This is a genomic window from Pseudomonas sp. PDM22 (assembly GCF_014851965.1).
In the GTDB taxonomy this organism is placed as follows: domain Bacteria; phylum Pseudomonadota; class Gammaproteobacteria; order Pseudomonadales; family Pseudomonadaceae; genus Pseudomonas.
In genome coordinates, this window is the sequence record NZ_JACVAR010000003.1 from 393308 (window position 1) to 448753 (window position 55446).

At 66.5% G+C, this 55446-nt stretch carries 56 protein-coding genes and 3 pseudogenes (1 of these 59 running past the window's edge); 23 read left to right on the forward strand and 36 right to left on the reverse strand.

The window, feature by feature from the left end:
* The 17 genes from IB255_RS12720 to IB255_RS12800 all read right to left on the reverse strand — a co-directional run.
* Positions 1-120 carry the start of an OmpA family protein gene (locus tag IB255_RS12720; protein WP_081518778.1) on the reverse strand. The gene continues 924 nt to the left of window position 1, outside the view, so only the first 120 of its 1044 coding nucleotides appear in the window; its start codon is at positions 118-120; its stop codon lies off the left edge, out of view.
* A complete protein-coding gene (gene motA, locus IB255_RS12725) occupies positions 117-989 on the reverse strand; it encodes a flagellar motor stator protein MotA (protein ID WP_081518779.1) in 873 nt (290 codons plus the stop codon). The genes IB255_RS12720 and motA overlap by 4 nt, the downstream gene beginning before the upstream one ends.
* A 13-nt stretch (positions 990-1002) precedes the next feature.
* A complete protein-coding gene (locus IB255_RS12730; RefSeq protein ID WP_081518780.1) occupies positions 1003-1764 on the reverse strand; it encodes a FliA/WhiG family RNA polymerase sigma factor in 762 nt (253 codons plus the stop codon).
* A gap of 6 nt (positions 1765-1770) precedes the next feature.
* Complete coding sequence (locus IB255_RS12735; protein ID WP_081518781.1) at positions 1771-2259, reverse strand: flagellar basal body-associated FliL family protein; 489 nt, start codon at positions 2257-2259, stop codon at positions 1771-1773.
* 44 nt (positions 2260-2303) lie between these two features.
* The gene (locus IB255_RS31055; protein ID WP_081518782.1) at positions 2304-3464 is read right to left on the reverse strand and encodes a flagellar hook-length control protein FliK; all 1161 of its coding nucleotides are present in this window, start codon (positions 3462-3464) and stop codon (positions 2304-2306) included.
* Positions 3465-3467: 3 nt separating this feature from the next.
* Entirely contained in the window at positions 3468-3785 is a 318-nt protein-coding gene (locus tag IB255_RS12745; protein WP_192210437.1) for a hypothetical protein, read from the reverse strand.
* On the reverse strand, positions 3769-4167 hold the full coding sequence (gene fliS / locus IB255_RS12750; RefSeq protein ID WP_081518784.1) for a flagellar export chaperone FliS: 399 nt from the start codon (positions 4165-4167) through the stop codon (positions 3769-3771). Before fliS ends, IB255_RS12745 begins: the two co-directional genes overlap by 17 nt.
* Positions 4164-5513, reverse strand: a complete 1350-nt coding sequence (gene fliD / locus IB255_RS12755; protein WP_081518785.1) for a flagellar filament capping protein FliD — start codon at positions 5511-5513, stop codon at positions 4164-4166. Before fliD ends, fliS begins: the two co-directional genes overlap by 4 nt.
* A 318-nt stretch (positions 5514-5831) precedes the next feature.
* Positions 5832-6272 (reverse strand): flagellar protein FlgN, encoded by a 441-nt coding sequence (gene flgN / locus IB255_RS12760; protein ID WP_081518786.1) that lies wholly within the window; start codon positions 6270-6272, stop codon positions 5832-5834.
* Complete coding sequence (gene flgM, locus IB255_RS12765; RefSeq protein WP_081518787.1) at positions 6269-6553, reverse strand: flagellar biosynthesis anti-sigma factor FlgM; 285 nt, start codon at positions 6551-6553, stop codon at positions 6269-6271. The genes flgN and flgM overlap by 4 nt, the downstream gene beginning before the upstream one ends.
* Positions 6554-6725: 172 nt before the next feature.
* The gene (locus tag IB255_RS12770) at positions 6726-7148 is read right to left on the reverse strand and encodes a flagellar FliJ family protein (protein ID WP_045213329.1); all 423 of its coding nucleotides are present in this window, start codon (positions 7146-7148) and stop codon (positions 6726-6728) included.
* Entirely contained in the window at positions 7148-8479 is a 1332-nt protein-coding gene (gene fliI, locus IB255_RS12775; RefSeq protein WP_192210438.1) for a flagellar protein export ATPase FliI, read from the reverse strand. The genes IB255_RS12770 and fliI overlap by 1 nt, the downstream gene beginning before the upstream one ends.
* Positions 8480-8481: 2 nt before the next feature.
* Positions 8482-9180: a flagellar assembly protein FliH gene (gene fliH, locus IB255_RS12780; RefSeq protein WP_081518789.1), complete on the reverse strand. Its 699-nt coding sequence runs from the start codon at positions 9178-9180 to the stop codon at positions 8482-8484.
* 6 nt (positions 9181-9186) lie between these two features.
* A complete protein-coding gene (locus tag IB255_RS12785; protein ID WP_045213334.1) occupies positions 9187-10227 on the reverse strand; it encodes a FliG C-terminal domain-containing protein in 1041 nt (346 codons plus the stop codon).
* Positions 10205-11899 (reverse strand): flagellar basal-body MS-ring/collar protein FliF, encoded by a 1695-nt coding sequence (gene fliF / locus IB255_RS12790; RefSeq protein WP_192210439.1) that lies wholly within the window; start codon positions 11897-11899, stop codon positions 10205-10207. The genes IB255_RS12785 and fliF overlap by 23 nt, the downstream gene beginning before the upstream one ends.
* Positions 11900-11908: 9 nt before the next feature.
* The gene (locus IB255_RS12795) at positions 11909-12244 is read right to left on the reverse strand and encodes a flagellar hook-basal body complex protein FliE (RefSeq protein WP_081518791.1); all 336 of its coding nucleotides are present in this window, start codon (positions 12242-12244) and stop codon (positions 11909-11911) included.
* A 22-nt stretch (positions 12245-12266) separates the two neighbouring features.
* On the reverse strand, positions 12267-13667 hold the full coding sequence (locus IB255_RS12800) for a sigma-54 dependent transcriptional regulator (RefSeq protein WP_151188968.1): 1401 nt from the start codon (positions 13665-13667) through the stop codon (positions 12267-12269).
* Between the two features lie 452 nt (positions 13668-14119).
* On the opposite strand from IB255_RS12800, the gene IB255_RS12805 reads away from it, so the two are divergent.
* Genes IB255_RS12805 through IB255_RS12835 form a run of 7 tightly spaced genes read left to right on the forward strand, consistent with a single transcriptional unit; the run spans position 14120 to position 20404 of the window.
* Entirely contained in the window at positions 14120-14959 is an 840-nt protein-coding gene (locus IB255_RS12805; protein WP_081518792.1) for a FliM/FliN family flagellar motor switch protein, read from the forward strand.
* Entirely contained in the window at positions 14956-15327 is a 372-nt protein-coding gene (gene fliN / locus IB255_RS12810; protein ID WP_081518793.1) for a flagellar motor switch protein FliN, read from the forward strand. The genes IB255_RS12805 and fliN overlap by 4 nt, the downstream gene beginning before the upstream one ends.
* On the forward strand, positions 15327-16079 hold the full coding sequence (fliP, locus tag IB255_RS12815; protein ID WP_151188966.1) for a flagellar type III secretion system pore protein FliP: 753 nt from the start codon (positions 15327-15329) through the stop codon (positions 16077-16079). Before fliN ends, fliP begins: the two co-directional genes overlap by 1 nt.
* Positions 16080-16101: 22 nt before the next feature.
* Positions 16102-16374 carry a flagellar biosynthetic protein FliQ gene (locus tag IB255_RS12820; protein WP_045213351.1) on the forward strand — a complete coding sequence of 91 codons (273 nt, stop codon included), beginning with the start codon at positions 16102-16104 and terminating at the stop codon, positions 16372-16374.
* A 4-nt stretch (positions 16375-16378) separates the two neighbouring features.
* The gene (fliR, locus tag IB255_RS12825; protein WP_081518794.1) at positions 16379-17179 is read left to right on the forward strand and encodes a flagellar biosynthetic protein FliR; all 801 of its coding nucleotides are present in this window, start codon (positions 16379-16381) and stop codon (positions 17177-17179) included.
* Complete coding sequence (flhB, locus tag IB255_RS12830; RefSeq protein WP_192210440.1) at positions 17172-18305, forward strand: flagellar biosynthesis protein FlhB; 1134 nt, start codon at positions 17172-17174, stop codon at positions 18303-18305. The genes fliR and flhB overlap by 8 nt, the downstream gene beginning before the upstream one ends.
* A 2-nt stretch (positions 18306-18307) precedes the next feature.
* Positions 18308-20404 (forward strand): flagellar biosynthesis protein FlhA, encoded by a 2097-nt coding sequence (locus tag IB255_RS12835; RefSeq protein WP_192210441.1) that lies wholly within the window; start codon positions 18308-18310, stop codon positions 20402-20404.
* A gap of 212 nt (positions 20405-20616) precedes the next feature.
* Here IB255_RS12835 and IB255_RS12840 read toward each other — a convergent pair whose 3' ends face one another.
* Positions 20617-20979 carry a PilZ domain-containing protein gene (locus IB255_RS12840; protein ID WP_081518797.1) on the reverse strand — a complete coding sequence of 121 codons (363 nt, stop codon included), beginning with the start codon at positions 20977-20979 and terminating at the stop codon, positions 20617-20619.
* A 358-nt stretch (positions 20980-21337) separates the two neighbouring features.
* Between IB255_RS12840 and IB255_RS12845 the strand changes: the two genes are divergently transcribed.
* From IB255_RS12845 to IB255_RS12870, 6 genes are all read left to right on the forward strand, one after another.
* Positions 21338-22459, forward strand: coding sequence for a PAS domain-containing protein (locus IB255_RS12845; protein ID WP_192210442.1), 1122 nt, complete (start codon positions 21338-21340; stop codon positions 22457-22459).
* Between the two features lie 10 nt (positions 22460-22469).
* Positions 22470-23906 (forward strand): sigma-54 interaction domain-containing protein, encoded by a 1437-nt coding sequence (locus IB255_RS12850; RefSeq protein WP_192210443.1) that lies wholly within the window; start codon positions 22470-22472, stop codon positions 23904-23906.
* Positions 23907-24335: 429 nt separating this feature from the next.
* Entirely contained in the window at positions 24336-24935 is a 600-nt protein-coding gene (locus tag IB255_RS12855; protein ID WP_081518800.1) for a dimethylamine monooxygenase subunit DmmA family protein, read from the forward strand.
* Positions 24932-25900 carry a PDR/VanB family oxidoreductase gene (locus IB255_RS12860; protein WP_081518801.1) on the forward strand — a complete coding sequence of 323 codons (969 nt, stop codon included), beginning with the start codon at positions 24932-24934 and terminating at the stop codon, positions 25898-25900. The genes IB255_RS12855 and IB255_RS12860 overlap by 4 nt, the downstream gene beginning before the upstream one ends.
* A 14-nt stretch (positions 25901-25914) precedes the next feature.
* Positions 25915-26931 (forward strand): heme-dependent oxidative N-demethylase family protein, encoded by a 1017-nt coding sequence (locus IB255_RS12865; protein ID WP_081518802.1) that lies wholly within the window; start codon positions 25915-25917, stop codon positions 26929-26931.
* Positions 26932-27055: 124 nt separating this feature from the next.
* Positions 27056-28585, forward strand: a complete 1530-nt coding sequence (locus tag IB255_RS12870) for an APC family permease (protein ID WP_081518803.1) — start codon at positions 27056-27058, stop codon at positions 28583-28585.
* 244 nt (positions 28586-28829) lie between these two features.
* Here the strand turns inward: IB255_RS12870 and IB255_RS12875 are convergent, their stop codons facing one another.
* Positions 28830-29759: an AEC family transporter gene (locus tag IB255_RS12875; protein WP_192210444.1), complete on the reverse strand. Its 930-nt coding sequence runs from the start codon at positions 29757-29759 to the stop codon at positions 28830-28832.
* Positions 29760-29860: 101 nt separating this feature from the next.
* Between IB255_RS12875 and IB255_RS12880 the strand changes: the two genes are divergently transcribed.
* Positions 29861-30742, forward strand: a complete 882-nt coding sequence (locus IB255_RS12880; protein ID WP_192210445.1) for a LysR substrate-binding domain-containing protein — start codon at positions 29861-29863, stop codon at positions 30740-30742.
* A 154-nt stretch (positions 30743-30896) separates the two neighbouring features.
* On the opposite strand, the gene IB255_RS12885 is transcribed toward IB255_RS12880, so the two are convergent.
* On the reverse strand, positions 30897-31577 hold the full coding sequence (locus IB255_RS12885) for an SDR family NAD(P)-dependent oxidoreductase (RefSeq protein ID WP_151188961.1): 681 nt from the start codon (positions 31575-31577) through the stop codon (positions 30897-30899).
* A gap of 138 nt (positions 31578-31715) precedes the next feature.
* Entirely contained in the window at positions 31716-32666 is a 951-nt protein-coding gene (locus IB255_RS12890; protein WP_081518807.1) for an adenosine deaminase, read from the reverse strand.
* A 198-nt stretch (positions 32667-32864) separates the two neighbouring features.
* Here IB255_RS12890 and IB255_RS12895 point away from each other — a divergent pair, with 198 nt between their 5' ends.
* The 4 genes and pseudogenes from IB255_RS12895 (at position 32865) to IB255_RS12905 (ending at position 35030) form a co-directional block, all read left to right on the forward strand.
* A complete protein-coding gene (locus tag IB255_RS12895; RefSeq protein ID WP_192210446.1) occupies positions 32865-33344 on the forward strand; it encodes a hypothetical protein in 480 nt (159 codons plus the stop codon).
* A gap of 94 nt (positions 33345-33438) precedes the next feature.
* Positions 33439-34026: pseudogene (locus tag IB255_RS31265) on the forward strand (calcium:proton antiporter); the annotation flags it as partial.
* A gap of 60 nt (positions 34027-34086) precedes the next feature.
* A pseudogene (locus IB255_RS31270) lies at positions 34087-34521 on the forward strand (calcium:proton antiporter); the annotation flags it as partial.
* A gap of 2 nt (positions 34522-34523) precedes the next feature.
* A complete protein-coding gene (locus tag IB255_RS12905) occupies positions 34524-35030 on the forward strand; it encodes a nucleoside 2-deoxyribosyltransferase (protein WP_192210447.1) in 507 nt (168 codons plus the stop codon).
* Between the two features lie 107 nt (positions 35031-35137).
* Here the strand turns inward: IB255_RS12905 and IB255_RS12910 are convergent, their stop codons facing one another.
* Positions 35138-36160 (reverse strand): energy transducer TonB, encoded by a 1023-nt coding sequence (locus IB255_RS12910; protein ID WP_081518811.1) that lies wholly within the window; start codon positions 36158-36160, stop codon positions 35138-35140.
* An 85-nt stretch (positions 36161-36245) separates the two neighbouring features.
* The gene (locus IB255_RS12915) at positions 36246-37208 is read right to left on the reverse strand and encodes a CobW family GTP-binding protein (RefSeq protein WP_192210448.1); all 963 of its coding nucleotides are present in this window, start codon (positions 37206-37208) and stop codon (positions 36246-36248) included.
* A gap of 77 nt (positions 37209-37285) precedes the next feature.
* On the opposite strand from IB255_RS12915, the gene IB255_RS12920 reads away from it, so the two are divergent.
* Positions 37286-37642, forward strand: coding sequence for an NADH:ubiquinone oxidoreductase (locus tag IB255_RS12920; protein ID WP_192210449.1), 357 nt, complete (start codon positions 37286-37288; stop codon positions 37640-37642).
* Positions 37643-37779: 137 nt separating this feature from the next.
* Here the strand turns inward: IB255_RS12920 and IB255_RS12925 are convergent.
* The 3 genes and pseudogenes from IB255_RS12925 to dksA form a co-directional block, all read right to left on the reverse strand.
* Positions 37780-38412 (reverse strand): annotated as a pseudogene (locus tag IB255_RS12925) (DUF1826 domain-containing protein).
* Positions 38412-39614: a zinc metallochaperone GTPase ZigA gene (zigA, locus tag IB255_RS12930; RefSeq protein WP_192210450.1), complete on the reverse strand. Its 1203-nt coding sequence runs from the start codon at positions 39612-39614 to the stop codon at positions 38412-38414. Before zigA ends, IB255_RS12925 begins: the two are co-directional and overlap by 1 nt.
* 20 nt (positions 39615-39634) lie before the next feature.
* Positions 39635-40039, reverse strand: a complete 405-nt coding sequence (gene dksA / locus IB255_RS12935) for an RNA polymerase-binding protein DksA (protein ID WP_081518815.1) — start codon at positions 40037-40039, stop codon at positions 39635-39637.
* A 115-nt stretch (positions 40040-40154) separates the two neighbouring features.
* Between dksA and IB255_RS12940 the strand changes: the two genes are divergently transcribed.
* Together IB255_RS12940 and folE2 are read left to right on the forward strand one after the other, a co-directional pair.
* Positions 40155-40556 carry a hypothetical protein gene (locus IB255_RS12940; RefSeq protein ID WP_192210451.1) on the forward strand — a complete coding sequence of 134 codons (402 nt, stop codon included), beginning with the start codon at positions 40155-40157 and terminating at the stop codon, positions 40554-40556.
* Positions 40557-40625: 69 nt separating this feature from the next.
* A complete protein-coding gene (gene folE2 / locus IB255_RS12945; RefSeq protein WP_081518817.1) occupies positions 40626-41513 on the forward strand; it encodes a GTP cyclohydrolase FolE2 in 888 nt (295 codons plus the stop codon).
* On the opposite strand, the gene IB255_RS12950 is transcribed toward folE2, so the two are convergent.
* Both IB255_RS12950 and cfaB read right to left on the reverse strand, forming a co-directional pair.
* On the reverse strand, positions 41510-41986 hold the full coding sequence (locus IB255_RS12950) for a GNAT family N-acetyltransferase (protein WP_081518818.1): 477 nt from the start codon (positions 41984-41986) through the stop codon (positions 41510-41512). The two genes, folE2 and IB255_RS12950, sit on opposite strands and share 4 nt — an antisense overlap.
* A 131-nt stretch (positions 41987-42117) precedes the next feature.
* A complete protein-coding gene (cfaB, locus tag IB255_RS12955; protein ID WP_192210452.1) occupies positions 42118-43302 on the reverse strand; it encodes a C17 cyclopropane fatty acid synthase CfaB in 1185 nt (394 codons plus the stop codon).
* Positions 43303-43681: 379 nt separating this feature from the next.
* Between cfaB and IB255_RS12960 the strand changes: the two genes are divergently transcribed.
* Positions 43682-45154 (forward strand): MDR family MFS transporter, encoded by a 1473-nt coding sequence (locus IB255_RS12960; RefSeq protein ID WP_263866022.1) that lies wholly within the window; start codon positions 43682-43684, stop codon positions 45152-45154.
* Positions 45155-45169: 15 nt separating this feature from the next.
* Here the strand turns inward: IB255_RS12960 and IB255_RS12965 are convergent, their stop codons facing one another.
* From IB255_RS12965 to IB255_RS13000, 8 genes are all read right to left on the reverse strand, one after another.
* Entirely contained in the window at positions 45170-46474 is a 1305-nt protein-coding gene (locus IB255_RS12965; RefSeq protein ID WP_192210453.1) for an MFS family transporter, read from the reverse strand.
* Positions 46475-47006: 532 nt separating this feature from the next.
* On the reverse strand, positions 47007-48842 hold the full coding sequence (gene glmS, locus IB255_RS12970; RefSeq protein WP_192210454.1) for a glutamine--fructose-6-phosphate transaminase (isomerizing): 1836 nt from the start codon (positions 48840-48842) through the stop codon (positions 47007-47009).
* A gap of 15 nt (positions 48843-48857) precedes the next feature.
* Complete coding sequence (locus IB255_RS12975) at positions 48858-49628, reverse strand: DeoR/GlpR family DNA-binding transcription regulator (RefSeq protein WP_081518822.1); 771 nt, start codon at positions 49626-49628, stop codon at positions 48858-48860.
* A gap of 158 nt (positions 49629-49786) precedes the next feature.
* Positions 49787-51817 carry a GGDEF domain-containing protein gene (locus IB255_RS12980; RefSeq protein WP_192210455.1) on the reverse strand — a complete coding sequence of 677 codons (2031 nt, stop codon included), beginning with the start codon at positions 51815-51817 and terminating at the stop codon, positions 49787-49789.
* Positions 51814-52686 carry an endonuclease/exonuclease/phosphatase family protein gene (locus IB255_RS12985; protein WP_081518824.1) on the reverse strand — a complete coding sequence of 291 codons (873 nt, stop codon included), beginning with the start codon at positions 52684-52686 and terminating at the stop codon, positions 51814-51816. The genes IB255_RS12980 and IB255_RS12985 overlap by 4 nt, the downstream gene beginning before the upstream one ends.
* Positions 52687-52698: 12 nt before the next feature.
* Entirely contained in the window at positions 52699-53340 is a 642-nt protein-coding gene (locus tag IB255_RS12990) for a thiol:disulfide interchange protein DsbA/DsbL (RefSeq protein WP_081518825.1), read from the reverse strand.
* A gap of 179 nt (positions 53341-53519) precedes the next feature.
* Positions 53520-54125: a c-type cytochrome gene (locus IB255_RS12995; RefSeq protein ID WP_081518826.1), complete on the reverse strand. Its 606-nt coding sequence runs from the start codon at positions 54123-54125 to the stop codon at positions 53520-53522.
* Positions 54126-54171: 46 nt separating this feature from the next.
* Positions 54172-54462, reverse strand: a complete 291-nt coding sequence (locus IB255_RS13000) for a c-type cytochrome (RefSeq protein ID WP_017521244.1) — start codon at positions 54460-54462, stop codon at positions 54172-54174.
* 180 nt (positions 54463-54642) lie between these two features.
* Here IB255_RS13000 and yihA point away from each other — a divergent pair, with 180 nt between their 5' ends.
* A complete protein-coding gene (gene yihA / locus IB255_RS13005; protein ID WP_138519891.1) occupies positions 54643-55305 on the forward strand; it encodes a ribosome biogenesis GTP-binding protein YihA/YsxC in 663 nt (220 codons plus the stop codon).
* Positions 55306-55446 lie beyond the last annotated feature (141 nt).

The window sequence follows — 55446 nt, forward strand, 5'->3', positions numbered from 1 at the left end:
CATCGCCAGGGTGAAGTCGGCGAAGGCTACTTTCCAGGCACCGCCGTGTTCATCATCGTGGCCCTTCTTGCTGCGGCGCTTGATGATGACTTCGCTGTGCTTGTCGGCACGTTTCTTCATGCTGCGTCCCGCTCTTCCTCATAGCGGGTGACCCAGGTCTCCAGCTGCTTGAAGGCCGGCTTCACGTCCTGCTCGATCAGCTTGCGACCAGCGTCCACCGCCAGCAGCGTGGGCTTGCCGGCAACGTGGGCGACCAGCGTGGTCCGCACGCATTCCAGCGCCGACAGCTCGGTCTTCACGCGCTGCGACATGGCGTTGGACAGCGGGTCCATCAGGCAGTAGCAGACGAAGATGCCGAAGAAGGTACCCACCAGCGCGGCGGCCACGTGGGCGCCGATCTCGGCCACCGAGCCACCGATGTTGCCCATGGTGATGATGATGCCGAGGATCGCCGCGAGGATGCCGAAACCGGGCATCGCCTCGCCGACCTTGTGCAGCGACTTGGACGGCTGCAGCAGGGCGTGCTCCATGGCGTCCAGTTCCTGTTCGAGGAAGCCTTCGAGCTCGTGGGCGCTGATCTTGCCCATGGCCATCAGGCGGAAGTTGTCGGCGATGAACGCCATCAGGTTCTTTTCCTGGAGGATCAGCGGGTAGCGGGCGAACAGGTCGCTCTGGTCCGGCTCCTCGATGTGTGCGTCGAGCACCTTCAGGCCACCGACGTCGACCATCTCCAGCAGCTCGTAGAGAAGCATCAGCAGTTGACGCTGGAACTCTTCGCCACGGCGCTTGAAGACGAATACGCCCTTGATCTGCGAGCACATCTCCAGCAGCACTTCGCGCGGGTTGGCGACGACCAGTGTGCCCAGGCCCGCGCCGAGGATGATGAGCATCTCCGCCGGCTGCCAGAGTGCGCGCATGTCGCCATGGGCCATGGCGTAGCCGCCGAGCACGGCGGCGATGATGATCAGGGCGCCGATGATTTTCTGCATGGTTATGGGTTCTTCAGAGAGGGTCGGGGTCGTTGAGGAAACGGCTGCACTTGCCGATCGCCTGCTTCATCAGCTGGCAGATGCGCGCATCGGTCAGCTCCAGCACCAGGGCGATTTCCTTGAGGTTCAGCTCGTGCTGGTAATACAGGTTGAGGATCAACCGCTCGCGCTCGTTGAGGCGCTCCAGCGCCTGGGCCAGCAGGCGCTCCTTGAGCACACGTTCTTCCAGTGCGTCACCGCTGCCCTGCACGCCGTCGTGGCCGTTCTGCAGCAGCGCATCGAAACTCTCGATGGCCTCGGAGGACTCGGCGCGCAGGTAATCCTGGTAGCCCGCCTCGTCGAGGCCGGTGGCGGCGAGCACTTCCTCGTCGCTGGGCACGCGGCCGAGCTGGCGTGCCAGCGCGCGGATGACGTCGCGCACCTTGTGCGCCTGCTGCCGCACCTGGCGCGGGCGCCAGTCCTGGCGGCGCAGTTCGTCGAGGATGGCGCCGCGAATGCGCAGCGCGGCAAAGCGGCCGAACTGCTCATCCGGCTCGCCGTAGCGGCGCAGCCCTTCGAGCAGGCCCATCAGGCCGATCTGTTCCATGTCCTCGCGATCCAGCACCTGGTTGGCCTGCAGCGACAGCTGGCTGACGATGCGCCGCACCAGCGGCAGGTACTGCATCATCCAGCGCTGCTCGGCCGCCGGCGACAGGCGCGCGTGGCCGCCTTCGGCGCTGGCGTAGCCAGCGGCGCCACTGGCATAGCTGAGGGCAGGATCGCGAAGGGCGTGCATGACGGCTTACTGGACGATCATCTTGCTGAGCATCACGTGCTCGAAGGGCACCACCACCTTGCGCGCGGCAAAGTCGTCGATCACCGCCTTTTCCAGGCGCGTCTGCACGTCGCCGATGGGCATCGCACGCAGCACTTCGAACTTCTCCGGGGTCAGGTTGGCGACCACCGAGCTGCGCACCATCGGCGCGACGCTCTCGAGCTTCTTGCGCTCCTGCTCGGCCTTGGCCTGCAGCACCAGGTCGATCACGAAGTAGTGCTCGCGATCCTCGCCACGGGAGCTGACGATGATCTTCTCCACCGGCACGAAGAGGTACTCGGCACTCTCCTGCTCTTCCTCCTCCTTGGCGTCGTTCTTGCCACCCTCCTTGCCGGAAGCGGCGGCGGCCGGGGCGAGGCTGGCGGACTTGATCATCTTGTAGTTGACGAACACGCCACCCAGCACGACGGCGATATTCACGATGAGCATCAGTAGAACGAGACGCGGCGTGGTCATGGGGTTTCTCGAAAAATCCTGTGGGAGTACGGGCCGCTGGCGGCCTACACGGTAATCAGTACGTCGCTGTCGCCACGCGGCGAGGAGCGTTCGCCCGCCTGCGCATCGCGCGGGTTGGCGGCCACCGCAAGCTGTTCCTCGGCGAAGCGCTGGCGGTTCTGCTGGCCCTGCTGGCCGGACTGCGAATCGGATGAGACCTGCACGTTGACCTGCAGGAAGTTCTGCCCGACCAGCTCCTGGCGCAGGCGCTCGCTGGTGTTCTGCAGCAGGCGCACCACGTCGCCGTTGGACGCGGAGATCTGCACGTTGAGCTGGCCGGCCTCGTGGCGTACGAGGATCTCCAGGGCACCCAGCTCCGGCGGATCGAGGCGGATCGTGGCGTTCTGCACGCGCTGGCCGAGTTGCAGCTCGACGTTGTCGCGCAGCGCACTGACCATCTGCTCACCCCAGTGGGCGTCGTTGTTGCCCTTGAGGTGCAGCGGCCTGTCGAACAACGGCGAGGCCGGTGTCGAGGCGGCGGGCTGGGCATTGCCGTCGGTGGCCGGCAGGCGCGGATCGAGCGCAGCGCCCGGCAGCGCTGGCATGCTGGAATCCGATGCCTGTGTGGCAACGGCCAGGTGCTGTTGCAGCAGCGTCTGCGCCTGGCTCTGGGTTGCCTCGCGGGGTGTCGGCGCCGTGACCTTGCCGGGTTCATCGGAGAGTTCGGCAGGCGGCAGCAGCACATCCTCCGGCTTCACCGCGGCGGGCACCGGTTGCGCAGATGAATCGGCGGCCTGGGTGGCGAAGCCGGTGACGTGCGCGCTGGTCTGCTCGGACGGATTGTCCCGCGCCTGCACCACCAGACCCGCCTGGCTGAGCATGCCGGCGAGCCAGCTCTCGGCACCGGAGGGCGAAGCCTCTTCGGCCTGCTGGTCCGGCGTAGCGCTGTCGCGCATCTCCGCAGGCAGGGCTTCAGGCGTGGCCGGCACCGCAGCGCTGGACTGCTGCAGCGATTCCTCGACCTGCGCGGTATCGAACTGCGCGAGGAAGGACTGCACGCTGATGGTCCGTTCACCGGCATTCGACTGCGCCGGTTGTTGCGCGCCGAAGCCGGCAACGCTGACGGCGCCGGCATCACCACGACGCGAATCCTGCGGGCGCGCTTCGGCCACCGGCGCGCTATCGCGGTCGGCGCTGGGCAGGGATTGGGTCGGTAGCTGGATCACGGTCTATCGACCCTCCTGGTACGTATCCACCTGCATGTATGCCGAGCGTCCCTCGGCATATTCCAGGTGCGAGAGCAGGAGGCGGCGCAGGCGCTCGCACTCCTCGGCGCAGGCCTGCGACGCCTGCTCATGCAGGCGCTTCAGGTACTTCTTGGCGAGCAGCACATCGGCGGCCAGCCCGGCCTGCGACGACATCGCCACCAGTTGCGCGCGGATCGCCAGGTCGACCTGCCCCATGGCTTTCCAGTCCTTGCGCTGCAGCGCCCCACCCAGCCGTTCGTACAGCTGCAGCAGGCGCTGGCGATCATCCACGTCCGGCACTCACGCCCTCCCAGCCCTCACGCAGGATGCCCAGCAGGCGCACCACTTCGTCGATGCCGGCGACATCCAGCGACACGCTGACGTCGGAGATCCGGTAGATGCAGTAGTCGTAGAGACGCGCCAGGCCCTGCACGGTCTCGCCGCCGTTCTCGTAGTCGAGCGCACCGTTGAGGCCGTTGAGGATGTTCAGGCACTTCTCCAGGGAGCGGCCCTTCTGCTGGTAGCGCTTGTGCTCGATGTGCCCGCGGGCGCGGGCCAGCTCGTCGAGCAGGCCGTCGAACAGCACCAGCACCAGTTCATAGGGCGAGGACGACGCGGCCCTGGATTCCAGGTCGATCATCCGGTAACTGTCGTAGCTTTCGTTCATGCCGTAGGCGGTCATCCGAACATCCCGCTGGTCTGGTCCATCGACTGCATGGTCTGCATCATCGAGGTGTATTGCTTGAGGTAGCGCGCGTAGTAGGTGTCGTACTGCTTCTGCAGGTTGTCGTAGTCATCGTTGACTCGTTTCAGGCTGCTGTTGAGCGACTCCTTGCGGTTCTTCAGCACGCCGTTGACGCTGCTGGTGTAGAGCGACAGCGCCTTGTCGGTGCTGTCGAGCAGGTTGCCCTTGCCCATGAACAGCTTGTCGAGCCCTTCCGGGTCGGCGGCGATGGCCTTCTCGAAGCGCGTCGAATCCAGGGTCAGCTTGCCGTTGCGGTCGGCACTGATGCCGAAGCTGATCAGGTTGGCGCCATTGAAGGTGGTGCGCAGCATCTGGTTGAGGCTGTTCTCGATGGCCCGCACGCTGGAGTCGCCGGCCAGGGCGCCACGGGAGTTGCCGCTCTGATCGCCCGAGGCGGTCAGGCTGTCGATCTGGCTGGCCAGGGCGTTGAACGCGTCGATGAAGGTCTGCACCTTCTTCTTGGTCTCGCTCTGGTCCTGGGAAATGGTCATGGAAATCGGCTGCTCGCCGGATTTCTGCGCCTGGGTGAAGGTGACGCTGACGCCATCGATGATGTTGTCGAAGGTGTTGCTGGCATTGGTCAGCAGCATGCCGCTCTCGCCACCCAGGCGGACGCGGGCGTCCTGTGCCCTGGACAGCTCCTGCGGGTTGCCGATGGCAGTCTCGAAGGCGCTGTTGGCGCTGTCGGTGCCGCTCAGCGACAGGCTGATGGCATTGTCCGCACCGGACTTCTCGGCACCCAGCACCAGCGAGACCTGGCCATTGCTGCGCACCAGGGTGGCCTTCACGCCGGTGTTGTCGGTGGCCTTGTTGATCGCCGCGGCCAGCTCGTCCATGGAATTGGCGCCGTCGCCGTCGGTGTCGACCTTGCTCAGGTCGATGTCGAAGGACTTGCCGTTCTGGGTCAGGGTCAGGGTGCCCTGGGTGTCGATGTCACTGGTCTGCAGGCCGGAGAAGGACAGCTGGTGGCTGGTGGCGAGCTGTTCGACGAAGAAGTCGTAGCGACCGGCGACGGCACTCTTGCCGACGGTGGCGGTGAGGTAGCCGTCCTTGCTCATGGTCGCGCTGTTGACCAGCATGCTGGTGTTGCTGCCGGTGGTGCCCTGCAGGCCTTTCACCGCAGTGGAGAAAGTCTTGAGCGCGGTTTCCAGCGAGGTCACGGCGGTCAGCTGGGCCTGATAGGAGGCCTTGTTGCGGTCGGCCTTGTTCAGCCCGCTCTGCACATCGTACGTGGCCAGTTGCTGGGCCATCTGCTTGACGTAATCGGAATCTATGGTCGCCATGTGAATCCACCTCTTTGGGTCGGAAGAGCAATTACGGTGCCAATGCCGGAAGGCCCGCCGTACGGGGCTTTTCGGGATTACCGGGGAGAAGCTTCACTTCCGCCCGGCATACTTTGGCGCGCAGCGGGAAGCGGCATTTCCGCCTGCCGGGCGCGCACCCTGATGCAGGGAAAGGGCGACCGTGGGGAGGGATTCGTTAAGGGATTTCGACGGGGTGTCTGGCAGCCGCGCTTTTTGTAGGAGCGCGCCATGTGCGCGATCGCGGGCATGGCCCGCTCCTACAGGGGAGTCCAGCGATCGCAGCTCGCCCTGCGCGGTTCAGTACAGCTGCCGCGAATACACCGGCTGTTCGCGCGGGTCGCCCATGAGCTGGCTGAGGATGTCGTGGTGCATCGCCAGCAGCTTGCCGTTGCGCTCGTTGAGGCGCTTGCACTGGGCGGTGAGCTGGCCCAGCTGCAGCCACTCCTGCTGCAGTTCCTCGCGACGCGGCGGCTGGTAGTTGGACAGCAGCGTGCGCATGCCGTCGGCGTCCATCGGCAGGTGGAAGGCACGCAGCACGCGGCTGCGGCGCTGGGCGCGGCCGGCGACGGCTTCGAGCAGCGCCTGGATGTCCGGGTTCAGCGCTTCGATCTGCGCGCTGTCCCGCGCCAACAGATGGCGATACAGCTCCTGCAGGCGATCGCGCAGCGCCAGGCAATCGCGGCCATCCTGCTGGACGTCCTGCTCGATCACCTGCAACAGCCGCGCGCGCTGGGTCATGCGTCGCTGCCGCGGTGGTAGGAGAGGATGCTGGTGGCAAGCACGCTGGTGTCGTTCTGCAGCTCGCCATTCATCAGCGCGCGGCGGATTTCGGCGACGCGGCTCTGGTCCACGTCGGGCATGGCGCGCAGGGTTTCCTGCATTTCGTCCAGGCGCAGCGAATCGCTGACCGGCGCACTGGCGCTGGTCTCCGCCACCGGGGCGGCGCGCTCGTTGCGCGCGCTCTTGGCGGACTCGCTGGTGGCCAGCGCGACGCTGGTCAGTTGCCGGGTGATTTCCATGGTCGGTATCCGAATGTTTTTGGGCCTTTCCCTCAGAGGGCGACCGCCTCGAAGCAAAACTTAAATGCCGATTTTCGCGGAACAAACGGCGGATAACCGCTAGCGGTTATTCGCCCTACGGGTCAGCCCGTCGTAGGGCGCATAACTCGGAACGAGTTATCCGCCATTGCCTTCACGCCCGCGCCCGCCACCAGGACTGCGCGGCGAGGCCATCCTGGATTTTCTGCTCCTGCTGCGCAAGCTGCAGCTGCCACTGGCCGACCTTGGCCTCGATCACCTGCGTGAGCACCTTCTCGCTGCGCATGGCCGCCATCAGCTCGCCCTGGATGCGCGCCAGGGTCTGTTCGGCAACTTCCAGCTCGCGGCGCTGCAACTGCAGCATCTTGTGCAGGGTGGCCTTGTACTGCTGCTGGTTGTGCCGCTGCAGCGGCGTGCTGGTGGCCACGCTGAAGCCGCACAGGCGGTCCAGCCCGGTAATGTTGTTGCGGTAGCGCTGGCAGAGATTCTGCTGGTAATTCACCCGTCCCAGCAGCTCGCGGACCTTGCCGCCGCGCACGTCGGCCAGGCGCCCGAGCATGTCGATCTGCGTCTTCATCAGCGGCCCCCGACGATGCTTTGCAGGGTGGCGACGCTGTTGCCCAGCTCCGCGCCGTCGGCGGTCTCCTGGCGCAGGTAGCGCTCCAGCATCGGCGCCAGCTGCACGGCACGGTCGGTCTTCACATCCATGCCCGGCGTGTATCCGCCCAGCGGGATCAGTTCCTTGATGCGCTCATAGGTGCCGCTGAATTCCTTGAACTGCCGCGCCGCCGAGAGGTGCAGCGGGTCCGCCACCTGGCTCATGCAGCGGCTGACCGAGGCGCCGATGTCGATGGCCGGGTAGTGCCCGACGTCCGCCAGCCGGCGCGACAGCACGATGTGCCCATCGAGGATGGCGCGGGCGCAGTCGACGATCGGGTCCTGGTGATCGTCGCCCTCGGCCAGAACCGTGTAGATGGCGCTCAGGCTGCCGCTCTCGCCCTCGCCGTTGCCGGCGCTTTCCACCAGCTCCGGGAGCATGCCGAACACCGACGGCGGGTAGCCCTTGGTGGCCGGCGGTTCGCCCAGGGCCAGGGCGATCTCGCGCTGGGCCATGGCGTAACGGGTCAGGGAGTCGACCAGCAGCAGCACGTCCTTGCCCTGGTCGCGGAAGTAGGCGGCGATGCTGTGGCACAGTTCGGTGGCCTTGAGGCGCATCAGCGGCGATTCGTTGGCCGGCGCCACCACCACCACGGCCTTCTGCAAGCCTTCCGGTCCGAGGGAATGCAGGATGAACTCCTGCACCTCGCGGCCGCGTTCGCCGATCAGCCCGACCACCACCACGTCGGCCTTGGTCTGCCGGGTGATCATCCCCAGCAGCACGCTCTTGCCCACGCCGCTGCCGGCGAACAGGCCGACGCGCTGGCCCTTGCCCAGGGTCAGCAGGCCATTGATGGCGCGCACGCCGACATCCAGCGGCTCGGACACCGGGCGCCGGCGCAGCGGGTTCACCTGCGGCAGCTCGGTGGGCAGTGGGTGGCGGCCGGCGAGCTTGCCGAGGCCGTCCAGGGGTTCGCCGAGGCCGTTGACCACGCGCCCCAGCCAGGAATGATCGATGTGCAGCACGGCTTCGTCCGGCGCCGGGAAGACCCGCGAGCCGGAGGTCAGGCCGACGGGCTTCTTGAAGGGCATGAGGTAGGTGATGTCACGGTTGAAGCCGACCACCTGCGCCTCCAGGCGCTCGCCGTCGGCGACTTCCACGTAGCAGCGCTGGCCGGTCATGCGCCGGCAGCCGAGGCTTTCCAGCAACAGGCCGGAGACACGCACCAGGCGACCGCTGACCCGCGCCAGCTGGACCGAGTCCAGCGAGCGCAGCGCTTCTTCGAGCTTGAAGCCGTCGCCCAGGGCCATCTTCAGTCCTCGTCCTGCAGGTGCGCGCTCAGCGCTTCCATGCAGCTGTCCAGGCGCTGCTGGCAGCCGATGTCGGCTTCCGCCTGGGCAGTGACCACGCGGCATTCGCCCAGCGCCAGGCGTTCGTCCGGCACCAGGCGCCACTTGGCGGCGCGCTCGGGGTTCAGCTCGCGGATGCGCGCGCATTCCTCCGGGTTGAGCAGGATCTGCACCTCGCCCTGCTCGCCCGGCATGGCCGCCAGGGCTTCCTCGGCCAGGGTCAGCAACTGGGTGGGGTTGAGCGTCAGCTCGACCCGAATGACCTGTTTCGCGACCTTCTGCACCAGCTCCAGCAGCTCCTTCTGGCGGCTGCGCTGGAAGGCCTGGTGGTACTCGCCGAAGGCCTCGACGGCGGCTTGCAACGGTGCGCTGGCCTCGTCGAACACCTGGCGGCCGGTGGCGCGGCCTTCTTCGCGGCCCTTGCGCAGGCCGTCCTGGCGACCGGCTTCGAAGCCCTCGCGCAGGCCGGCTTCACGGCCTTCGCCGACGCCGTCCTGGTAGCCGCGTTCCAGGCCTTCCTGGAAGCCCTCGGAGATGGCCCGCTGGCGCGCTGCCGGGTCGCTGTCCCAGCCATGGTTGTCGGCGCTGGCCGTGGCGCAGCGCGGCGGGAAGCGGTAGGGGCGCCAGGCTCGGCTGTCGGCCTTGATGACTTTGATCGCCATGCGCGGTTACTCCACCGTCTGCTCGCGGAACAGCTGTACCTGCAGGTCACCCTCGGCGGCCAGCTCGCGCACCACGCCCATGATGTCCTTGCGCACCTGCTCCACGCGGCTCAGCGGCACCGGGCCCTGGCGGCGGTTGATGGACTCCATCTGCTGCGCCTGGCGCTTGGGCATGGCGCCCTGGATGGCGCGCACCAGCTCGGGCTCGGCGCCCTTGAGGGCGACCACCCATTCGTCCAGCGGGATGACTTCGAGCAGGGTCTGCAGCACTTCCTGGTTCTGCCGGGAGAGGATGAAGAAGTCGTACATCTCGTCTTCGATCTTGCCGACCAGGTCGTCGTTGTGGGCGCGCAGCAGCTCGAACATCTGGTTACGGTCGCCCTTGAAGCGGTTCATGATGTCCGCCGCCTGCTTGACCCCGCGCACCTGCGAGCCCTGGGTGGAGAGCACGCGCAGGCTGCGGTCGATCAGTTGTTCCAGCTCGGCAATGACATCGCTGTTCACCTCGCTGAGGTTGGCGATGCGGAACAGCAGCTCGTCCTGGCGCTCCGGCGGCATGGCTTCGAGCACGTCGGTAGCCATGCCCGGCGGCAGGAAGGCGAGGAACACCGCCTGCATCTGCGCGTGTTCCTTGGCGATCAGCGCGGCGAACTGCTTGGGATCGATCCACTCCATGCGCGCCATCTTGGCGCGGATTTCCTCGCCATAGATGCTGTCCAGCAGGTTGCGCGTGATGTCGCTGCCCAGCGCCTTGCCGAGCATGCCGGCAAGGTAGGAGCGCGAGGCGCCCTTGATGCTGGATTGCAGCTTGTAGTCGTCGAAGAACCGGCCGATCACGTCGGAGACGGTGTTCTGCTTGACGTTCGACAGCCGCGCCATCGCCTGGCTGATGCTGACGATCTCCTCGCGGCTGAAGTTGCGCAGGATGCCGGAGGAAGCTTCGTCACCCATGCTCAGCATGAGGATCGCCGCCTGTTCCAGGGAGCTCACGGCGCGCATCTGCGGGCCGCGCTTTTTCGTTTCTTCAGGCAGGCTCGTGTCGGTCATTGCGGCCAATCCAGTGCTTGATCACTTCCGAGACCCGTTCCGGGTCGTTCTTCGCCAGCATCTGCAGATGCTCGATCTGGTGCTCCAGGCCCGAGCCCGGCGCCGGCAGGCGGATTTCCGAGAGCGGGTTCAGCTCGCCGAGCACATTGAGCCCGCCGACGCTTTCACTGCCCAGCGACAGGCGCCGCTCGGCATCCAGCGCCAACGGATACTCGGCGCCGCCTTCAGGCAGCTCGGCGGTGGCGGTCGGCTGCACGCGCTGGGTCAGACTGCGCACGGCCGGGCGCACGCCGAACAGCAGGAACAGCAGCGCAATCAGGCCGAGCACGGTGTAGCGCACCAGGGACTGCAGGGCGCTGCTCTCCCACCAGCTGGCGGTGGACTCTTCCACTGCCGTGGCGGCGAAGGGGAACACGCTGACGGTGATCAGGTCGCCGCGCTGGGCATTGAAGCCCACGGCACTCTTCACCATGGCTTCGAGGTCGGCGCGAGCCTTGTCGGTCCAGCCGCCCTCGGGCGCGGTGGAAGCGTTGATCACCACCGCGACGCTCTGCTGGCGCAGGGCGAAGGCCGGGTACTTGATGTGGGTGACGCTCTGGTCGAAGTCGTTCTGCCGGGTGGCTTCCTCGCGGGTCGAGGTCGCGGCCTTGTTGTCGGTATTGGCGACCTTGCCGTTACCTGGAGCAGCCTGGTTATTGCCCTGGGCGTTGTTCTGCCCTTGTTGCGGTGGCGGTTCCAGCGGACGGTTGCTCAGCGAGCCGGGCACGCCGAGGGCGAGCTGGTCCAGCGTGCTCTCGTTGCGCAGCACTTCGCTGCGCAGGCGCGGCGCTTCGCCGTAGGCCTGCAGGGTTTCTTCCTTCTGGCTGAAGTCGATGTCGGCGGACACGCTGATGCGGTAGTTGCCCAGGCCGAGCACCGGCGCCAGCACTTCCTCGACATTGCCCACGGCCTTGCGCTGGTACTCATCCACCGCCTGCCAGTTCTGCGAGGGGCCGCCGACGCCACTGATGCCGCGCGACAGCAGCACGCCGTTCTGGTCGACCACGCTGACGTCTTCGGGCTTCAGCTGCGGCACGCTGCCGGCCACCAGGTTGACGATGGCGCCGACCTGCTCGGAGCTCAGCCGCTGGCCGGGCGCCAGTTGCAGCAGCACCGAGGCCTTGGCCGGGTCACGCCGGCCGACCACGAAGGAATTGCTGTCTTCGCGGGCGACGTGCACGCGCGCCTGCTCGATGCCTTTCAGGCCCATGATGGTCCGGGCCAGCTCGCCTTCCAGGCTGCGCTTCAGGCGCACGTCCTGAAGGAAGTGGCTGGTGCCCAGCGGCTCGTCCTTGTCGAACAGCTCGTAGCCGGCCGGCATGGACACCTTCACACCCTTGGCTGCGAGCAGCATGCGGGCGCGCGCCAGGTCTTCCTCGCGCACCAGCACCTGGCCGCTCTGCGGGTGCAGGCGGTAGTCGAAGGCCTCGGCGTCCAGCACCTGCATCACGTCAGCGGCCGGGTAGGCTTCGCCGGCGCCATACAGCGGACGGTAGGCACCCTGGTCGCGCCACAGGTAGAAGACCACGGCAGCGGCCAGCAGGGCGGCGCCCAGGGCGATGCCAAGCAACCCCAGGCGCGGGTCGAGCTTGAGTTTGTCGAGCGGCAGGCGCCCTTTGAGATTCTGCAGCACTGTCAGTCCTTACAGCGGCATGCGGATGATGTCGTCGAAGGCGCCGGTGAGCTTGTTGCGCACCTGCAGCAGCGCGGAGAACGACACGCTGGCCTTCTGGCTCTGGATCATGGCGCCGACCAGGTCTTCGCTCTGGCCGCTGTCCACCGCGGCCATGGCGGCGCTGGACTTGTGCTGTTCGGCGTCCACCGAGCGCAGCGCCTGCTCGAAGCTGGCGCCGATGCCCGGAGCCTGCGCGCTGCCGGAGAGCTGCGCGGCGGGCCGCACGGCCGGGCCGCTGGCGAGGTCGGCGTAACGGTTCATCCGGTCCAGCATGTCCTGCTGCACCTGCATGATCGAACTCATGGAAGTTTCCCCCGGAAACGAATCAGAACTGCACCTGCACGCCCTGCTCACGCATCGCGTTGAGCCGGTAGCGCAGCGCGCGGGTGGTCATGCCCAGGCTTTCGGCGGCCTTGGTCTTGTGCCCGCCGAAGCGGCGGATGGTGTCGATGACGTGCTGGTACTCGGCGAGCTTGCCACTGGCGCGCAGCGCGGCGCGGCCACCTTCGGCCGCCAGCGGGATCACCGCCGCGACGGTGGCCAGCGGCAGTTGCGGTGCGGCCAGGCCGAGGTCGCGGGGCTGGATGAACAAGCCGTTGCGCAGCACCAGGGCGCGTTGCAGGGTGTTCTCCAGCTCGCGCACGTTGCCCGGCCAGTCGTGTTGCAGCAGCGCGCGGCCGGCGGCTTCGGTGAGCAGGTCGTGTTCGGCATCCTGCGGGGCGTACTGGCGGATGAAGCGGCGCGCCAGCGGCAGCACGTCTTCCTTGCGCTCACGCAGGGGCGAGATGTGCAGCGGCAGCACGTCGAGGCGGAACATCAGGTCGGCGCGGAAGCGCCCCTCGCTGACTTCGGCCTGCAGGTCACGGTTGGTGGCGGCGATGATGCGCACGTCCAGTTCGATCTCGCGGCGGCCGCCCAGGCGCTCCACGCGCTGTTCCTGCAGCACACGCAGCAGCTTGGCCTGCAAGGCCAGCGGCAATTCGCCGATTTCGTCCAGCAGCAGGGTGCCGCCGTTGGCCAGTTCGAACTTGCCCGGCTGGGCAGTCACCGCGCCGGTGAAGGCGCCGCGTTCGTGGCCGAAGAGGATGGATTCGAGCATCGCCTCGGGAATCGCCGCGCAGTTCACCGCGATAAATGGCGCGTCCGGGCTGGCGATACCGTGGATGTAGCGGGCCAGCAGTTCCTTGCCGGTACCGGTTTCGCCGGTGACCAGGATCGGTGCGCGGGTCTGTGCGACCCGTTGCGCCATGGCCAGCAGGCGGCGGCCGGCCTGGGAACGCGAGACGAACAGCTCCTGGGCGGCGCTGGAGGCCTCCTGGCGGCGCAGCAGTGCGGCCAGCTGGCCGGCGCCGAAGGGCGAGAGCAGGTAGTCGACACAACCGAGGTCGAGCAGGGTGGCGGCCTTGTCCTGCTCTTCATAGCCGACGATGGGCACCACGTCGCGCTCGCGGCCATCGCTGAGCAGCGCGCCGACCTGCGCATAGAGGTCCGGGGCGGGGAAGGCGCCGGCGAGGATGAACAGCAGGGCAGCGTCACTGCGTGCACGGGCCAATTCGGCGAAGCCGGAGAAGCGCTCGACGCGGCAGCCTTCGGCCAGCAGCGTCTGCAAAAGGAGGGCGTGAGCGGCGTCCGAGGACGGCCCGATGATCGCAACTTTTTTCTGCGCCGGCCGCTCTTCGAGCAGCGTTTCACATAATTGGTCGATCGACTGGCTTAAACTGTTCACCGCAACTTTCCATTCGCTAGTGCGTTCGACAACCCTCCTTCGCTCAACGCCAGCATCGACCGAAAACTGTTATCGGCGACTGCGGAACTTCTTTGCGGATCGGCTATCTCACGGGTGGCATTGCAACAACTTCGTCACAACTGAAGTCGCTGCAACCTGTAACTAACTCACCCACACTAACAAGTGCCAGCACTACGCCATAGCTTCCCGCCGATTAATTTAAATCAATAGACAAAAAGTTCCGTCAAAAACAGCATTTGATATCTATTGATTTAATCGTACGACCTCAGATCGCTATCATTGCGCCACGTCAGCAGCCTGTGACGCAGCAGTCACGGGCTTCCTGAAAGACAGAGCATGCCGCGAGCAACGATCAGCCGATCCCGGCGGTCATGACACCTCCCGTGTCCTTGGGCAGATGGCAGATCGAACCTGGAAGTACGACGCTGAGCATGACTGGTAAATCAAAAGTCCACCATGGCGTGCCCGCCGATAGTCTGATTCGACTGAAACCGCAGAAACTCGGCCGGCATTATCACAAGATTCCGCAGTACATCAAAGAGATCTCCGGAAAGTACCCGAGGATCATCAGCGACTACTTCCTGCGGCATTATCGAATCAATCTCGAACTGGATAACCTGAGCATTCACGAGGAACTTCCCCGTGAGCTGGAGTGTTTATTCGATTCGCCCCTGGGCAAGTTCGGTTTCGCCATGGACCGCGCCCTGCTCACCGAAGTCATCGAGTGCTATTACGGCGGCACCGTGGTCGCCAATCGCGACACGCCGCCGATCAGCAGCTCCGAGCAGCGCATGCTCGACCGCCTCGGCCTGGACGTGGTGGACCTGTTCGGCCGCGCCCTGCTGATGGGCGAATCGGTCGGCCGTCTGCAGCAGATCGACCCCACCTATGAAGAAGTGCAGTGGGAGTACGTCGCCGAGTTCAGCTACGTCAGCCACCTGACGGGCGAGCGCTCCTCGCTCTACCTCTACCTGGACAACCCGCTGGCGGACGAACTGACCCGCCGCCTCGCCGGCCCGCCGCCGCCGCGCCTCACCGGCAACCCGGTGGAGCACATCAAGCACCTGCCGCTGCGCCTGGACTGCGTGGTCGCCGCCGCGCGCCTGCCGCTGTCGCAGGTGCTGGCCCTGGAGCCGGGCGATGTGCTGACGATCCGCCCGCTGGAGCGCGTCGAAGTGCGGGTCAACCAGCAGAAGCTGTTCCGCGGCGCCATCTTCGAAGACGACGGCACCCTCTTCCTCTCCTCCCTGGAAAGCGTGAAAAACCCATGACCGGTTCTCTCTCCGACTCCGAGTTCGAGTCGCTGATCAACGACGGCGACCTGGGCCTCACCCAGGACGTCACCGATATCCCCGCCGAGCCCGTGCGCGCACCGCTGCCGCAGCAGGACCTGAGCTTCTTCGGCAAGATCCCGGTGAACGTCACCCTGGAAGTCGCCTCGGTGGAAATCTCGCTGAAGGAGCTGATGGACGTGGACGGGGGCAGCGTGATCATCCTCGACAAGCTCGCCGGCGAGCCGCTGGACGTGAAGGTCAACGGCGCGCTGTTCGCCAAGGCCGAGGTGGTCGTGATGAACGGCAACTACGGCCTGCGCGTGCTCGAACTGTGCGGCGCCAGCCTCGACGCCCTGACGGCGTGATGCTGTCCCGCTGCCTGGCCACGCTTGGCCTGCTCATCGCCGCGCTCTGCCCGCTCTACGCGCAGGCGGCCGGCGGCGAGGTCACGCTGTTCAACCTGCACGATACGGCGGACGGCCAGGCCTTCAGCGTCAAGCTGCAGATCCTCATCGTCATGACCCTGCTGGGCTTCCTTCCGGCGATGCTCATGCTGATGACCTGCTTCACCCGCTTCGTCATCGTGCTGGCAATCCTGCGCCAGGCCATCGGCCTGCAGCAGAGCCCGCCGAACAACGTGCTGGTGGGCATCGCCCTGGTGATGACCCTGCTGGTCATGCGCCCGGTCTGGCAGGACGTCTACAGCAATGCCTACCAGCCCTTCGAGGCCGACCAGATCAGCCTGGAAGACGGCCTGGGCCGCGCCAAGCAGACCCTCAGCCGTTTCATGCTCGCGCAGACCAACCGCACCTCGCTGGAAACCATGGTCAGCCTGGCCGGCGAGACGGTGCCGGAGAACCTCAACGACCTGGACTTCTCCCTGCTGCTGCCGTCGTTCGTGCTCAGCGAGCTGAAGACCGCGTTTCAGCTGGGCTTCATGATCTTCATCCCGTTCCTGGTGATCGACCTGGTGGTAGCCAGCGTGCTGATGGCGATGGGCATGATGATGCTCTCGCCGATGATGATCTCGCTGCCGTTCAAGCTGATGATCTTCGTGCTGGTGGACGGCTGGGCCCTGATGATGGGCACGCTGACCAGCAGCGTGCAGCCGTTTTAGCGGCCCTGACGGAAAACCAAAGATGCTCACTCCGGAAAGCGCCGTCGATATCGTCTCCAACGCCGTGCACATCACCGCGCTGATCGTCTGCGTGCTGATCGTGCCGAGCCTGATCGGCGGCCTGCTGGTGAGCATTTTCCAGGCGGCCACGCAGATCAACGAGCAGATGCTCAGCTTCCTCCCGCGCCTGCTGATCACCCTGGGGATGCTGGTGTTCGCCGGCCACTGGATATTGCGCACGCTCTCGGAGCTGTTCATCGAGTCGTTCCACCAGGCGGGCCGCCTGGTCGGCTGATGCCATGCAGCAAGGCGCATCCATCCTGCAGGCCTTCGACTACCTGCAAACGCTGCAGGCCTGGTGGTGGCCCTTCTGCCGGATCATGGCGGTGTTCGCCCTGGCGCCGATCTTCAGCCACAAGGCGATCCCCATGCGCCTGCGCATCCTCCTCGGCCTGGCCCTGACCGTCGCCCTGGGCGCCGCGCTGCCGCGCCCGCCGGCCATCGATCCGCTGTCCGCGCAGGGCCTGCTGGTGGCGCTGGAGCAGATCGTCTTCGGCCTGATGCTGGGCCTTTCGCTGATGCTGGTGTTCACCGTGTTCACCCTGGTGGGCGACGTGATATCCACCCAGTTGGGCCTGAGCATGGCGGTGTACAACGACCCCATGAACGGCGTGTCGTCGTCCTCGATCTTCTACCAGCTGTACTTCATCCTGCTGGTGTTCCTGTTCCTCTCCATCGACGGCCACCTGCTGGTGGTGAGCATCCTCTACCAGAGCTTCATCTACTGGCCGGTGGGCAGCGGGCTGCATTACCTGGGACTGGAGTCGGTGGCCGGCAGCCTCGCCTGGGTGTTCTCCGCCGCCGTGCTGATCACCCTGCCGGTGGTGTTCTGCATGACCCTGGTGCAGTTCTGCTTCGGCCTGCTCAACCGCATCTCGCCGGCACTCAACCTGTTCTCCCTGGGCTTTCCCATGGCGATCATCGCGGGCCTGGCGTGCATCTGGCTGACCCTGCCGGACATCCCCGAGAACTACCTCAAGCTCACCCGCCAGTTGCTCGATGCCATCGGCGTGATCTTCCGCGAGGGGCGCCATGGCTGACCAGCACAGCGCCCAGGAGAAAACGGAAGAGGCCTCCCAGCAGAAGCTGAAAAAGAGCCGCGAGGACGGCCAGGTCAGCCGCTCCAAGGACCTCTCCACCACCCTCTCGCTACTGGCCACGCTGGTCGCGCTGAAGTTCTGCGTGGAGCACTTCTACGATGGCATCAGGCAGGGCTTTGCGCTGTCCTTCATCGATCTGCGGCACAGCGAGATCGGCCTGGACGACCTGCCGCTGGTGCTCGGCCACCACCTGGTGCTGTTCATCACCACGCTGCTGCCGCTGCTGGTCACGCCGCTGCTGGTGGTGCTGTTCTCGATGATCCCCGGCGGCTGGATCTTCTCCAGCAAGAACTTCATGCCCAAGCTGTCCAAGCTCAACCCGATCACCGGGCTTGGGCGCATCTTCTCGATGCAGAACTGGACGGAGCTGGCCAAGTCGCTGCTCAAGATCGTCGTGCTGATCCTCGTCGCCCTCTATCAGTTGCACGGCGCCCTGCCCGGCCTGCTGGCGCTGCAGCGCAGCAACGTGCACAGCGCCATTGCCGCCGCCTTCGGCACCTTCTACGACATCACCCTGTCGCTGCTGGTGGTGTTCATCCTGTTCTCGGTCATCGACATCCCGATCCAGTACTTCTTCTTCAAGAAGAAGCTGCGCATGACCAAGCAGGAGCGCAAGGAAGAGCACAAGAACCAGGAAGGCCGACCGGAAGTGAAGGCGCGCATCCGCCAGATGCAGCGCCAGCTGGTGCACCGGCAGATCAGCAAATCGATCAGGACCGCCGACGTGGTGATAGTGAACCCGGTGCATTTTGCCGTGGCGCTGCGCTACGACCCGAAGAAGGCCCAGGCGCCCTACGTGGTCGCCAAGGGCCTGGACGAGACCGCGCTGTACATCCGCAAGCTGGCCAAGGCCCATGACCTTGAAGTGCTCGAATTGCCGCCGCTGGCGCGCGCCATCTACGCCACCACCCAGGTGAACCAGCAGATTCCCGCGCAGCTGTACAAGGCCGTGGCCCACGTCCTCACCTACATCCTCCAGCTCAAGGCCTGGCGCTCCGGGCGCCGTGAGCGGCCGGAGCTGATCAAGAACGTCCCCATTCCCGAAGAACTGCTGAACAGAGTCTGACCATGCGCCTACTGCAGTCACTATTGCCGACCTTCCAGAGCGGCCGCATCGGCATCCCGCTGATCATCCTGTCGATCCTCTCGATGATCATCCTGCCGCTGCCGCCGCTGGTGCTGGACGCCCTGTTCACCTTCAACATCGTGGTGGCGATCCTGGTGCTGCTGGTCAGCGTGTCGTCGAAAAGTCCGCTGGACTTCTCCCTGCTGCCCACGGTGATCCTGGTCACCACGCTGCTGCGCCTGACCCTCAACGTCGCTTCCACCCGCGTGGTGCTGCTCGACGGCCACACCGGCACGGGCGCGGCCGGCAAGGTGATCGAAGCCTTCGGCCACGTGGTGATCGGCGGCAACTTCATCGTCGGCCTGATCGTCTTCGTGATCCTGATGATCATCAACTTCATGGTCATCACCAAGGGCGGCGAGCGTATCTCCGAGGTGACCGCGCGCTTCACCCTGGACGCCCTGCCCGGCAAGCAGATGGCCATCGACGCCGACCTCAACGCCGGCCTGATCGACCAGAACGAAGCCAAGCGCCGCCGCTCGGAAGTGGCCAAGGAAGCCGACTTCTACGGCGCGATGGATGGCGCCTCGAAGTTCGTCCGCGGCGACGCCATCGCCGGCATCCTGATCCTGCTGATCAACCTGTTCGGCGGCCTGGCCATCGGTGTGTTCGTCTACGACCTGCCGGCCGGTGCGGCCTTCCAGCGCTACGCCCTGCTGACCATCGGCGACGGCCTGGTGGCGCAGATTCCGGCGCTGCTGCTGTCCACCGCGGCGGCGATCATCGTCACGCGGGTCAACGAGTCGGCGGAAATCACCAGCCTGGTGCGCAAGCAGATGCTGGCCTCGCCGTCGCTGCTCTACACCGTCGCCGGCATCCTCGTGGTGCTCGGCCTGGTGCCGGGCATGCCGCACATCGCGTTCTTCGCCTTCGCCGCGCTGGTGGCCTTCATCGCCTGGCGCCTGTCACTGGCCGGCCCGCCCATCGAGGCGACTACGCTGGAGCAGACCCAGGCGCTGACGCAAGCGATGGACCAGGAGCGCGCGCAGCAACTGGGCTGGGAAGACATCCCGCTGGTGGAGCGCCTGTCGATCTCGCTGGGCTACAAGCTGGTCAGCCTGGTCAACGAAGCCAGCGGCGCGCCGCTGCCGCAACGGATTCGCGGAGTGCGCCAGACGCTCTCGGAAAGCCTGGGCTTCCTCCTGCCGGAAGTGCAGATCCGCGACAGCCTGCGCCTGAAGGCCTCGCAGTACGCCATCCACATCAACGGCGAGCGCATCGACGGCGCGGAAATCCACGCCGACCGGCTGATGGCGATTCCCTCGCCGGAACTCTACGGCGAGATCGACGGCATCCTCGGCGTCGACCCTGCCTACCGCATGCAGGTGGTGTGGATACTGCCGGCGGACAAGTCCCGCGCGCTGAACCTGGGCTACCAGGTGATCGACTGCGCCAGCGTGGTCGCCACGCACCTGAACAAGGTGGTGCGCGAGCACCTGCCGGACATCTTCAAGCACGACGACGTCGAGCACCTGATGCAGCGCCTGACCCTGCAGGCGCCCAAGCTGGCCGAATCGCTGAAGGCGCAGCTGACCTACTCGCAGCAGCACCGGGTATTCCGCCAGCTGCTGCAGGAGGAAGTGGCGCTCAAGGACATCGTCACCATCGCCAGCGCCCTGCTCGAAGGCAGCGAGACCACCAAGGACCCGGTGCTGCTGGCCTCCGATGTGCGCTACGCGCTGCGCCGCAGCATCGTCTCGTCGATTGCCGGCGACCGCCCGGAGCTGAGCGTGTTCGTGCTGGAGAACGCCCTGGAAAACACCCTGCTCGGCGCCCTGAGCATCGCCCAGCAGGCCGGCCCGGTGAGCCTGGACAACATCCCGGTGGAGCCCAGCCTGCTCAACCAGCTGCAGCACAGCATGCCGGTGGTGAAGGAAAAGCTGCGCAAGGAAGGCCACCCGCCGATCCTCACCGTGATGCCGCAGCTGCGACCGCTGCTGGCGCGTTACGCACGGGTGTTCAGCCCGGGGCTGCACGTGCTGTCGCAGAACGAGATTCCGGAGCGGGTCGGGGTGCAGATATTGGGGACGTTGGGGTAGGGAGTTCCAGGGAACCCGGAGCTGGGTGTTGCCCTCTCCCTAACCCTGGCTGCGCGCCCCGCTCCGAAGGGAGAGGGGACTGATCGGCATGGGTAGGAAGATTAGCGCTCGCCGGTTAACGCTGTGGTTGCAGTGCACACCGAACGACTCCCTCTCCCTTCAGGGAGAGGGCTGGGGAGAGGGTGCATCAGACTGCACCCAAGCCAACCCCATCACGACAACCGCGCCCGCCCCAACAAACTCCGGTTGAAACTCACCGACATCGAGGTCACCAGTTCGGTGAACGCCGCGCTCGGCCGGTCCAGCTTGAAGCCCTGTTCGAAGCGCGCGTTCTTGGCGTCCTTCTTCGACCACTGGCAGATCGCGGTGATATCCACCGAGCGGGTGTGATCCTCGCGCACCGGGATCTCCAGGCGCATGTCGTAGCAGCTGCCCGGCGCCAGCGGCTCCTCCGTCACCAGCCGCAGGCCGCCCATCGAGACGTCCAGGACCACCCCCATGAGGTCGCCGCTCAGGCGGTTGGTCACGTTGATCTGGCCAATGTGGCGGAAGGTCAAACGACGGTGCTTGCGCATGGCGGCCTCTTGTGGGGAACGGGCTCTGGGACGGGCGCTTCAGGGAGCGAAACGCGCGCGCATCCTAGCAGCGCCAGCACCTCAAACGAACTCAAAAGCTATCAACTGGCCAGTATTTGGCGCGAATCGCCACGCCTTCCATCGCCCGGCGCGGCGCTGCACCCCTGCAGCGGATACTCTGCACTCTGCGCTGCACGATTGCGCGCAGTGCTGCATTTTTGCATACACCCTTGCGCGCCACCCCACGGCACACGGGCGTTTCAGGCTGGCATGCAACATGCCTTGGTCTCCTTGAGTGCCGCTCGCTTGCGGCCGGGCGAGCGCATCGCCCTGTTGGGAATTTGCCTTGGAGGGAGAAATGGACCCGCTAAAACTGCTGCTGGACAGGGGCCTGCTGCTGTCTGACAGACTGACGTCCCAGGGACGCTTCATCGAGGTCTCCGCCGAGCAGACCGACCAGCTCGGCTACGCACCCGGTTCGCTGGACGGCCAGGGCGCCGAGCTGGTCTATACCGCCGACTCGCTGAACGCGCTGATGCAGCTGTTCGCCAGCCCGCCGGCGGATGAGCGCGTCCAGGACCTGGAGCTGACCCTGATCCGTCACAACGGCGGCCTGCTGCCGGTACTCGCCAGCGGCGTGCTGCAGTGGCGCGACGGCGAGCCCGCGCGCCTGCACCTGGTGAAAATGCCGCTGGGGCCGATCAGTCGACGCCTGGGTGAGCTGCAGAGCGCCAACGAGGTGATGAGCCAGATGCTCTTCAGCGCGCGGGTGGCCTACTGGTGCATCGAGTTCGCCGAGTCGGTGGACGTGCGCGAAACGCCCGACGAGATCGTCCGCCAGGTGTTCGAGAACCGCTCCTACTGGCGCATGTGCAACCGCGCCATGGCCAACATCTACGAGATGCCCGCCGACGTCGATTTCAGCGAGCAGCCGGTGCGCCTGTACTGGCCACGCAGCCCGGCCAACGAAGAGTTCGTGCGGCGCCTGATCGAAGCGGAATTCCACGTCGACGGCGCACTGTCGGTGGACCGCCGCCACGACGGCTCGCCGGCCTACGTGGAGAACGACGTGCGCGCCAGCATCCATAACGGCCGCCTGCTGCGCATGTGGGGCAGCCTGCGCGACGTCAGCCAGGAACTGCGCATGCAGCACGACGCCGAGCAGCGTATCGAGGCGCTGCGCCGGGTCTTCGACGCGGTGCCCGACGCCGTGCTGGTGATCGACGAGCAGGCCCAGCCGCAATGGCGCAACGCGGCCTTCGAGCAGACCTTCGGCATCACCCGTGCCGCCGGCCTGGCCTCCACGCTGAACCGCATGCCGCTGCCCGAGCGCACCTGGCAGGTACTCGACCTGCCCGACCAGTTCGGCAACTACCAGTCCTTCAACAGCCACTGCTCGCGCATCCTCATCCGCGAGGGCGTGGCCTGGCGCGTCTTCGTGCTGCGCTTGGCGAACAACGCGACGGAGCTCCATCCATGAGCAAAGAAGCATGAGCGAAGAAGGCTTCTTCGCGCCGCTGCGCATGGGCATGCGCTCCTCGGTCAGCGCGTCGGGCGAGATGCTCTCCGCGTTGCTGGAGACGCCGGCGCTGCACGCCCTGCTCGACAGTTTCAGCGAGGCGGTGATCGTCTGCGACGGCGACTCGCGGGTGCGCTTCATCAACCTCGCGGCGGAACGGGTCAACCGCGTCACCCGCCTCGATGTGCTGGGCCTGAGCGACGTGGACTTCTTCCAGCGCTCGGCGCTGCAATTCGACGACTTCCAGCAGGCCCTGCGCCGCGGCGGCAAGAGCGCGCTGACCCGCTCGCGCGACGGCCGGGTGTTTCTCACCCGCGCCCAGGCGGTGCCGACGACGGCCTACGAGAAGCCCTACAACCTGCTGATCCAGCGCGAATACGAGCCGGGCACGGCGGGCAGCCTGCGCAGCCCGTCCGGGCGCGCCTCGACCACCGACCTGCAGGGCCTGGGCGACCCGCAGGACAATGCGCTGCACATGTCCCCACTGCTCTCCTCCATCGCCGACATGGGCGTGCGCGCGTTCCGCCGCCGCGCCCGCCTGCTGCTGCTCGGCGAACCCGGCGTGGGCAAGACCGCCATCGCCCGGCACATCCACCGCGCCGCCGGCTGGGGCGACCGGCCCTTCATCGACGTGAACTGCGCGAGCATCCCGGAAACCCTGTTCGAGTCGGAGATGTTCGGCTACGAGCGCGGCGCCTTCACCGGCGCGCTGCAGTCGGGCAAACGTGGCTACATCGAGAGCGCCTCGGGCGGTACGCTGTTCCTCGACGAGATCGGCGAGATCCCGCTGCAGGTGCAGGCCAAGCTGCTCAAGTTCCTCGAGGACGGCACCATCCAGCCGGTGGGTTCGCCGCTGTCGAAGCAGGTCCAGGTGCAGGTGATCGCCGCGACCAACAAGGATTTGCGCGCCCAGGTGGCCGCCGGCGAGTTCCGCGCCGATCTCTACTATCGCCTGGCCGTGCTGCCAGTGGAAATCCCGCCGCTGCGCGCCCACCGTGACGACCTGCCCGTGCTGATGGACATCCTCCTGGCGCGCATCAACCGCGACCGCCAGCCGCCGCTGCGCTTGTCCTCGAACTGCCGCGAGCGTCTGCTGGCCTATGACTTCCCCGGCAACATCCGCGAGCTGGTGAACATCTTCGAGCGCCTCGCCGTGCTCGCCGACGACGTGGCGGAAGAGCTGCACCTGCCGCCCGAACTGCTCGGTGCACCACCCGCCGGCAGCCCGGTCGCGCTCGACGAACCGGTGGCGGCCATCGACGACCAGCCACTCAAGGCCCAGGTGCAGCGCTACGAGCGCCAGGTGATCCTGCGGGCCGTGCGCCTGTGCGGCAGCAAGCGCAAGGCGGCGGTCCACCTGGGTATCGACGTCGGCACCTTGATTCGCAAGTTGCAGCGCGACGATTGAGCGCCGGCCTGTCGGCCTGATCGCGGGCATGGCCCGCTCCTACAAGAGCGTCTGCGCCGTGCGCCCCGGTTGCTGTAGGAGCGGGCCATGCCCGCGACAGCACCACGCCGCCCCATCGCGGACGAAGTCCGCTCCTACGAAAATTCCACCCCATCGCCTGCCTGCGCGGGACCACCCGGTCACGCCGCCTTCCCGCACCCGGCAGAAACGCCCCTGCGACAATCCACCGCTGCAAGGCTGCCTACAGGCGTTGTCATTTCTGCTTACACCTGCGCTTTCAGATTTTAACTTTTCCCTTTAATTTCAATAGGTTAACTATTTGGCACAACCTGTGCTCTGTGTATCTCCGACCCGTGGCCGTGCACGGGTCCTCGAATCGCGCCGGCGCTCCTGACCGAGAGAGCCGGCAGTTCTGGAGGCACAAGAATAATGCTCATCACAGGTATCAAGAGCCGGCCGGTCTACGACCAGTTGCGCCCGCTCGCTGGTGGTCACCACCACATCATCGCCGGCCAGGGCAGCGGCGGCGCCGCCATGCTCCGCCTGCTCGCCGAGATGCCGCGCACTGCGCCCATCCGCGTGCTGTATTCCAGCGAATCCTTCTCCGGCCAGGATCACCTCGCCGCCCTGCGCGACATCACCGACGTGGAGCTGGCGATCTATGCGAGCAACCGCGCACTGGTCGATGACCTGCATGCGCTGCTGGGCCAGTCGCACATGGGGACCCGCCTCTACCTGGCTGGCTCCGAAAGCTTCATCGGCACCGCCATGCAGGCCGCCGACGCGATCAACCTGAACAAGGACGAAGTGCTGCGCGAGCATGCCGGCTCCTTTGTGCGCCGCGTCTGGTGCGTGCACTGCGACGGCTACACCGAGAACGTCACCCAGCGCGTCTTCGACTGCCCGCACTGCGCCCGTACGCTGGTGGTCCGTGACCACTACTCCCGCCGCCTGGCTGCCTTCCAGGCAGTGAAGGCCGACGCCGAAGTCCCCGGCGAACTGCCCGATGCCGAGGAGCTCGACACATGAGCCAGTCCAACGGAACCCTGAATGTCCGCGTCACCCGCATCGAGCAGGTGACCCCGGAGATCAAGCGCTTCACCCTGGCCTCCACCGACGGCGCGCACCTGACGCCGTTCTCCGGCGGCAGCAACGTCGTGGTGCTGATGCCTCATGCCAGCGGTACCTACCGCAACGCCTACTCGCTGATGAGTTCGCCCTACGACGCCAGCGCCTACCAGATCGCCGTGCGCCGCGTGGAAGACGGCCGTGGCGGTTCGAAGCACATGCATGACGTGGTGCAGGAAGGCGACGAGCTGGAAATCCTCCGCCCGGTGAACCTGTTCCCGCTGAGCAAGCACGCGCGCCTGCACCTGTTCATCGCCGGCGGCGTGGGCATCACTCCGGTGTGCTCGCAGCTGGCCGAGCTGCGCCTGCGCGGCACGCCCTTCGAAGTCCACCTGGCAGTGCGTGGCGACGCCCACGCGCGCCTGGGTGAAGAACTGCTGCAGGAATACGGCGATGCCGTGCGCCTGTACCGCGACGAGCGTGGCGAGCGCCTGAACATTTCCGCGGTACTGGCGGACCGACCGCTGGGCAGCGACGTCTACGTCTGCGGTCCCGAAGGCATGATCCAGGCAACGATCGACGCCGCCCACGCCCACGGCTGGACCGACAGCCACATCCATTACGAGCGCTTCCTCGAACAGGGCAGCGTCGGCGAGGCGTTCCAGGTCACCCTGGCACGCAGTGGCGCGACCCTCTCCGTGTCGCCCGACCAGAGCCTGCTCGAAGCCGCCGAGGCCGCCGGCCACGAAATCCCGTACCTGTGCCGTGGTGGCGCCTGCGGCATGTGCGAGACCAACGTCCTGGAGCTGGACGGAGAAATCCTCCACACCGACGACTGGCTGTCCGACGAGGACAAGGCCGCCAACACCAAAATCATGCCCTGCGTATCGCGCGCCAAGTGCTCGCGGCTGGTCATCGACTGCTGAGCCGGAGAACGACCATGACCATCCAATTCCGCCCCGACGAAACCTACCGCGACGATTACACCTACGCGAACAGCCAGGCCTGCATCGACCGCGCACCCTGGCCCTTCCCGGACGACGAGTACATGTACTCGATGAACCTGGAGCCGCATGTCTCGGTGGGCACCGACGCCTTCCGCGCGGTGTTCGACATCGACGAGCACTACATCAGCGAGTGCCGCGACCGTGCGATCACCCTGGAGAAAGACCCGGGCATGCACTACGTCTCCGCGCCGCACATGATGGAGGCGCAGTGGGACCTGCTCGAGCTGATCATGGAGGCCTATGCCAAGGACTACCCGGAGTACTTCTCCCTGGAGAAGGACGGCACCCGCTGGCACTGGACCAACAAGCTGCTGAACATCGACGACACCTTCACCTTCGGTGATCCGTCGACCCTGCCCTATGAGCCGATGGAATACGTCACCCGCCAGGCCCAGGGCGACTGGGTCCTGCAGGAGGAGCGCGACGGCACCCTGTACTGGGGCGCGGGCATCGCCACCCAGCGCGCCGACTACTCGCTGCGCTTCAACCTGGGCATGGCCTGGCACGAGTTCCACGGTCCGGTGCCGCTGGTGAAGGAAACCGGCATGCTCGACCGCGCGCTGAAATTCCTCCTGCGTCTGCGCAACGGCCACCCGGTGCGCCGCCTGAACTGGTCGCTGACCGTCAACCCGCGTCTGGACGTGTCCGCCGAGTCCCTGCCCGAGTGGGCGCCGGACCGCACCACGGTCACCGCCGAGAACGCTGGGCAAAAGGTCTACTTGCGCATCGAGCTGCAGCCGCTGCACCGTCTGCCGCGCAGCAACGCCATCGTGTTCCCGATCCGCACCTACCTGCTGAGCCTGGAAGACATCGCCACCAACCCGGCGTGGGCCAAGCGCATGCACCGTGTGCTCAAGACCCTCGACCAGCAGCTGGTCGACTACAAGGGCTTCACCCGCTACCACCAGCAGGCGGTGCAGTGGCTCTCGCAGTTCGACGACGGCCAGTAACTCTCCACAACGAGCAAAGCCGCGCAACACACACAACTAAAAACCCGAAAAGGGAACCGGCGGGCGTCGTGAGGCCCGCCGGCCGATTGCCTTCTGCCCATCAACCCCCCGAGAGGAAACAACGATGAGTGGGTCCCCTGCCAAGCGTGCCGCTGGCGTAACCGATTCCGATGCCGAGCAGCTCGCTGCCCTCGGCTACAGCTCCAACTTCGAACGCAGCATGAGCCTGTGGGAGAACTTCTCCCTGGGCTTCACCTACCTGTCGCCGGTCGTCGGCGTCTACACCCTGTTCGGCCTGTGCCTGGCCGCCGGTGGGCCGCCGATGTTCTGGACCTACCTGCTGATCGGCCTGGGCCAGATGCTGGTGTGCCTGGTGTTCTGCGAAGTGGTCTCGCAATTCCCGATCTCCGGCGGCGTCTACCCCTGGGCACGCCGCCTGGTGGGCAAACGCTGGGCGTGGATGGTCGGCTGGGTGTATGCCTGGGCGCTGTGCACTTCCATCGCCGGCATCGCCGTCGGCGCCAGCCCCTACATGGCTGCCATGCTCGGCTTCGACATGCACGGCAACGCCGCCATCGGCATCGCCCTGGCGCTGATCGCGCTGTCCACCGTGCTCAACCTGTCCGGCACCAAGCTGCTGGCACGCGTCGCCATGTTCGGCTTCATCTGCGAACTGGGCGGTGCGCTGCTGGTGGGCGGCTACCTGCTGATCTTCGAGCGCCACCAGCCGTTCAGCGTGCTGTTCAACACCTTCGACATCAAGATCGACGGCAGCTACTGGCCGGCCTTCCTCGCCGCGTCCCTGGCGGGGCTGTTCCAGTACTACGGCTTCGAGGCCTGCGGTGACGTCGCCGAGGAAACCCCGAACCCCGGCAAGATGATCCCCAAGACCATGCGCATGACCATCTACATCGGCGGTGCCGCCGCGATGTTCGCGTGCCTGGCGCTGATCCTCTCGGTGCCGGACATCCAGCGCGTGATCAACGGCGAAGACACCGACCCGGTAACCACCATCCTCGCCAACGCCTTCGGCCCGGTGGGCTCGAAACTGGTGATGGCCGTGGTGATGGTGTCGTTCGTCTCCTGCGTGCTGAGCCTGCAGGCCGCCGCCAGCCGCCTGCTGTTCGCCTATGCCCGCGACGAGATGATCGTCGGCAGCAAGGCCCTGTCGAAGCTGAACTCCAACCACGTGCCAGCCGTTGCGCTGGTGGTGGCGGGCGTGATGCCGGCAGCCATCGTCTGCCTGGGGCTGTTCATGGGCGACGCCGTGGCCACCATCGTCGGCTTCGCCGCGATCGGCATCTACGTGTCCTTCCAGCTGATCGTCATCGCCTCGCTGATCGCCCGCGCCAAGGGCTGGGTGCCCGGCGGCCACTTCAGCCTCGGCAAGTGGGGCGTGCCGGTGAACATCGCAGCGCTGATCTACGGCGTGGCGGCGATCACCAACATGGTCTGGCCACGCACCCCGGACGCACCCTGGTACATGAACTACTCGATGATCCTCACCACCGTCGTGGTGATCGGTGCGGGCCTGGTCTACATGCTGCTGGCCAAACCCTACGACAAGGGCACGGCACCGGCGGGCGACGCCCACCGGATCTCCGGCCGCCAACTACCCGCGCGCGCTACGGGCGCGCTGACCGAACCGGCTTGATCGCAACGTTGACGCAATTCGGGCCATACGCCTGAGGGGCTGCGTCTGGAGCGTCACCTACCCCTGGTGACGGTCCCCTGCGTTTGCGCGACGGACCCGCCATCCCCGCGATGGCCGGTCCGTTTTTTTATGCCCGGGTTTTTGTAGGAGCGAGGGGGACGCCTAGTTCCTGCTCGCGAACGGATTTTCCGGCGGCTCCAGCGCTGGGCGGTTCGCGAGCAAGCTCGCTCCTACGAAGAGCACGCTATCGGGCAATCCACAGCAGGCACAGGGAGAGCGTGACCAACGACCCCAGCGTCGACACCAGAATGCTCCGCGACACCACCGCGGCCTCGCGCTGGTAGTACTCGGCAAGCATGAACGGCCCGGTGCCAGTGGGCAGCGCGCTGAGCAGCAGCGCCGAATCCGCCCACAGCGGTGGCAGGTCGAAGACCTTGTAGGCGAGGAAGCCGGTGAGCAGCGGCTGGCCAACCAGCTTGATCGCCACCAGCGGCCAGGCGCCGACCTGCTCGCCCTCCTGCTTCTGCGCCAGGAACAGGCCCAGCGAGACCAGCGCGCAGGGCGTGGTGGCAGCCGCGAGCATGTCGAGGAAGTGCAGCAGCGGCGCTGGCAGGCCGATACCGGTCACTGCCCAGAGGCCACCGATGATCGGCGACACCACCAGCGGGTTCTTGCCCAGCGCCTTGCTCACCACCCAGACGGCGCGGCTGATGTGTTTCTCTTCCTGCAGCCCGACCTCGATGCAGACTACGGCGATGGCGAACAGCACGCAGACCACCAGCAGCGAGGCGATCAGCGCCGGCTCCAGGCCGTCCTGGCCGAACACCAGCAGGCACAGCGGAATGCCCATGTACCCGGTATTGGCGTAGGACGCGCTGAGGCCGTCGATACTCGCCGCCGGTAGTGCGCGGCCCTGCATCAGGCGCCAGACGAGGGTGGCGAAGAACACCAGCAGGCAGCCGCCGGTAAAGGCGGCGAGGAAGCCCGGCTGCCAGATTTCCGCCCAGGTGGCGGTGGCGGTGACCTTGAACAGCAGCGCCGGCAGGCACAGCCAGACCACCAGCTTGTTGATCTCCGAAGCCGCCTGCGGGCCGAGGCGGTTGGTGCGCCGGCACAGCCAGCCGACCAGGATCAGCGCGAAGATCGGCAGGACGACGGCGAACACGGTGTGCATGGCAGGGAACCTGGAGAGCGGGAGCGGCAGGCGAGCATAGGGTTGCCAATCGATACCGTCCAATGCTTACTAAAGCGCCAATCCATACCCAAACCGTATCGATGATCGACTTCCGCCAGCTGCGCTATTTCCTCGCCCTCGCCGAGCACCTGCACTTCGGCCGAGCCGCCGAGGCGCTGCACATCACCCAGCCGCCGCTGAGCCGGCAGATCGCCGCGCTGGAAGAAGAACTGGGCACGCCGCTGTTCGCCCGGCATTCGCGCTCGGTGGAGCTGACCGCCGCCGGCCGCGACTTCCAGCAGCAGGCCCGGGCGCTGCTCGCCGGTCTCGATCTTGCCGTGCGTTCGGCACGCGCCACGGCACGCGGCGAGCGCGGCGAGCTGCGCATCGGCTTCACCATGCTGGCTGCCTGGACGCTGCTGCCGCGCCTGCTGAAAACCTTCGCCGACGGCCACCCGGAGGTGAAGCTGGTGCTCAACGAGATGCTCCCGCGCGACCTGGGCCCGGCGCTGGACAGCGGCGAGGTGGACGTCGCCCTGACCTTCCCCGAACGCGAACCGGGCCAGCGCCTCTATCGCACGCTGCAGCGCGAGCCGCTGTGCGCGGTGTTGCCGGCCGAACACGGCCTGGCGCAGGAAGCAGAACTGGACGTGACCAAGCTGGCCGGCGAACCCTTCATCACCTTCCCGCCGGCCACCGCACCGGCCCTGCACGAATCGGTGATGGAGTGCTGCCGCCAGCACGGCTTCGCTCCGGCGGTGCGCATGGAGACGCACCTGCAGCAGACCATCGTCAACCTGGTGGCCGAGGGGCTGGGCGTGTCGCTGGTGCCGGACTCGATGCGGCGCATGCAACTGCCCGGCGTGGCCTTCCGCGCCATCGGCCGGTCGCCGCAGGTGGAGTACGGCGCGGCCTGGAGCCCGCACAACGACAACCCGTGCCTGGCGGCTTTCCTGCGCAGCGCGGGGGCCGTCGAGGCCTGAGGCCTCGGGTTCACATTGCAGGAGCGCGCCATGCCCGCTCCTACAGGTTTACGCCGGCGCCGATGAACACGTAGGGCGCATAACGCCTATGGCGTTATCCGCCAGCGCGGCGGATAACCCGTGCCGGGTTATGCGCCCTACGGAAGCCGCGCAATCAAACGCGGCCGGTCACCGGAATGCACGCGCCGGTGATCGCCGCCGCAGCGTCCGAGGCGAGGAACAGCAGCGTCGCCGCCAGTTGCTCCGGCTTCACCCAGCGGTCGAATTCCGCAGTGGGCATGTCGGCGCGGTTCTGCGGGGTGTCGATGATGCTCGGCATCAGCGCGTTGACGGTGATCCGCGCGTCCTTCAGTTCCTCCGCCAGCGCTTCGGTCAGGCGCATGACGCCGGCCTTGGACGCCGCATAGGCCCCCATGCCAAGCGCCGCGCGGGTTGCAGCTGCGGCAGCGATATTGAGGATGCGCCCGTGTCCGCGCGCCTTCAGGTGCGCCAGCGCAGCCTGGCTGGAGACCACGGCGGTGCGCAGGTTGATGCGGTACATCAGGTCCCAGGTGTCGATGTCACCATCGCCCAGGGTTTCCCAGTGGAAGCCGCCGGCCACGTTGATCAGCGCGTCGAGGCCGCCGAAATGCTCGTTGACCTGCTCCAGCGCGGTGCGGGCGGCGTCCGGGTCGGTGAGGTCGATGCCGCCGATGGACAGCGCGCCGGCCTGTGGATAACGCGGGCCGACGGCGCGGTCGAGCAACGCGACCTGCCAGCCGGCGTCGGCGAACGCCTGGCCGACCACGCTACCCAGATGGCCGAAGCCGCCGGTGATGGCGACGATCCTGTTCATGCTGCTACCTCGTGTCGGTGGGAGAGGCGTTCTTATAGGGGTAGCAGGGGTTGCGCGAAAGGTCGCGGGCGCCAGATCAGGGGACGGATCGGGACGGCGAGCAGGCCCTCTCCCAGAGGGAGAGGGTCAGGGTCGGCCTTACTTCACCAACCGCGCATCCAGGCTGTTCTGCGCCAGCCGCTGCGCCTGCTCCTTCGTCATCCCCAGGTGCTCGTGCAGGGCCTGGAAGTTCTCGGTGACATAGCCGCCGAAATACGCCGGGTCGTCCGAGTTCACCGTCACCTTCACGCCGCGCTCGAGCATGTCGAGGATGTTGTGCTCGCGCATGTGGTCGAACACGCAGAGCTTGGTGTTGGACAGCGGGCAGACGGTCAGCGGGATCTGCTCGTCGATGATGCGCTGCATCAGTCGCTCGTCCTCGATGGCGCGCACGCCGTGGTCGATACGCTCGATCTTGAGCAGGTCCAGGGCTTCCCAGATGTACTCCGGCGGGCCTTCCTCGCCGGCGTGGGCGACGGTGAGGAAGCCTTCGGCGCGGGCGCGGTCGAACACGCGCTGGAACTTGCTCGGCGGGTGGCCGACTTCGGAGCTGTCCAGGCCGACGGCGATGAAGGCGTCGCGGAACGGCATGGCCTGGTCGAGGGTCTTGAACGCCTCTTCCTCGGACAGGTGGCGCAGGAAGCTGAGGATCAGGCCATGGCTGATGCCCAACTGCTTCTCGCCATCCTTGAGCGCGCCCTGGATGCCACGCAGCACCACCTCGAAGGGCACGCCACGGTCGGTGTGAGTTTGCGGGTCGAAGAACGGCTCGACGTGGATGACGTTCTGCGCCTTGCACTTCTCCAGGTAAGCCCAGGTCAGGTCGTAGAAGTCCTGCTCGGTACGCAGCACGTCGGCGCCGGCGTAGTAGAGGTCGAGGAATTCCTGCAGGTTGTTGAACGCATAGGCCTTGCGCAGGCTCTCGACGTCGCCCCAGGGCAGGGCGACCTTGTTGCGCTCGGCCAGGGCGAAAAGCAGCTCGGGCTCCAGCGAACCCTCCAGGTGCAGGTGCAGTTCGGCCTTGGGCAGGGCATTGAGCCAGTCGTACATGGGTGAGGTCTCGTTATCGGTGGGTCAGGCGCCGGTGATTGGCACACAGGCGGACCCGGCAAGCAATTGGCAGCGGGGCGACGAGCCCCATCACGCAGTGGACAGAGATAATTCTGACGCAAAAGACAGATATCCGCGAAATCTTCCGACCGGGTCCCTTTCTAGAATCGCCTTCCACCTATCCACCCGGCCCGCCTCATGAACAAGACTCTCCTGGCCCTGCTGCTGCCGCTGGCCCTGATCGCCTGCGGGCAGCCCGGTGACCTGAAATACAACGAGGTGGTGACCTCCGCCTTCCTCTCCAACGTGCAGCGCATCGACCGGGACATGGAAGGCCTGATCAATGGCGATTTCGAACCCGGCCACAACCCAGGCCGCGGGGCGCCGGCAAAGAGCCCCGGCGAGCATATCGCCGAGCTCGAAAAGAACCTGAACCAGGTGCAGCAACTCCCGCACAGCGAGGACGCCGGCCCGTTCGCCAGCAGCCTGTCCCGTTACTACGAACTGCAGATCGGCTACTACCAGCAGCTCAAGCGTTACGCGGAGACCACCGACCAGGCGAACAAGGAGACCCTGGCGCAGAGCCTGGCGACCACCTACCGGAGCTTGCGGGCAATGCCCGAACAGATCTTCGCCGCGCAGAAGCAGTTCCTCGAGCGCACCAGCCGGCTTCACTGAGGGCCCGCGCGGCACGCCGTCGCGCGCTGGTGCGCTTACCGGGCATTGCCTAAGATGGCGCACTCGCCTCTTACGCCAATGGACATCCCCCTCGATGCTGCGCGCGCTCAAAGAAGAAAAATTCCTCCTCCTTGCCCTGCTGGTGGCGATTGCCGTGTACCCGCTGGAGCACAGCCTGCTGGGTGGCGGCAAGATGCTCGCGGGGATCGCCGCCAGCGCGCTGCTGGCGGTGATCATCGGCGTATCCCTGCGCGTGGCGCACCACGCCGAGATCCTTGCGGAGAAGGTCGGCGAGCCCTACGGCACCATGATCCTGACCCTGGCGGCGGTGCTGGTGGAGGTGGTGATCCTGGCGATCATGATGAACCACAACCATTCGCCGACCCTGGCCCGCGATACCATCTACGCCGCGGTGATGCTCGACATGAACGGCATCCTCGGCCTGGCCGCGCTGCTGGGCGGCCTCAAGCACGGCGAGCAGTCGTACAACGACGACTCCGGCAAGACCTACGTGACCATGATCCTCACCGCCGTGGGCATCTCGATGGTGGTGCCGGAGCTGATCCCGGCCGAGCAGTGGAAGCTCTACTCGTTCTTCACCATCGGCTGCATGGTCATGCTCTACGCGCTGTTCCTGCGCATGCAGACCGGCCAGCACAGCTACTTCTTCAGCTACAACTACGCCACCCACGGCGAGCATGGCGAAGGCCACGAGGCTCCCGGCAGCAGCAAGCAATCCATGGCCCTGCTGGTGGTCGGCGTGGTGCTGATCGGGGCGCTGGCGGAGGTGATGTCCAAGGCCCTGGACGTCGGCCTGGAAGGCAGCGGCGTACCGCCCATCGTGCCAGCGCTGCTGGTGGCGGCGATCTCCGCCAGCCCGGAAATCCTCACCGCCCTGCGCGCGGCCATGGCCAACCGCATGCAGCCGGTGGTCAACATCGCCCTGGGCGCGTCGCTGTCCACCGTGATCCTCACCGTGCCGGTGATCGAGGCGCTGGCGCTGTTCAAGGGCCAGCCGATCCAGATGGCGATGACCCCGCTACAGACCGGCATGATGTTCATCACCCTGATGGTCGCCGGCTACAACCTGCACGACGGCAAGACCAACGCCATCGAGGGCATGACCCATTTCGTGCTGTTCGCCACCTTCCTGATGTTGTCGTTCATGGGACTCTGACCATGCTCAAGATCTACCTCGCCGGCCCCGATGTATTCCGACCCGACGCCCTCGCCCAGGGCGAAAAGCTCAAGGCGCTGTGTGCCGAGTTCGATCTGCAGGGCCTCTACCCGCTCGATCACTCGGTGCCTGAAGGCATCGCCAATCCGCCGGAGCAGGCGTTGTGGATCTACCAGGCCAACCTCAACCTGATCGCCGAGGCGGACGTGGTGCTGGCCAATCTCAATCCCTTCCGCGGCGCCGAGCCGGACAGTGGCACGGCCTTCGAGCTGGGCTACGCCGCCGCGCTGGGCAAGCCACTGTTCGGCTACATCGATGAAGGCGGCAGCTGTGCGGAACGCCTGCCCTGCGAGTGGCACGGCGAAGAGCCGGGTCGCGACCGCGACGGCAACCAGATCGAGGGCTTCGGCCTGCCGCTGAACCTGATGCTCAGCGTGCCGGTTCGCATTGCCGTGGGCGGGCCGCGGGAAGCGCTGGAACTGCTGCGCGCGGAACTGATGCCCCTGTAGGAGCGAGCCATGCCCGCGATCCGCGCCCGCAGGGCGCGCCTGCCGGCCGATCATCAGCAACAAAAAACGCGCCCTGGGGCGCGTTTTTCGTTTCACTCGGCAGGCCGTCAGCGACGCCCTTCGAGCTTGAAGAAGAACACCTTGGTCGCCTGGCGGGCGACGATCCGCCCACCACTGACGCGTGGCTCGAAGCGCCACTTGTCCATGGCATCGCGCACGGCGTTGTCGAACATGCGCGGCGGCGAGGACTCCAGTACCTGGATGTCGGCGATGCGGCCATCGCTGGTGATGGTGAACAGCACCTTCACCCGGCCTTCGATGCCACGGTTCAGCGCCATGCGCGGGTAGACCGGCGGGTCCATGCGCAGCGGCTTGATGTCGCTGTCGTTGAGGCTGCCGGTGGGCAGGCCGGCCGGGCCCTGGGAACCGGCCGGCGCGGCCTGGGCACCCTGGGTGAACTGGCCGACGGTGGGCGCGGCGGGCGGCGGCGGTGCAGCCGGGGCCGGCGGTGCGACGGCTTCCTCGGCGGGCTCCGGGTCCGGCTCGGGCTTGGGTTTCGGCTTGGGCTTGGGCGATACCTTGGGCACGGCCTTCTCGGGCGGCTTGGGTTTCGGCTTGGGCTTCTCCACCGGCTTGGGCGGCTCGATCGGTTTCGGCGGCTCGGGCTCCGGCGGCGGCGGAGTCGGCGCGGCGGCGGGCGGCTGCTGCACTTCGGGCTTGGGCGGCAGGGTGACGACACTCACCTGCATGGCCTTGGGCATCTCGCCGGCGCCCAGATTCAGTTCGGCCGGCGTGGGCATCACCCAGACCAGCGCCGCGACGATGGCCAGGTGCATGCCGATCGCCAGGCCCGAGGACTTCCACCAGCCACCGGGGGGCGGCGGCTGTTCGCCGTCTTCCACGCCTTCGACCGGCGCGGCGTAGGGAATCAGGACCTCTTCGGGAACCACTTCCTCGTCGCGGCGGGGGCCGGCACAACTGACGAGACGCAGGGTGGCCTCATTGACGCGCTGGGCGTTCACGCTGGGCAAATGGGCGCCGTCATCCGCCGTGGCGGAAGTGAACAGCTGTTCCTCAGCGTCCACGGCAAGACTGGCGTCCGCCGCTTTGCGCGGTTGGGGTAACGACATGAGAAAGCCTGCGGGAAGAGTTCACGAAGCAGTATCTGCTGATAATTATTATCATTCACTCGTTACGCGAGGGCAACCTTCTCTGTCAGGCCGGTGCGATCGCGCAGCGCAAAAGATCGGTCTGCAAGGCCTGTGGATCAAGTTCGGCGGCCAGGATCAGCTCTATCCGGCTGTCCTTGCGCCAGGCACTGGGCGTCCACGGCGCCGGACCAACGGTACGGTTGCAGGCCAGCCAGGCGTCCTCGCCGTGCAGCACCGCCTTGGCCCGCAACAGGCCGGGAAGCCCGGCCAGCCAGGCGTCCAGCTCGGCCGTGCGGAAGCGCCAGTCACGGTGGAAGCGCCATCCGACCGCCTGTCGGCCCTCTTCGACGCGCACCTGACGCAGCGGCGACTCTCGACGCAACAGCATCGCCGGTTCGATGGACGAAGCGCCCTGCGGCAAATCAGCGCCCGTCACTTCAAGCGGCGTACTCGGCAGCTCGCCCAGCAGTAATCGGCCGTGGGTCGTCCAGCGCAACGCCGCCTCCGGCAAGCGCGCCACCAGGGCCGCACGCGCCGCGTCATCCAGCGCTTCGGACTTGTTCATCAGCAGCAGCGCCGCCTCGCCCAGCGCCAGCTGCTGCGCCTCGGGCAAGGGCTGCCCGGCCGCCAGCGCGGCAGCATCGAGCACCATCACCAGCGGCTGCACCGCCAGCACGCCCTGCCAGGGCGCGGCGCGCAGTTGCGCCAGCAGTTGCGCGGGATGGCCGAGGCCGGAGGGCTCGATGAACAGCCGTTGCGGCCTGGCCTTGCGCAGCAGCCGGCCGAGGCCGACCTGGAACGGTGCGCCGTTCACGCAGCACAGACAGCCGCCAGCGACTTCGCCCAGGGCGATGCCGTCGTCGTCACGGGACAACAGCGCGGCATCCAGGCCGACCTGGCCGAATTCGTTGACCAGCACGGCCCAGCGCTCACCCGCCGGGCGTTGCCCCAGCAAGCCCTGCAGCAGGCTGGTCTTGCCCGCCCCGAGGGGGCCGGCGATGAGATGAGTCGCGATCTGCTTCAACATTCGCCCATGGTGCCGCCTGACGCTCGCCGGGAAAAGCGCTAGAGTCGCGGCTTTCTCCCGCCAACCCCGGATCGATCATGCGCCTGTTGCTGCCTCTCGCCCTCGCCTGCCTGCCCCTGCTCGCCCACGGCGAGGCCTGCGTGGTGCACACCCAGGGCAAGGACGTCGACGTGAAGGTCTGTCAGCAGAACCGCACCATTCCGGAAAAACTCTTCCGCGAGGGTTTCTGCCAGCCGCAGCTCAAGGACCAGAAGGTCGAGGTGACCTACGCCGAGAATTGCCCCAGCGGCGCCTTCGGTGTCTGCGAGAACGCCCAGACCCAGGGCGTGCCCTATCGCCAGGACATCCACTACTACGGCGTGGCCAGCGACGCGCGCGTCCTCCAGCCCTTCTGCGAACAACAGAGCAACGGCCACTGGCGCAAACCGCAGTAACGGTCATCGCCCTGTCACACGGCTCGGGCTTACTGACCTCGGGTACCTCACACCCTCCCGGCACCCCACGCCGGACATGATCTTGGTGAATTGGGCCGCTCTCCCCGGGCGGCCCATTTTTTTGCCCGCGCGAAACCTCAGCCGAGCCAGTCGAGCGTGAGCAGCAGGCGTCGCTCACCCGGCGCCGGCAGCGGCGAGCGGTGGACGATGCCGCCGCCGAGATTGCCGGCCCATTTCTCGCCCTTGAACAGCCCCACGTCGCCGGCGGCCATCTCGCGGATCTCGGCCCGGCTGACCGGTTCGGCTGCCGCATCGCCCAGCCGTGCGCGGGCCATGGCCCACTCCTCCAGCCATTGGCTGGCGGGGCCCGAGTAGGTCGTGACCAGGCGCAGCGGCACGTGATCGACGTGGAAGCGCGGACACATGGCCTTGTCCAGGCTGCGCAGGCGCAGGCCGATGCGCTGCGCACCGGTCAGACAGGCGAAGGCTTCGGCCAGCCATTGCAGGTCGCTGCGAAACAGCGTGCAGCCGTCGAGCATGGCGTACTAGCGCAGCAGGTCGCCCAGTTCGACGCGCTCATCGACCACCTCGAGGCTCTGCGTCAGGTCCAGCGCCTGGGTCCCCAGCCAGCCGGCGAAGCTGCTGATTTCCGGGTACAGCGTGCGTTGCCAGACGGCCAGGTTGACGTCTTCCTTGAGCACTTCGGCGAGCACCTGCGGATCGTCGCTGAGCACCTGGCGCGGCCAGACGGGGGTTTCGAGGGCGAGCATCAGGCGCCGGCCTCCCAGGGTTCGAAGGGATCGGGCAGGCGTTTCCAGGCGGTGGTGCCGGCGGCCATTTCTTCTTCGTCGAGCAGGCAGTCGTCCAGCTCGGCGAACAGCCGCGGGAAGTCCAGGTTCTGGCCGATGAACACCAGTTCCTGGCGGCAATCGCCGCTGTCTTCGCGCCAGTGGCGCAGCACGCCCTGCAGCTCGGTGGTGTCCTGCGGCCAGTGCTCGCGCGGGACGAAGCGCCACCAGCGCCCGGCCAGGCCGTGACGCATCAGGCCGCCGGCCTGGGACCAGCTACCGGCCTCGCGGTAGCGGCTGGCGAGCCAGAAGAAGCCCTTGGAGCGCAGCAGCCGGCCGTTGCTCCAGGGCCGGGCGAGGAAGTCGTGGAAGCGCTGCGGGTGGAAGGGCCGGCGCGCCCGGTAGACATCCGAGGAGATGCCATAGGCCTCGGTCTCCGGCAGGTGCTCGCCGCGCAGTTCCTTGAGCCAGCCCGGCGCCCGCTCGGCGCGCTGGAAGTCGAAGCGGCCGGTGTCGAGGATGCTCGCCAGCGGCACCTGGCCCATGACCATGGGCTGGATGTCGGCGTCCGGGTTGAGCCGGCGCAGGATCGCCAGCAACTCGTCACGCTCGGCGCTACCGATCAGGTCGATCTTGCTCACCAGGATCACGTCGGCGAACTCCACCTGCTCCACCAGCAGGTCGCTGAGTGAGCGCTCGTCGTCCTCGCCCAGGGTTTCACCACGCTCGGCGAGGCTGTCGGCGCCCTGGTAGTCAGCGAGGAAGTTCAGCCCGTCGACCACCGTGACCAGCGTGTCCAGCCGCGCCAGGTCAGACAGGCTGCGGCCCTGCTCGTCGCGGAAGGTGAAGGTCTCGGCCACCGGCAGCGGTTCGGAGATGCCGGTGGATTCGATCAGCAGGTAGTCGAAGCGGCCTTCGCTGGCGAGGCGGCTGACCTCTTCCAGCAGGTCCTCGCGCAGGGTGCAGCAGATGCAGCCGTTGCTCATCTCCACGAGGCGCTCCTGGCCACGGTTGAGGCTGACATCGCGCTGCACCTCGCGGCCGTCGATGTTGATTTCGCTCATGTCGTTGACGATGACCGCGACCTTGAGGTCCTCGCGGTTCTTCAGCACATGGTTGAGCAGAGTGCTCTTGCCGGCGCCAAGGAAGCCGGACAGGACGGTGACGGGGAGTGGGGCGTTCACGGGGATCATCTCCAGGGATTTCAGGCTTCGCGGACGTGCAGTTCGCGCCGTTCCTGGCGCTCCTTGGCCTCGATGCACAGCGAGGCGGTGGGGCGCAGCAGCAGGCGGCGCAGACCGATCGGTTCGCCGGTTTCCTCGCACCAGCCGTAATCGCCCCGGGCCAGGCGCTCCAGCGCCTGGTCGATCTTGTCGAGCAGCTTCTTCTCGCGCTCCAGCAGGCGCAGTTGCCACTGGCGCGACTCCTCGCGGCTGGCGACATCGGCTTCGTCGCTGGCCCGCTCGGTGTCCTGCAGAGCCTGGAACTCCTCCTCGATGCGCCCTTGCAGTTCGTCGCGCTGGTCCAGCAGCAGTGCACGGAAATAGCCCTGTTGCGCCTCGCTCATGTAGGCCTCGCCGGGCTGGGCGAGCAGTTCCTGTTCGGTCATGACCGTCTCCGGAAGGGAGTGATCTTTTATGTTATATTATAACAATGCACGCTCGACAATAGCCTGCCGACGTGCGATATCGACGCTTCGCTCCACCCATCTGCCGAGACCCTCGATGCTGCGCCGCGCCCTGCTGCTCTGCCTGTTCTCTCCCTTCGCCCACGCCAGCGGGTCCGCGCCACTGCCTTTCCCCGGCGAGGAACCGGCGCGCTGCGCCTGGTCGGCTTCGGTGCTGGCCTGCATGGACGATTCGGGGAATCTCTACAGCGTCGCCACCCAGGGCCACGACACCTACCTGCGCGGTTTCGAGGCGAGCAGCGGACGACGTTGGGCGCAGACCGGCACGCGCTACGGCAGGCTGACCTTCTTCAGCGGGGTGACCAGCGATGGCCAGGTGTGGGTCGGCACCAGCCGCGGGATCGGCTGGACCAACATCAGCCGCTTCAGCAGCTCCACGGGTGACAGTGCGCGCCTGACCTGCGGCCGGGTCAGCGGTTGCAAGCAGCACGAACGCTGACGAGCCCATTGCGGGATCGGCGGGAAGCAAATACGTTATATTATAACAATTGCCGACTGTGACCCGCCCATGACCGCCCTGCTCCCCGATATCGCCTGCCAATCCACCCGCCTGCCCATCCCGCTCGACTGGGTCGGCATGCAAGGCATCGCCGTGCCGCTGCGTATCGCTGGCGAGCGCGTTGCCGCCTATGCCGACGCCGGCGTCAGCCTCGACGAAGCCGACGCGCGCGGCATCCACATGTCGAGGCTGTACCTGGCGCTGGAGGCGCTGGCGGATGCGGAGCTTTCACCGGCGCTGCTGCGTGACCTGCTCAGGCAGTTCCTCAGGAGCCACGCGCAGCTTTCCCGGCGCGCCAGCCTGACGCTGCGTTTCGAACTGCTGCTGCGACGCCCGGCGCTGGTCAGCCCACTGAGCGGCTGGAAGCGCTACGCCTGCGAGATCCACGCGCAGCTGGAGGACGATGCGCTGCACCTGGAGTTGCACCTGAATCTGCCCTACTCCTCGACCTGCCCGTGCTCGGCGGCACTGGCGCGCCAGCTGATCCAGGAGCGCTTCGACGCCGACTTCGCCGACCGCCCGCTGAAGGCCAGCGAGGTCCGCGCCTGGCTCGGCAGCCCGCAGGGCATAGTCGCCACGCCGCACAGCCAGCGCAGCGAGGCACAGCTGAACCTGCGACTCGACCCGACCGCACCGGCATTCGCTTTCAGCGAGCTGATCGACCACGCCGAAGACGCCCTCGGCACCGCCGTGCAGACGGCAGTCAAGCGCGCCGACGAACAGGCCTTCGCCCTGGCCAATGGGCAGAACCTGATGTTCTGCGAGGACGCCGCACGCCGGCTGCACCGGGCGCTGTTGCAGCGCGAAGAGGTGTCAGGCTTCGAGGTGCGCGTGGTGCATGCGGAAAGCCTGCACGCCCACGATGCGGTGGCGGTGAGCCGCTGGGTGCGCGACTAGGCGCCGAGGTCGAGTGCCAGGCGAATCTGGTCACGGCACTGGATGCCGTTCTCGTAGATCGGCTCGGGGTAATGCCGCACGAAGTGATCCGGCTCGATGCCGACGATGCGGAAGCCCAGGCGCTGGTACAGGCCGAGCTGGGCCAGGCTGGAGTTGCCGGTGGCGATGGTCAGGCGCTGCAGGCCTGCCTCGCGCGCCTGCTCGATGGCCGCCAGCAGCAGGCGGCGGCCCAGGCCGCGCTCCTGCCATTCGTCCTCGACCGCGAGGCTGGTGATCTCGGCGACGCCGGGCTCGCGGGGAGTCAGCGTCAGCACACCGCGCACGGAATCCGCCTCGTTCAGCGCCAGCAGGCGGGAATCGGGCAGGTAGCTCTCGATCTGTTCGCGGCTGGGGTCGGCCTTGAGCAACAGTGGCCAGGGCGCCTGCGCGGGCGAGAGTTCGACGAGGGACAGGTCCGGGAAGAAATTCACCATGATTCATCTACCAAAGAGTCAGTGGGGAAAGGCGGTTTAGCCTCCCCGGCCCCCCGATGCAAGCCTTTTGCTGCGCGCCGGAAAGACATCGGGCCCGGCAAGCCGGGCCCGATGGCACGCCACGAACAGGCTCAGGCGTAGAGGTCGCGGCGGCTCCAGGGCACTTCGTGGCCGCCGTCGGTATGCGGCTTGCTGGCGAGAATCTGGTGCAGGTTGATCCAGCCCTTCTTGAAGCCGTAGGCACAACCGGCCAGATACAGGCGCCAGATGCGCAGGGCCTGGTCGGGCACCAGTTTTGCCGCCTCGGCCAGCCTGGCCTCGAGGCTGTTGCTCCAGAAGTCCAGGGTGCGCGCGTAGTGCAGGCGCAGCCCTTCGACGTCGACCACTTCGAGCCCCGCCTCGCTCATGCGGGCGACGGCCAGCGACAGGTGCGGCAGCTCGCCGTGGGGGAACACGTAGCGGTCGATGAAGTCACCCGCGCCGCGCCCGACCGGGCGGCCGTCGGTGTTGCTGGAGGTGATGCCGTGGTTCATCACCAGCCCGCCCGGCCGCACCGCGTCGTACAGGTGCTGGAAGTAGAGGCCCAGGTTGGCGTGGCCGACGTGTTCGAACATGCCGACGCTGACCACCTTGTCGTAGCGGCCATCGCGCGGCAGGTCACGGTAGTCGCGCAATTCCAGGGTCACCTTGCCTTCCAGTCCTTCCGCCTTGACCCGCTCGCGGCCGAGCTTGAGCTGCTCCTCGCTGAGGGTGATGCCGTGCACCTGTGCGCCGAACTCCCGCGCCGCCAGGCGCGCCAGCCCGCCCCAGCCGCAGCCGACGTCGAGCAGCTTCTCGCCCGGTTTCAGGCGCAGCTTGCGGCACAGGTGACGCAGCTTGGCGAGCTGGGCGCTGGCCAGGTTTTCGTTGCCGGTCTCGTAGTAGGCGCAGGAGTACACCATCTCCGGGTCGAGCCAGAGCTGGTAGAACGCGTTGGACAGGTCGTAGTGGTAATGGATGGCTTCGGCGTCGGTGGCCTTGTCGTGGCTTTCGCGCACGTAGTCGGCATCGTCGTCGTCGTCACCCAGCGCGGCGCTCAGGGCGTCGGCCGTGGCGATCACTTCCTGCATCGGCCCCTCGATGTCCATTCGGTTCTCGACGTAGGCGCGACCGAGGATATCGAGGCTGGGGTGGGTGATCTCGGTCAGCAGCGTGGGATCGCGGACAACCAGAGTTACCTGCGGGTCGGGGCCGAGGTCGAAGACCTGGGCCTCGCCGATGCGGATACGCAGCGGCAACTGCAGGGACAGCAACTCAGAGGGCAGATTGGCTTTCATGCAAACCTCCTGGTCACAGGGCTGAAGAACTATAGACCAGCACTTCCATAGTCTTCGCCTATGGCCTGGCCCGCGGAAAACTATCGGGCGCCGACCGCAGCGGTGGACCTGCCGATTCCTTTGCTGTGGAGCGCCCCCAGCGGGAGGCGTTCCAAAAGAATTCACAGGCCCCGTGCACGAAAGACCCTGCACGAAACAATAGTTCGCTACGCAAGCGTAGCAGCCGCTTCGCCACCTATCGTTGCCAAGCCTGAGATAGAGCCTTTCCTGCCCGGTAACGATGATGCCGATGTGACAGATCGTCACTCCATTGCACTACACTGTGGCCCCCTCCGCGCGCCTTCCGACCGGAGGGCCTCTGCCGTCCAAGGGGGCTGTCTTGACTACCTTCTCCGCGCCTCGCCCGGCGGTCCGCACCGTGCTGGTGGGGCTGATGCTGGCGATCTTCCTCGGTGCGCTCGACCAGACCATCGTCGCCGTTTCCCTCCCGGCGATCTCCGCAGGCTTCGGCGATTTCGACCTGCTGGCCTGGGTCATCTCCGGCTACATGGTGGCGATGACCATCTCCATGCCGATCTACGGCAAGCTCGGCGACCTCTACGGCCGCCGCGTGCTGATGCTCTTCGCCATCGGCCTGTTCACCGTCGCCTCGCTGCTCTGCGGCGCCGCCCAGAGCATGGAGCAGCTGGTGCTTGCCCGCGTCCTGCAGGGCATCGGCGCCGGCGGCATGATGTCGGTGAGCCAGGCGATCATCGGTGACATCGTCCCGCCGCGCGAACGCGGCCGCTACCAGGGCTACTTCAGCAGCATGTACGCAGTGGCGAGCATCGCCGGCCCGGTGCTGGGCGGGCTGCTCACCGAGTACCTGTCGTGGCGCTGGGTGTTCCTGATCAACCTGCCGGTGGGCCTGGTCGCCCTCGCGGTGTCGCGCCGGACCCTGCGCGGCCTGCCGGTGCCGGGACGCAAGCCGGTGATCGACTACCTCGGCACGATGCTGATGATCGCAGGCCTGGGCAGCCTGCTGCTGGCGATCACCGAGGTCGGCCAGGGCGCGCGCTGGAACGACCCACAGATGCTCGCGCTGTTCGTCGCCGCCGTGGTGCTGATCGCCCTGTTCGTGCTGCAGGAGCGCCGCGCGCCGGAACCCCTGGTGCCGATGCACCTGTTCGGTATTCGCGCAGCCACCCTGAGCTGGCTGATCAGCTTCTTCGCCAGCTTCCAGGTCATCTCGCTGTCGGTGCTGGTGCCGCTGCGCTTCCAGTCGGTGACCGGCGCGGGCGCGGACAGCGCCGCACTGCACCTGCTGCCGCTGGCCATGGGCGTGCCGATCGGCGCGTACTGCTGCGGCCGTCTCACCGCGATCATCGGCCGCTACAAGCCGCAGATCGTCGGTGGCGCGCTGCTGATGCCGCTGGCAATTGCCGGCCTGGCGCTGACGCCGCCGAGCGCGTACTTCATCTCGGGCGTCTGCATGCTGCTCACCGGCATTGCCGCCGGCACGCAGTTCCCCACCAGCCTGGTAGCGGCGCAGAGCGCGGTGGAGACGAAACACCTGGGCGTGGCGACCAGCAACATCACGCTGTTCCGCTCACTGGGCGGAGCGGTGGGGATCGCGCTGATGTCCGCGCTGCTGCTGGCGATGCTGCAGCCGCTGGCGGGCGAGGCGGGTCATGGTCTGTCGACCAGCGCACTGCTGGCCAGCCTCAGCGGAGCCGGCCACGAGGCGCAGCGGCTCACGCTGGATGGGGTATTCGGGCACCTGTTCCTGATCAACGCAGGCTTCGGCGCCCTGGCCCTGCTGATCGCCGTGTCGCTGCCCGACCACGCCCTGCGCGGCCGGGGCAACGACTAGCGCCGCCGGCGCAGGTCAGTCCTCGTCGTTGAGGTAGCTGACCTTGCGCAGGTCCGGCAGCAGCAGGCAAACCACCAGCGCTACGCCGCACATGACCGAAACGTAGAGGTAGAACACCTCTTCCATGCCCATGGTCTTCAGGCCCAGCGCGGCGTATTCGGCCGAGCCGCCGAAGATCGCGTTGCCCACCGCGTAGGACAGGCCCACGCCCAGGGCGCGAATCTGCGGCGGGAACATCTCCGCCTTGATCAGGCCGCTGATCGAGGTGTACAGGCTGACGATGGCCATGGCCGCGATGATCAGCACGAAGGCCAGGTACGGGCTGCTCACCGCCTTCAGCGCGGAAAGGATCGGCCAGGTGAAGATCAGCCCGAGAGCGCCGAACCAGAGCATCGAGGTCTTGCGGCCGATACGGTCGGACAGTGCGCCGAACAGCGGCTGCATGCACATGTAGCAGAACAGCGCGAAGGTCATCACGCCGCTGGCCACCTTCGGGTCCATGCCGGCGGTGTTCACCAGGTATTTCTGCATGTAGGTGGTGAAGGTGTAGAAGATCAGCGAGCCGCCGGCGGTGAAGCCGAGCACGGTGAAGAAGGCGCGCTTGTGGTGGGTGAACAGTTCGGAGAGGGTGCCCGACTCCTTGCGGTTGAGGTTCGACTCCTTGGCCGTCTCGTGCAGCGAACGACGCAGGTAGAAGGCGATCACCGCAGTGATCGCGCCGACCACGAAGGGAATCCGCCAGCCCCATTCCTTCAGCTCGTCGGTGGTCAGCAGTTGCTGCAGGACCACCACCACCAGCACGGCCAGCAGCTGGCCGCCGATCAGGGTCACGTACTGGAAGGAAGCGAAGAAGCCGCGCTGGCCCTTGAGCGCCACTTCGCTCATGTAGGTCGCGCTGGTGCCGTACTCGCCTCCCACGGAAAGGCCCTGGAACAGCCGCGCCAGCAGCAGCAGCGCCGGCGCCGCGACGCCGATGGTGGCGTAGGTCGGCATCACCGCAATCGCCAGCGAGCCGCCGCACATCATCAGCACCGAGATCATCATCGCGGTCTTGCGGCCCTTCTTGTCGGCGATGCGGCCGAACAGCCAGCCGCCGATCGGACGCATCAGGAAGCCCGCGGCGAATACCCCGGCGGTGTTGAGCAGCTGCACCGTCGGATCGTCCGAGGGGAAGAAGGCGTGGGCGAAGTACAGAGCGGTGAAGGCGTAGACGTAGAAGTCGAACCACTCCACCAGGTTGCCCGACGAGGCGCCGACGATGGCGAGGATGCGCGAGCGACGCTCGTGGGCGGAGTATTGCGGTACGGCAGGTGTGTTCATGGGGATTCTCTTGTCAGTTGGAACAGCGTCCCGTCTTGATGGACGGAAATCCTTCTGCCGTCCGTGCCCGAGCGTCGCTCCAGGAGCGGAGTTTTCCCGGACACAATCAGAAACAGTATAGACACCTCCGATAGCCGGCTAACGAAATCCGCGGTCCCGACCGGCCCTTTTGGTTCGAATATCGGACACTTGCGAACGCGCGTTTGTCGTTTCCGATTGACCGGCCACTAGCCAGCTTCTATCGTTGGCGCGCTCCCCGCCCTGCGGGAGACTTGTCAGGTACCCCTCGCAGGGCCGGAGCCCGACCTTGTCCACAAGACAAGGTCGATTTCCATTCCCCTCGTGTAGCGGCCTCTGCCGCCTGGCCTCGGTGCCCCGTCCACACCCCCGGACGTGCAGGCACCGGGGGAATGTTGATCCGCCCCCTCGCCTTTCCCCCTGAATTTCCACGCCCTGAAACGAAAAAAGGCCCCCGAAGGGACCTTTCTCGTCAAACGTCTGAACGCTTATCGGCTTATTCCACCGTCACGGCTTATTCCACGGTGACCGATTTGGCCAGGTTGCGCGGCTGGTCGACGTCGGTGCCCTTGAGCACGGCGACGTAGTAGGACAGCAGCTGCAGCGGCACGGTGTAGAGGATCGGCGCCAGGCAGTCGTGGATCGCCGGCATGCCCACCACGTGGGTGCCTTCGCCATCGCTGATGCCGCTGCCGCCTTCGGCGAAGACCACCAGCTCGCCGCCACGGGCGCGGACTTCCTGCAGGTTGGACTTGAGCTTCTCCAGCAGCTCGTTGTTCGGCGCTACGGTGACCACCGGCATGTCGGCGTCGACCAGCGCCAGCGGGCCGTGCTTGAGCTCGCCGGCCGGGTAGGCCTCGGCGTGGATGTAGGAGATTTCCTTGAGCTTCAGCGCGCCTTCCATCGCTACCGGGTACTGGGCGCCACGGCCGAGGAACAGGGTGTGGTGCTTCTCGGCGAACAGCTCGCTGACCTTCTCCACCACCTTGTCCATGGACAGGGCTTCTTCCAGGTGGGTCGGCAGGCGGCGCAGCTCGTTCACCAGCTCGGCCTCGACGCCGTCGCCCAGGCGCTTCTGCACCTGGCCGATGCCCAGGGTCAGCAGCAGCAGGGCGACCAGTTGGGTGGTGAAGGCCTTGGTGGAGGCCACGCCGATTTCCGGGCCGGCGTTGGTCAGCAGGGTCATGTCAGACTCGCGCACCAGCGAACTGGTGGCGACGTTGCAGATCGCCAGGCTGGACAGGAAGCCCAGTTCCTTGGCATAGCGCAGCGCGGCCAGGGTGTCGGCGGTTTCGCCGGACTGGGAGATGGTGACGAACAGGGAGTCCGGGTGCACCGCGACCTTGCGGTAGCGGAACTCGCTGGCGACTTCGACCTGGCAGGGAATGCCGGTCAGGCTCTCCAGCCAGTATCGGGCGACCATGCCGGCGTGGTAGCTGGTGCCGCAGGCGACGATCTGCACGGTGCGCACCTTGGCCAGCAGTTCGCGGGCCTGCGGGCCGAAGTTGTCCACCAGCACCTGCTGGGCACCCAGGCGGCCTTCCAGGGTGCGCTGTACCACGGCGGGCTGCTCGTGAATCTCCTTGAGCATGAAGTGGCGGTAGCCGCCCTTGTCGGCCGCCTCGGCGCCCTCGTGGTAGCGCACTTCCTCGCGCTGCACCAGGTTGCCCTTCACGTCCCACAGCTGCAGGCCGTCGCGACGGATTTCGGCGATGTCGCCTTCTTCCAGGTAGATGAAGCGGTCAGTGACCTGGCGCAGCGCCAGCTGGTCGGAAGCGAGGAAGTTCTCGCCATGCCCCAGGCCCACCACCAGCGGGCTGCCGCTGCGTGCGGCGAGGATGCGGTCGGGTTGCTTGCTGCTGATCACCGCCAGGCCATAGGCACCGTGCAGTTCCTTGACCACCGCCTTGAGCGCGACGCTCAGGTCGCCCAGCTCACCCAGGCGCAGGTGCAGCAGGTGGGCGATGACCTCGGTGTCGGTCTGTGAGGTGAACTCGTAGCCGCGCGCCTTGAGCATTTCACGCAGGGGCTCGAAGTTCTCGATGATGCCGTTGTGCACCACCGCCACCTCGCCATGGGAAAAGTGCGGGTGAGCGTTGGCCTCGGTGGGCGCGCCGTGGGTGGCCCAGCGGGTGTGGGCGATGCCCAGGCGACCGAGCAGCGGCTGCTCGGTAATGGCCTGTTCGAGACTGGAAACCTTGCCGGCGCGGCGGCGGCGATCCAGCGCACCGCTATTGTCGATCACCGCCACACCGGCGCTGTCGTAGCCACGGTATTCCAGGCGCTTGAGGCCTTCGACGAGGATCGGGGTGATATTGCGCTCGGCGATGGCGCCTACGATTCCACACATGGCTTGGCTCTCCTGTCAGTCTTCGCAGCGCGCGCGGATCACTTTCACGCCGCGCGCCTGGATCAGTTCGAACGCTTCATCGCTCAGGCGTTCGTCGGTAATCAGGGTCTGGACGCTGCTCCACGGCAGCTCCAGGTTGGGAATGCGCCGGCCCAGCTTGTCGGCCTCGGCCATGACGATCACCTCGCGGGCGACCTCGGCCATGACCCGGCTCAGGCCCAGCAGTTCGTTGAAGGTCGTCGTGCCCCGCTCCAGGTCGAGCCCGGTGGCGCCGATGAACAGCTGATCGAAATCGTAGGAGCGCAGCACCTGTTCGGCCACCTGGCCCTGGAACGACTCCGAGTGCGGGTCCCAGGTGCCGCCGGTCATCAGCAGCACCGGTTCGCGCTCCAGCTCGCGCAGGGCATTGGCCACGCTCAGGGAATTGGTCATCACCACCAGGCCGGGCTTGCGGCCCAGCTCCGGGATCAGCGCGGCGGTGGTGCTGCCGCTGTCGATGATGATCCGCGCGTGCTCGCGGATGCAGGCAGCCGCGGCGCGGCCGATGGCCTGCTTGTAGCGCGACAGCGGCTGGCTCGGCTCGGCGATCAGCTCATGGGGCATCGGCACCGCGCCACCGTAGCGACGCAGCAGCAGGCCGTTGCCTTCCAGGGCAGCCAGGTCCTTGCGGATGGTCACCTCGGAGGTGGCGAAGCGGCGCGCGAGATCGTCCACGCTGACTTCGCCCTGTTCGGCGAGCAGCGCCAGGATGTCGTGGCGGCGTTGAGGTGTGTTGCGTTTCGACATGAACGATCAAGTTTCGATTCGAAAGATAAGTGTGCGAATCAAAACCTATGTTCTTTCGTTCGTCAAGAATTTCCGGTGTGATTGAAATCTCTTTCTGTAGGAGCGCGACATGCGCGCGATCGCGGGCATGGCCCGCTCCTACAGGGAAAGAATCGCGCTCAGTCGACTTCCAGACGATTGCGCCCACCGCGCTTGGCACGGTACAGCGCCTGGTCGGCGCGCTCGAACACGGCTTCGGCGCGCTCGCCTTCGCGGAACGCCGTCAGGCCCGCCGAGCAGGTGATGCTCAGGCGTTCGCCCTTGAAGTGGAACGGGCAGGCTTCGATGGCGCCGCGCAGCACGTCGAGCAGTTGCTGTCCGCCGTCCAGCGGCGTGGCGGGCAGCAGCACGACGAACTCCTCGCCGCCGTAGCGGGCGATGAAATCGGTCTTGCGCACGCGCTTGGCCAGTTCGTTGGCGATGATCTTCAGCACCTTGTCACCGGCGAGGTGGCCGAAGTCGTCGTTGATGCGCTTGAAGTGGTCGACGTCGAGCACCGCCAGCAGCAGGTCGCCGCCGTAGCGCTCCCAGCGCGAGACCTCCAGCTCCAGCCGCTCGCTCAGCGCGGCGCGGTTGGGCAGGCCGGTCAGGGCATCGGTCATGGCCTTCTGGCGCTGGTCCTCGATGTTCGCCTGGAAGGTGCGGGCCTCCTCTTCCATGCTGGTGACGCGGGTCACCAGCGACTGGATGCGCTCGCCCACCTCGCGCTCACGGACTTCGCGCTCCTCGCGGAAGCGGTCCATGGTGCCGACCAGGCCCTGCAGGCGCGACTCGACATTGCGCTTGAGGCCCTCAAGGTCGGTGGCTTCGAGCACGCTTTCCTTCAGGCCGCTGACCTGTTCACGCAGGGTATCGTCAAGGTCGCGGGCGCTGGAGCTGGAGCCGCTGTGATTCTCCTGGACCGCCTGCAGGCCGTCGAGGAAGGTGCCCAAGCGCTCGTTGAGCTGGTGCAGGTAGCCTTCGAACTCGCGCTGGCCGCTGTCGTTGAGTGACAACACCAGGACGCCCAGGTCGTCCAGCACCGGCACCAGTTCGTACCAGTTGAGGCTGCCATGGATGCGCGAGCGCAGCTCCTCGGCCTGGATCTGCTGGGCGGCCGGCAGGTGCATCTCGTCCAGCAGGCGCAGCAGGCTCGCCTCGATGTGTGGCGCCACAGCGCTGTAACCGGGCTCCGGGCGCGGCGGCAGGGCGTAGGGATCGTTGGCCTGGCGCGCGTCTTCCGGCGTGCCGAACAGGCCGGGCGGCACCGGCAGGCTGTCGAGCAGCTTGGAATCGTCGCGGGCGACAGACTCCGCCACGCGCGCCGGGACCAGCACTTCCGCCATGGCGACAGCTTCGCCCGGCGCGGCCGGGGACAGTGCGGCGACGGGCTCTGGCGCAGGGGCCGTGGCAAGGGCGCCGGCCCGCTCCATGACGGGCTCGGCAACCGCCTCAGCGACCACCGACGCGGCAGGTGCAGGTGCAGGTGCAGGTGCAGGTGCAGGTGCAGGTGCAGGTGCAGGTGCAGCAGGTTGCCCGACGGCGGGCACAGGTTCATCCACCACTACTTCGTCGAAGGGCGCTGCCTCTGCCGTTGCGGCGGGCGCAGTGGGCAGCGATTCCGGCAAGTCTGCGTCGTCGTTGTCCCGGCTGCCGAACAGCCGTTGCAGGAAGCCGGGGCGCTGCTCGCCGCCACCATTGCCGAAATGATCCAGCACCTGGCGCTGCAGGCGGCTCAGTTCGGCCAGCAGGGCCGGTAGTTCACGGGAGGAGCTGCCACGGCTGGGAATGTCCTTGGCCAGGCGCTTGAGTGGCTTGCGTACGTCACCCGGCATGTCCAGGGACAGCAGTTGCTGCGACAGCTGGCCCAGCGCGGCGATGTTCTGCTCGACGCGCTGCTGGCGGCGCTGCTCGGAGTCGAGCACGGCCTTTTCCAGCTGCGGGATCAGGCGCGACAGGCCGGCGTCCATCTCGTCGCGGCGCAATACCTCGCGCAGCTCCTTCATGCACGCATCCACCGCCTTGTCGCTGCCTTCAGCGGCCAGGCTGCTGCGCACCAGTCCGCGACGCAGCAGGTCGAGACGGGCATCCCAGCGGCGCTCGAGCTTTTCCTGCTGCTCGAGGTTGTCCAGGTACTTCTGTTTCCAGCGTTGGTCGTCGTCGCGACTCATTCAGGGGCCTCGCCGCGCAAGGCGAGCGACGAGGACGAACGCAGGGCATCCGGCAGGCGGATTTCCACGGCCACGGGCAGGTGGTCGGAAATCGGGTGCGGGAGGACACTGACGCGTTCCAGCGCCAGCTCGGAACTGAGCAGGATGTGGTCCAGGCAGCGCTGTGGGCGCCAGCTGGGGAATGTGGCCTCGACCTGCGGGGCGATGAGCTGGAGGTCGCGCAGCGGCGAGCTTTCCAGCAGGTCGGTGGCATGGGTGTTCATGTCGCCCATCAGCACATGGTGGCGGTAATCCTGCAGCAGCTCACGGATGTAGGCGAGCTGGCGGGTGCGGGTCCGCGCGCCGAGGGCCAGGTGCATCATCACCACGGCCAGCGCGTCACGGCCTTCGCCGAAGCGCATGAGGATCGCGCCGCGTCCGGGCGGGCCGGGCAACGGGTGATCTTCCAGGGCGGTGGGCTGCAGGCGGCTGAGCAGGCCGTTGCTGTGCTGGGCGATGCGCCCGAGATTGCGGTTGAGCTGCTGGTACCAGTAGGGGAAGGCGCCGAGCTGGGCCAGGTGTTCGACCTGGTTGATGTTGCCGGAGCGGATGCTGCCGCCGTCGGCTTCCTGCAGGGCGACCACATCGTAGTCGTGGAGCAGTTCGCCGATGCGCTGCAGGTTGCTGGCGCGCCCGGCGGCCGGCAGCAGGTGCTGCCAGCCGCGGGTCAGGTAGTGGCGGTACCTTTCGGTACTGATCCCTACCTGGATGTTGAAGCTGAGCAGGCGGAGCCGGCCGTCGTCGGGCAGGCCGGCGGGTGTCCCATGGGCGGCATTCACCCGCGGGACGCAGGCCCCCGCGACACGATCACGAGTCCGCCGGCGCAGCATCGTCGTCGGACCTTACTGAGCGGCCTTGGCGTCGGCGCGTTCCTTGGCGATCAGCTGGTCAGCCAGCTGCAGCGCCTCGTCCGGGCCACCGGCCGAGCCGATGTCGAAGCGGTACTTGCCATTGACCACCAGGGTCGGCACGCCGCTGATCTGGTAGGCCATCGCCAGTTTCTTGGCCTTTTCGATCTGGCCCTTGATGGCGAAGGAGTTGTAGGTGCTCAGGAACTTGTCCTTGTCCACGCCCTGTTCGGCGACGAAGTCAGCCATTTCTTCCGGGGTGGTCAGGGCTTTCGGGTTGTTGTGCAGCTTCTCGAAGATCGAGTGGTGCACCTTCTTCTCCACGCCCATGGACTCCAGGGTCAGGAACAGCTGGCCGTGGATGTTCCACAGGCCGCCGAACATGGCCGGAATGCGCACGAAGTGAACGTCGGCCGGCAGCTTCTCGACCCACGGGTTGATGGTCGGTTCGAACGCGTAGCAATGCGGGCAGCCGTACCAGAACAGCTCCACCACCTCGATCTTGCCGGGCTGGGAGACCGGGACGGCCTGGTTCAGCTCGGTGTAGTTCTTGCCCGCTTCGAAGTCGGCGGCGTTCGCGTTGACGGCGAACAGGCCGGCGAAGGCAAGAGCGGCGGTGAAAATCAGGTTACGCATGGTTCACTCCTTGGCTGAGCGGAACCGCCACGCTGCACGCGGCGGGATGAAGCGGTTTGACCGGAGGGGCCAGACACGGTTCCAGCATTGTAGTGGGGGCGGATGCAAAAAAGGGCGGCCTGAGCCACCCTTTTTTTCGAAGCAGATTTTCGATCTGGCGTTTCCGCCACAAGGGCTGCTTAGTGCAGGCCTTCGATGTAGCTGGAGATCGCGGCGATGTCCTTGTTGGACAGCTTGGCGGCGATGCTGCGCATGATCATGGCGTCGCCGTCGTTGGTGCGCTCGCCTTCGCGGAAGGCGGTCAGCTGTTTGGCGGTGTAGGCCGCGTGCTGGCCACCCAGGTGCGGGAAGCCGGCTTCTGCGTTGCCCTGACCAGCCGGGTTGTGGCAACCGGTGCAGGCCGGCATGCCTTCGGCGAGCTTGCCGCCGCGGAACAGGGCTTCACCCTGGGCGACCAGCTTGGGATCGGCGGCGCCGACGCTGGGGTTCTGGCTGGAGAAGTAGGCGGCGATGTCTGCCAGGTCCTCATCGCTGAGGTTGGTCAGCAGGCCGGTCATTTCCAGCACGGTCCGCTTGCCGTCCTTGATGTCGTGCATCTGCTTGAGCAGGTAACGCTCACCCTGCCCGGCCAGTTTCGGGAAGTTGGGCGCCATGCTGTTGCCATCGGCGCCGTGGCAGGCACCACAGACAGCAGCTTTCGCCTGACCGGCCTTGGCATCGCCAGCGGCGTTCGCCACACCGACAAGACCCAGGGTCAACAGCAGACTCACGATCAATTTGTTCATCAGCTAATCCAATAACGGCTAAGGGTGAAAGAGTAAGGCCTGGGAGTTACTTCGACATCCACTGGATAATTGTCTGGTAATCCTCGGCGCTGCAGTCGGTGCACAGGCCGCGAGGCGGCATCGCGTTGAAACCGTTGGTCACATGTTGCACCAGCGTGTCCATGCCCTTGTCCAGGCGTGGCTTCCAAGCGGCGGCGTCGCCCTTTTTCGGCGCCATTGGCAACTGACCATTGTGGCAGGCGCCACAGGCTCTGTTGAAAACGGCTTCCGGATCCTGGGCCGCCAGGGCGCTGGATGCCAGCGCGGCAACGATGGCTGCGAACAGCAGTTTCTTCATGATTATCCTCATCGCAGGGAACATCCGCGTTCTTGATTGCGCGGACTCCAACGTTCCCGTGTGGCTCGACCCTGGGGGATAAAGCGCACACAAAATCCGCGGCATTATATACTTCAGATGCCCAAACGGAAACGAAACCGCCCCCCGCGACACCGCGTCGCACCCGCCGCGAAGTTACCCATGCCCTCGAATAACGCTACGAAAAACCCGATTCTCGGCCTCTGCCAACAGGCCACTTTCCTCATTTCCGCCGCCAAGGTGAACCAGTGCCCGGAAGACTCCGGCCTGGAAGTCGCCTTCGCCGGCCGCTCCAACGCGGGCAAGTCCAGTGCGCTGAACGCGCTGACCCACGCGAACCTGGCGCGGACCTCCAAGACCCCCGGCCGCACCCAGTTGCTGAACTTCTTCCGCCTGGATGACGAACGCCGCCTGGTCGACCTGCCCGGCTACGGCTACGCCAAGGTGCCGATCCCGCTGAAGCTGCACTGGCAGCAGCACCTGGAAGCTTATCTCTCCAGCCGCAATGCGCTAGCCGGCGTGGTGCTGATGATGGATATCCGCCACCCGCTGACCGATTTCGACCGCCTGATGCTCGACTGGGCGCAGGCCAGCCAGCTGCCGATCCACGTGCTGCTGACCAAGGCCGACAAGCTGGCCTACGGCGCGGCGAAGAACGCGCTGCTCAAGACCCGCAAGGAAATCCTCGACGGCTGGGGCGATGTCGCCACCCTGCAGCTGTTCTCGGCACCCAAGCGCCAGGGCGTGGAGGAGGCGCAGCTGGTCCTGGCCGGTTGGCTGGGGCTGCTGGACGAGGAAGAAGAGGAGGCCGGCGAGGAGGCCTGAGGCCAAATCGCAGGCAAAAAAAACCCCGAGCTTCGTATGGGGAGGGGGAAGTTCGGGGTTTAAGTCCGGACCGCTAGGGCGGGGTCCAGTAATCTGCCAACACTAAACACTGCAAAGGAGCATCGAAGGGCTTCACCAGCC

Bases quoted from the DNA above. Each gene is read 5' to 3' on its own strand.
- motA (WP_081518779.1), bottom strand. From the start codon at position 989: ATGCAGAAAATCATCGGCGCCCTGATCATCATCGCCGCCGTGCTCGGC.
- IB255_RS12730 (WP_081518780.1), bottom strand. From the start codon at position 1,764: ATGCACGCCCTTCGCGATCCTGCCCTCAGCTATGCCAGTGGCGCCGCT.
- IB255_RS12735 (WP_081518781.1), bottom strand. From the start codon at position 2,259: ATGACCACGCCGCGTCTCGTTCTACTGATGCTCATCGTGAATATCGCC.
- fliS (WP_081518784.1), bottom strand. From the start codon at position 4,167: ATGACCGCCTACGGCATGAACGAAAGCTACGACAGTTACCGGATGATC.
- fliD (WP_081518785.1), bottom strand. From the start codon at position 5,513: ATGGCGACCATAGATTCCGATTACGTCAAGCAGATGGCCCAGCAACTG.
- flgN (WP_081518786.1), bottom strand. From the start codon at position 6,272: ATGACCCAGCGCGCGCGGCTGTTGCAGGTGATCGAGCAGGACGTCCAG.
- flgM (WP_081518787.1), bottom strand. From the start codon at position 6,553: ATGGAAATCACCCGGCAACTGACCAGCGTCGCGCTGGCCACCAGCGAG.
- IB255_RS12770 (WP_045213329.1), bottom strand. From the start codon at position 7,148: ATGAAGACGCAGATCGACATGCTCGGGCGCCTGGCCGACGTGCGCGGC.
- fliI (WP_192210438.1), bottom strand. From the start codon at position 8,479: ATGGCCCTGGGCGACGGCTTCAAGCTCGAAGAAGCGCTGCGCTCGCTG.
- fliH (WP_081518789.1), bottom strand. From the start codon at position 9,180: ATGGCGATCAAAGTCATCAAGGCCGACAGCCGAGCCTGGCGCCCCTAC.
- IB255_RS12785 (WP_045213334.1), bottom strand. From the start codon at position 10,227: ATGACCGACACGAGCCTGCCTGAAGAAACGAAAAAGCGCGGCCCGCAG.
- IB255_RS12795 (WP_081518791.1), bottom strand. From the start codon at position 12,244: ATGAGTTCGATCATGCAGGTGCAGCAGGACATGCTGGACCGGATGAAC.
- IB255_RS12805 (WP_081518792.1), top strand. From the start codon at position 14,120: ATGACTGGTAAATCAAAAGTCCACCATGGCGTGCCCGCCGATAGTCTG.
- fliN (WP_081518793.1), top strand. From the start codon at position 14,956: ATGACCGGTTCTCTCTCCGACTCCGAGTTCGAGTCGCTGATCAACGAC.
- fliP (WP_151188966.1), top strand. From the start codon at position 15,327: ATGCTGTCCCGCTGCCTGGCCACGCTTGGCCTGCTCATCGCCGCGCTC.
- IB255_RS12820 (WP_045213351.1), top strand. From the start codon at position 16,102: ATGCTCACTCCGGAAAGCGCCGTCGATATCGTCTCCAACGCCGTGCAC.
- fliR (WP_081518794.1), top strand. From the start codon at position 16,379: ATGCAGCAAGGCGCATCCATCCTGCAGGCCTTCGACTACCTGCAAACG.
- flhB (WP_192210440.1), top strand. From the start codon at position 17,172: ATGGCTGACCAGCACAGCGCCCAGGAGAAAACGGAAGAGGCCTCCCAG.
- IB255_RS12835 (WP_192210441.1), top strand. From the start codon at position 18,308: ATGCGCCTACTGCAGTCACTATTGCCGACCTTCCAGAGCGGCCGCATC.
- IB255_RS12840 (WP_081518797.1), bottom strand. From the start codon at position 20,979: ATGCGCAAGCACCGTCGTTTGACCTTCCGCCACATTGGCCAGATCAAC.
- IB255_RS12845 (WP_192210442.1), top strand. From the start codon at position 21,338: ATGGACCCGCTAAAACTGCTGCTGGACAGGGGCCTGCTGCTGTCTGAC.
- IB255_RS12850 (WP_192210443.1), top strand. From the start codon at position 22,470: ATGAGCGAAGAAGGCTTCTTCGCGCCGCTGCGCATGGGCATGCGCTCC.
- IB255_RS12855 (WP_081518800.1), top strand. From the start codon at position 24,336: ATGCTCATCACAGGTATCAAGAGCCGGCCGGTCTACGACCAGTTGCGC.
- IB255_RS12860 (WP_081518801.1), top strand. From the start codon at position 24,932: ATGAGCCAGTCCAACGGAACCCTGAATGTCCGCGTCACCCGCATCGAG.
- IB255_RS12865 (WP_081518802.1), top strand. From the start codon at position 25,915: ATGACCATCCAATTCCGCCCCGACGAAACCTACCGCGACGATTACACC.
- IB255_RS12870 (WP_081518803.1), top strand. From the start codon at position 27,056: ATGAGTGGGTCCCCTGCCAAGCGTGCCGCTGGCGTAACCGATTCCGAT.
- IB255_RS12875 (WP_192210444.1), bottom strand. From the start codon at position 29,759: ATGCACACCGTGTTCGCCGTCGTCCTGCCGATCTTCGCGCTGATCCTG.
- IB255_RS12880 (WP_192210445.1), top strand. From the start codon at position 29,861: ATGATCGACTTCCGCCAGCTGCGCTATTTCCTCGCCCTCGCCGAGCAC.
- IB255_RS12885 (WP_151188961.1), bottom strand. From the start codon at position 31,577: ATGAACAGGATCGTCGCCATCACCGGCGGCTTCGGCCATCTGGGTAGC.
- IB255_RS12890 (WP_081518807.1), bottom strand. From the start codon at position 32,666: ATGTACGACTGGCTCAATGCCCTGCCCAAGGCCGAACTGCACCTGCAC.
- IB255_RS12895 (WP_192210446.1), top strand. From the start codon at position 32,865: ATGAACAAGACTCTCCTGGCCCTGCTGCTGCCGCTGGCCCTGATCGCC.
- IB255_RS12905 (WP_192210447.1), top strand. From the start codon at position 34,524: ATGCTCAAGATCTACCTCGCCGGCCCCGATGTATTCCGACCCGACGCC.
- IB255_RS12910 (WP_081518811.1), bottom strand. From the start codon at position 36,160: ATGTCGTTACCCCAACCGCGCAAAGCGGCGGACGCCAGTCTTGCCGTG.
- IB255_RS12915 (WP_192210448.1), bottom strand. From the start codon at position 37,208: ATGTTGAAGCAGATCGCGACTCATCTCATCGCCGGCCCCCTCGGGGCG.
- IB255_RS12920 (WP_192210449.1), top strand. From the start codon at position 37,286: ATGCGCCTGTTGCTGCCTCTCGCCCTCGCCTGCCTGCCCCTGCTCGCC.
- dksA (WP_081518815.1), bottom strand. From the start codon at position 40,039: ATGACCGAACAGGAACTGCTCGCCCAGCCCGGCGAGGCCTACATGAGC.
- IB255_RS12940 (WP_192210451.1), top strand. From the start codon at position 40,155: ATGCTGCGCCGCGCCCTGCTGCTCTGCCTGTTCTCTCCCTTCGCCCAC.
- folE2 (WP_081518817.1), top strand. From the start codon at position 40,626: ATGACCGCCCTGCTCCCCGATATCGCCTGCCAATCCACCCGCCTGCCC.
- IB255_RS12950 (WP_081518818.1), bottom strand. From the start codon at position 41,986: ATGGTGAATTTCTTCCCGGACCTGTCCCTCGTCGAACTCTCGCCCGCG.
- cfaB (WP_192210452.1), bottom strand. From the start codon at position 43,302: ATGAAAGCCAATCTGCCCTCTGAGTTGCTGTCCCTGCAGTTGCCGCTG.
- IB255_RS12965 (WP_192210453.1), bottom strand. From the start codon at position 46,474: ATGAACACACCTGCCGTACCGCAATACTCCGCCCACGAGCGTCGCTCG.
- glmS (WP_192210454.1), bottom strand. From the start codon at position 48,842: ATGTGTGGAATCGTAGGCGCCATCGCCGAGCGCAATATCACCCCGATC.
- IB255_RS12975 (WP_081518822.1), bottom strand. From the start codon at position 49,628: ATGTCGAAACGCAACACACCTCAACGCCGCCACGACATCCTGGCGCTG.
- IB255_RS12980 (WP_192210455.1), bottom strand. From the start codon at position 51,817: ATGAGTCGCGACGACGACCAACGCTGGAAACAGAAGTACCTGGACAAC.
- IB255_RS12985 (WP_081518824.1), bottom strand. From the start codon at position 52,686: ATGCTGCGCCGGCGGACTCGTGATCGTGTCGCGGGGGCCTGCGTCCCG.
- IB255_RS12990 (WP_081518825.1), bottom strand. From the start codon at position 53,340: ATGCGTAACCTGATTTTCACCGCCGCTCTTGCCTTCGCCGGCCTGTTC.
- IB255_RS12995 (WP_081518826.1), bottom strand. From the start codon at position 54,125: ATGAACAAATTGATCGTGAGTCTGCTGTTGACCCTGGGTCTTGTCGGT.
- IB255_RS13000 (WP_017521244.1), bottom strand. From the start codon at position 54,462: ATGAAGAAACTGCTGTTCGCAGCCATCGTTGCCGCGCTGGCATCCAGC.
- yihA (WP_138519891.1), top strand. From the start codon at position 54,643: ATGCCCTCGAATAACGCTACGAAAAACCCGATTCTCGGCCTCTGCCAA.